This window comes from Nostoc sp. FACHB-110 (assembly GCF_014697425.1).
Classification (GTDB): Bacteria; Cyanobacteriota; Cyanobacteriia; order Cyanobacteriales; family Nostocaceae; genus Nostoc_B.
This window is the reverse complement of record NZ_JACJRU010000059.1, coordinates 1-40,649: the sequence shown is the minus strand read 5'-3', so window position 1 is coordinate 40,649 and position 40,649 is coordinate 1. Positions and strand designations below refer to the sequence as shown.

Below are 40,649 nucleotides of genomic sequence, written 5' to 3'. Positions count from 1 at the left end.
ATTAAAAGGCTTGGATATGGCTTTCGTAACTTTAGTAATTTCAGATTACGCAGTTTATTAAACTGGCACTTTACTATTAACTCTCCATAAAATTAACCGAAGAACCAAAATTTTTTTGTCTTTTAATTTGCTCACGAAATGTTTTCTCTGAGGGTGGTTTAAAAGAAGGTTCTTGTTGACTACAGGCTAATTGAAATTCTCTATAGACTCCACTAACTCGTCTATTTTTGGCAGTAAAGTAATGTTTTTTAATGAATTCTGCCATAAAATCTAAGAGTGCTGGTTCTAGTTTTTGATGATGCCCTTTATCTAAATGTTTCGGGAGTAGGCCTACATAACCATGATTTTCTCCATATAGTTTTTGTGCTTGCTGATATTGTTTACGCCCACGACGAATACTGCGACTGGCTTTGGTAATAGGTGGAGAATTTTCTTCTAAGTATGGCTTTATGGCCTCATACCGAGCAGTAGCGGTTTCTAAATCTTCAGGACGTGCTTTGAGCAGTAGTTGTTGAACTTCTTCGTTACCTTGACTTGAGGTATCTTCCGTTAAATCTGATAATCCTTTTTTTTCATAAAATTCTGCTTGTTCTAATGTGGGGAAAATATGAACAAGGTCGGGTTCGGCTAATGGGACAGTATTAAAATTGATAAACAGCTTTTCTTGAGCAATTAAACTATTGATTTCATCAGGGCTAATTCCAGTTATGGTTAATAGCAATTCACTATAAGTTATTCCAGGATTCCCTTTGACTATAGATACTATTCTTTGATTATTACTCTTACTTTTATAGGACTCTTTGTCTTGAAAATATGGCTCTAACCATTGATAATTTCTTAATCGAATTATATTTTGTTCGATATCTGTCCTCAGCCGATAGTTAAGTCCGTATTTTTGAGCATATTCTTCTCCTGGTGGGCAAAACCAATTTCCGGCTTCATCTTGGACGTAGCGATTTGGTTGTTGTTGTGCTTTTTTGATTAATTCACTAATTGGTTTAAATTCTTCCCATCCTGCCCAGTTGACTTCGATTACAAAAAAATCTGGAGTATGGCTTGTACGAACTTGACGATTACTTTTTGAAACGTAATTTAATTCTATTGGTGGCGGTTGGTCGTAATATTCTAAAACTTGTCGGTTATGCTCTAATTTCTCAATAATATGTGCTAATTCTCCCCGATGAGATTCAAACTGTATGGTATGACCCATCTTTTGACTGCAATAATTACCACAAACATTGCCATAATTCCCTTGTACTCTCCGAGATGGTGGAACAGAGCGAATCTGAGCTATAAGACAACGGGTATTTTGGGTCAGCTTGAGTTGACTACACCATTGCTCAAACTCTTGGGATGTAAGCATTGATTGGCGTTTAATTCTCCTTTTCAGTTTATTGCATTTGTGTCCACTTTCTTGTTCTATTTTTGTTATCATGTCCATTTTCTTCTTCCAAATGGACGATTGCTTTATTTTTTTCTTAACGAAGTTATAAGTATTTCAGCTTGCAACTTGTCCAATTTCTTCTTCCAAACCTGTCCAAAATCTTCTTCAAGTCACACAATTATCAAGAATTTTTCAGCCAAGCCATCTGGTATCTCAACCTACCCTATCAACCCCAGATGCCGATGAAAAGCTTCAACCGCGTTCGCCACCCCATCTTCACCCTTAATTTTCTCGCCTAGCTCAAAAGCTTTTTGAAGCATCCCCTCATCACCCAGTACAGCTTCAATCGCTGCCGCTAGAGTTTCAACTGAAACTTCCTTGTAGGGTATTGGTTTGGGGCTGACTCCTAACCGCACTAACATCTGACCCCAAACTGGTTGATCCGCAATAAAGGTAACTGTCACTGACGGTATCCCTGCACGTAACACCGCCGCCGTTGTCCCTGCACCGCCGTGATGTACCATAGCTTTCACTTGCGGCAGCACCCAATCATGTGGAACATCGGGAATCACAAACACTCGCCGCGAATCTTTGGGATTGACTATTCTGCCTACCCGACCCCAGCCTGACAAGATAATGCCGCCTTGATGCGTTTTCTTTAAGGCTTCCACAATATAGTAGGCTAGGTATTCTGGATTAGGCATAGTCATACTGCCAAATCCAAAACACAAGGGTGCTTGCTTGAATCCCAGGAAATCGAACAGTTCGTCTGGAGCTTCGTCTTCGTATTCCTCAGCACGGTCGATAAACCAAAACCCAGTAACATACGCCCACGATGGCCAGTCCCTTGGTATTGGGATGACATGAGAACTAAACCCATACAACACCGGAATTCTCGATACATTAGCTGGGGTTTTACGTCTAAACCGACTGCCCAAGAACGGTAGCGGCGGTAATTTTAATGTTTCGGTTCTAAACTCATTCAGCAGCTTCCGATATCTCTGCCAGTACAAGAACTCTGCAATGAAGTAGCTGGCGTAGTTGATGACTTTCTTAAGCGGATTTTTTGTTGGTCGAGCGAATCTCAAAAATGGGAAGCTGCCTGTGGGAGTCAACGGCACAACTGATGCCATAAAGCAGGGTACGCCTAAATTCTCCGCGATGTGGTATCCCCAGTTTGTCAACGGCGTGTAGATGATTACTTCTGCATCCTGGCAAGCAGCCCACGCTGAGTGCATCTGTTGAAGCAGCAATTTATCGCTCACAAGCTGGACTTTTTCTCCTGCTATTAATTGCTGCCCTTTTTTTGATTGCAATAGTTCTTGCGAATTGCCAGCAATCGCCGCGAACTCCAAGTCGAATTCTCTCACAAACGACTCAAAGTTTTCGTTTGCTGCCACTGTTACTTCATGCCCCGCACGTTTCAAGCCAATAGCTAGGGCGCAGTATGGTTGCACATCGCCTACCGAACCTACTGTTAAAATCGTAATCTTTAGTTTTCGGCTGGGTAGACTCTGGCTCAATTGCTTCCCCTACTGGCAACTTCTGTTCTACTGATGAATTTTAGCGGATTGGGGGTGGGTGTGGGCGATCGCTGCTAGAGGTGAGCGGCGGAACCATCGCTTTATTCTACTTGGGTAAGTCTTTGTTGATATTCCTGATATTCTTGATTTTTATGCTGCCATGTATCTCTGTTGCCCAATTTTTTACTTGTTGCTCATCTGCTACATCTATATTTGTAAAGTCATTAGGCGCACCAAAGCTGTTTTTCATTTCTGCAATCGCCGCCACCGAACGAGCGCAACCAATCACTGTATGACCCTGTGCAATAAAACCCTCACTCATCGCGTAACCTAGCCCTTTGCTTACGCCCGTTATTAATAGGACTTACGCAAAATATCTCTCAAACTCTCATTTCTCCGTGAACTCTGCGCCTCTGTGGTTCGATTTTCCGTAGCTTGTGCGTAAGTCCTGATTAAGATCCGCTTACCCATAACTATTTTCCCAACTCTGAGTTTTTTTGTAGCTAGAGTTTACTTTTCTCACTGGTGAGGGTAATAGTATAGTCATCATCTTGGCTACTGATTTTTTAATCAACCATGAATCTTCCATTTGATTTGGTAGAAACTGTTCATGATGTTAACGGTCAGCCCTTTACTGTTAACACTACTGAGGCTGATGTTTTTTGCTCTCTTAGTGCTAATCTCAAACAAATTCTTTGTGACGCTCACTTTGAAAATTACTTAGATGATCCTGAAATTAACGAATATGTACTTGGCATCCTTCACAAATTTAAAAGCTTAGGCATAGCCGAATATTTGCCTGATAATAATTCTTGGATTCTCACTCCTAAAGGTTCATTGATGCGTCAAGAAATTTTTGGATTTTGACTAGAGCGATCGCTCGACTACAGCAACTTATTCTTTACAATCACCGCTTCTGCTTCCCATCCAGCCCATACTCCCTCTCCATCGCCCCCAGCAGCTTTGCTTGCAATGCGGACAAATACGGCTTCGCCTGTTTCCCCAATCCCTGCAACAGCCAATCTACTGATTCATCACGGCTGGACACTTGATGCAATCGCCGCAATCGCATACATAACTGTTGCATGGATTTACAATCATCATCTAGCAGTTCTAAGGATTTCAGGTGTTCTATTTTCACTGTGTAGTCTCCGTCCCAGGTTTGGACTGTACAGCTAAAATCGCCAACGTGAATAATCACACCCCAGTAACCACCTTTCCCCCGCAAATCTGGGTTATCTTTAGGAACCAGTATGCAGATTTTTCCTTCGCGGTAGGGATTGGGGACAGGAGTGCGCTCTCGAATTTTATCTACAATATCTTTGACTACACGCCCAGAAGGAACTTTACCCCCAACTGCTTCGACTGCTTTGAGCCATGCTTTCTGCTGCTGTACTGGTTCTAGTGTTGTTAGTGGCCGTACCTGTCCTTCACTAGTTGGCAGCACTGGTATAGCAACAGATTCTACAGTTACTGTTTTGGACACAGCATTATTTTGTGTCCAATTTGGACACATTTTTAAATTATCTACAACATCTGCCGCCTCAATTAATCTGTAGGGATGGCGACGCTCAAACCCAAACCTATCTTTGCAATACTCCTCAAATGTTTTGTGCGTGGATCTGTACAGTCTGCGTGAGCGCAGTTCTCTCAAAGCACTACCCGCTTCGTAAAACGCTGTCTCAACTTTTTCTTCTAAGCGAGTGCGATCACGCTGTTCTTCTTGCGTTAACTCTGGAACTTCAGCCGCCGCCACTTCAACAGTAACCACCTCTGGTTCTTCCTGCTTGGGCTGCTTTTTTGTTAGCTTTGGAGTAGCACTCGTTATGGCGGTGGTCTTTTTGCGTCTAGAAGATGGGTTGTTCATTACCCCACCTCCAGTCCGGCATGGCTGAGATAAATGTTTCTTTGTGTCATCATGAGGATAGTCTTTATTATTCCAGCCCCACTCCTTATAAGGAGTGGGGTTTTTCAATGCTTCTTATATCTTTGCATTTCTGCTGCTTGTAATCATGTATTCAATTTAAATTTTAAGCCGTCATCACATGACTACGTTTACTGCATACCTGGGACTAGAACACCGATTAGGACTAGTCCGAATACTCGTATTTGTCCTTAATCTGTTGTATCCTAGTTATCTTGTGTGATTTTTGTCCTGATTTTCCACACTAGCTTTTACGTTCTTGCTCCGGCTGCTTCAAAAGCTATGTCCATTTCTCATTTGGATAACGCTGCTCTTTTCCACCACTACTTTTTATAATTTTTAACCCTCATGAAAATTATCAAAAAATCTGACAAGCTTACCCTTAGACAAATGAGGGAAATCGAGTTAGCCGAAGACCAACTTCTTCAAGCGGCTGATCCAGTTCCTCCTTCACCACCTGTAGTCGAGCCACCTGTACCCGTAACCACCTCACAGCCTGAACCTAGCTACATCCCATTACTCGACAATCCTCCGGTTCAGTCTGTGGGTAACTCCGGCTGGCAGGTTTCTGATGTCTGGCGCGATTTGCGTATTGATAGCTTCTGCGATTGATCACCTCGCTGCGGCGATCGCCCTGAGCAGCCGTGCGTCCTTGTATCAGTTTCGCTTATTCTAAGAATGTTTGTTATACCTGCATCAACCAATGGACGGCTTTGTTTGGGCAGCAGTCCTCTTATGGAACTGCATCAACATTGTTCAAGATAAACTTTTACGAAAACAATTCAGTTTTAGCTGGGGTTGCTGGGCTGTCATTAACTCCGTTGCTTTTACTATTGCTGGGTCTGTTGCTGGCATTATTACTCTCATTATTTGGTTCTACGCCCAACTTGACATTTTCAAAACACGGGATCTGATCATCCTTTGGTGTCTTTTTGGTTTTTCATTTGGGGCAATGGCTTTTGGCACACAGTGGTTTGTCTTCAAAAAGCAGTATTTTCCCCAGCCTATTGTCTTAGCAATTTTCAATGTCTTAGTTGCGATCGCTGCATATATCCTCTGGGTCAGGTTCAACTTCGATGCTCTCTGGAATAAAGACTGGAAGCCTGTTGTTGCTTCTGCTGTTGTCGGGACAGCCGTTGGCGCAGTTTCTGGCATTATCCTTGACCGTTACTGCAACTTTATCAACCGTCTTGAGGAACTCCGTGAAGACGAAGGCTGGGACGAGGATGAGAATGAGGATGAGGACGATGATGAATAAAAGATTGTGTATCGCTTATTTCTTGAGAGATATTTTATAACTTGAACTCTCCCATGATAATAAAAGAAAGATTGTTGGTGTTATGCAGCAAAATTCTTTTGGATGCCTTGGGTTAATGGCTTCATTTTTAATTTTTCAATTCCTGATTCAATCTATACTCCACCCCTCACAAAAGCTGTCAACTCAATCTCGTGTAAATTACGATAGTTTCGGCAAAATTAAGATTGGAATGACAGTTGCTCAAGCTGAAAAAGCTGGAAACATTAAGCTATTACAACTTAATGGTAATCCCAATAAAAAAGAGGGATGTTTTTACATGGAACCCGAATCAGGCACTGGGCTTTTTCAAGTTAGGTTCATGGTTGTTAATGGACGTATTACTACATTTGAAATTGGAAGTAACCCAAATATCTATACTCAGGTAGGCGTAAACACAGGAACACCAGAGAATGATTTACGATTTTTATATGGCTTTCAAAATGTTTTAGTTTTGTCTGATAAAGCTTTGAAAAAACGCTATCTAATTTATTTCCCCCCCAAAGCTAAAAACTATCGACTTATTTTTGAGAGCAATGGAACTTATGCTACTCGCTTCAAAGCAGGTAAACTACCTGAAGTAACTTATCCTCATGGTTGTGCTAGTTATCTAAAAATTTAATCCTATTCTTTTTCTGAAAGGGTGGTATTTTAATCTAGTTAGCTTAGGCACATAATATGTGGCACTTTAATCATAACTTTCTTTATAAATTTATTAGCTACATTACTTCATTTTTATCAGATATACCTAAAGTTATTGCTGTTGGTATTGCTTCCTATCTTATATTTGGCATTTACCTTATCAATTTCTACCGCCCTCAAAATGTTAATAGTAAATCATTAGTTGACCATAAAGGTATTGGAACTATCAAGGTTGGTATGACGGTTGAACGTGCAGAAGAAGTTTCTCATGTTCAGCTTCTGCCTGTTTCTAGTAGTGGTTTGGCAAATCCAAATTGCTACTATGTTGAGCCACAATCAGGGCTAGGACTAAATTATGTTAAATTTATGGTTGTTAAAGGGCAACTTGTTACTATAGAAGTTAACCGTAACCGAACTTTAGCTACAACTTTAGGTGCAAAAGTTGGTCAAAGTAATCGTCAAATTGAATCTTTATACGGAAAAGAAATTCACAGCCTTCTTAATTCAGATAATCAAGAATATAAATTAAGTTTTCAGCCATCACAGGATAAAAACTATCGGATTATTTTTGAGTCTAACGGCTCTTATGTTACAGGCTATCGAGCGGGTAAATTACCAGAAGTTCAGTACAGTAACGGCTGCTCTGATTTTAGTAAATAGGCTCTGATTTGTCTTAGCTAGAGCCTATTTTGTGACTTGAAGAAGATTTTGGACAGGTTTGGAAGAAGAAAATGAACAGGTTGCAGGCTGAAATACTTATAACTTCGTTAAGGCATTAATAAGCGCGATCGCAACTTTGGATAAAGAAAATGGACATAATAACAAAAAATGGAAGAAGGATATGGACACAAATCCAACCTAATAATACTCAGATGCCAACTTTTCCCCAACTCCTGGGATTTCTTACAGCGTTGCGATCGCTTGCTGCCCTTGGCATCGCTATGAGCAAAACCTTTATCTTGTATACAGGGAGATAGTCTGAGCAGTTTAGCTTTCCTTTATGTTATTTTTTTGTTGTTTTTGGAAGGTAAAGTTGGACATCCATTTTTGGAAGGTAAAGGTGGACAACCTGTCCAAAATCTTCTTCAAGTCACACCTGTACCCGTAACCGTTCCACAACCTCAACCTAGCTACATCCCATTACTCGACAATCCTCCGGTTCAGTCTTTGGGTAACTCCGGCTGGCAGGTTTCTGATGTCTGGAGAGATTTGCGGGTTGATAGGTTTTGTGATTAATCTATCTTTATTCTACAATTCTATGCACACTCATTTAGTCTCGGTATTAACCAACGTAATTGTTATTTTAATAAATTTTATAAAGGCTAATATTATACTCCTTTTGATAGTTGCAATTTTATTTTGTTTTTGCTTAATACTTATAAATAAATTTAGGCTGAAAATCAGGTTAGGTGCTTGCAAAATATGTCATAGTATGTAAAATTTTTAAATATTGCTTTTGAGTTTTTATAAATTCTTAACAATAATTGATCAGTTCCAAATACGCAAAGCTGTGCCTAACAATATATACATGATTGCACTTTGGATAAATGGAGCTATCTGATCCATTTAGTGTATCCATGAAAACATACTTTTAACAATTCTTAGATTTTATGAACCTTTTGACATATTTCAGGTATTTAGCTAGTTCTGGTGCTGTCGCTTATTACACTGCTTCTCAAATTAGAGACTCTAAAACCCGTTGTAATATGTTGACAGGTTTATATTTATCAGAGACAAGTTCAATTAAGTTTTTATCTACTCTTAGCGAACGTGCAAACAATGAGGGTGATTTTTGGCTTGCTGAAAAATTGAAAAATCATGCTGCAGATGAAAATAAGCATAGTAAAATTTTAGCTCATACATTGAGGCAGATTGATGAAAATATTGATTTAAACAATATTAATCAATATCAAAATGATTCAAAAGAAAATGAAACCAACCTGTTTTCAGCATATTTTATTGGCTACTCCAGAGAACAATTAGCTCCTCACTGCATTGATTGGGATATATTTTTTGCAAGTACATATATTATGGAATTTGATGCTAGTAAAGATTTTGCACGAATGGCAAAAGTCTTACCAGAAAATGATTCAAGTATTGGTAATCTAAAATTAGGTTTGTTAAGTATTGCAGAAGATGAAAAAAATCATGCTGCTTACCTTTATGATGCAATGATGCGTAAGATGAATATTACACAAGTAGAAACGCTTGTAGAAGAATGGCGTGTTCGTAAAGTTAATGCTATTTTTCAGATTATTAAATCTAAAACATTATCTAAATAATTTTAGCTTGAGATAAAGCTAAATTATTTTATTGCCATAATCACAATCTAAGTGAAAACATAGTAAAAGGCAATTAATAGGTAAAGTAATAACAAATATAGAAAAATAAATATTATTTTATGGATTTTAATTCTAAAAAAGTTGTGATATATTTTTTTCAACTAGTAGGCTTATATATATTGCTACTTGAAAAATCCGTTTTTGCACAAATTGTCCCAGACACAACATTAATCAATAACTCTAAGGTTACTACTTCTAATAGTAGTAATATTATTAATGGTGGAAATAGAGCAGGTGTAAATTTATTCCATAGCTTTCAAGAGTTTTCTGTTTCTACTGGCTCAGAAGCTTTTTTTAATAATACGATAGATATTCAAAACATCATTAGTAGAGTTACTGGTGGATCGGTTTCTAGCATTGATGGTTTAATCCGAACCAACGGCAATGCGAACTTATTCTTGCTTAATCCTAGCGGAATTATATTTGGTCAGAATGCTCGTCTAGATATTGGCGGTTCATTTTTAGCAAGTACCGCTAACGCAATTAAATTCCCAGATAATTTAGAATTTAATGCTGTAAATCCTCAATCTTCAGCATTATTAAGTATTAATTTGCCAATTGGATTACAGTTTGGGAAAAGTCCTGGTGCAATTCACGTTTTAGGTGATGGGAGAGGATTAAGAACAACTTCCACATTAATTGATACAGACAAAGCCTTACGGGTAAAATCGGATCAAACTTTGGCTTTAGTAGGGGGTGACATTAGCTTAGAAGGTGCAACGCTTAAAACTGCTGGAGGTCGGATAGAGTTAGGTAGTGTTTCTGGAGAAAGTTTTGTTGAATTTAACCCTATAATCAAAGGTTTTGCTTTAGGCTATGATGATGCCCAGGAACTAGGGAGAATTCAATTATCTCGTCAAGCATCAGTTGACTCTAGTGGTGAGGGAAGTGGAGACATTCAAATTCAAGCCCAACAGATAAAAATAGAAGGCGGCTCTCAGGTTGAATCTGGACTTTTAAGACAAAGCAATTCAATAGGAATAATAAAAATTAGTGCTACTGATTCTATACAAATAACTGGCACGTCACCAATTCAACCTCGACTTCGTAGTGCTATTGGTTCCACGATTTATCCTGAAGCAAAAGGTACTGGTGCTAGATTAAGATTAGATACTAGGAATTTAGTTGTTGAAAAGGGAGCGCAGGTAGGGAGTTTTGCTTTTAGTGCAGGGGTGCCTGGTGACGTAATAATAAATGCTTCAGATTCTGTACAAGTAAATGGAACTTCTTCTTTAGATCCACGAGTCTTTAGCAATCTCTCTATTATTAGTAGCTCAAAAGAGCGCGGTGGCAACATTACTTTATCTACGAGGAATTTAACTATTAAGGATGGAGCAGTAGTAGGTATTGCAAATCTTGGAAATGGAGGTGTAGGTAATGCAAGGATAAATGCCTCTTTGATTGAAGTTACTGGAGTATCACCTTTATTCTCACCTAGTTCTTTATCTAATACAGCAATTTCTAATGGAAATGCTGGAGCATTATATATAAATACAGGAAAATTATTAATTACTAATGGAGGTGCAGTTAATACTGCCACAGTAGGGACAGGTAACGCTGGAAATATTTTTATTAATGCTTCTGATTCTGTAACAGTCAGTGGTCAAGCAAAAACACCTAGTCTATCTGTTAGAAGTAGTTTATCTTCATCTGCTGTTATTCCTATTATTCCTATTCAACAAACATTGAATATACCTATATCTATACTTGGAAATTCTGGCGAGATAAACATTAATACTAACTCATTAAATGTGGTAGATGGGGGCTTAGTTAGTATTAAGAATGAAGGTTCAGGCAACGCAGAAACACTTAATATAAATTCCAAATTCATTTTATTAAATAATGAAAGTGAAATTACTGCATCAACAAAGTTAGGAAATGGTGGAAATATTTATATTAATACAGAAAATTTACTGTTGGCTAATAACAGTAAATTTTCTGCAATAGCTGGAGGACAAGGCAACGGCGGCAACATCATAATCAAGGCTGATGTCACTGCTGCTTTCAACAATAGCAGTATCACAGCCAATGCTTTTAAGGGCAGAGGTGGAAATATCAGAATTAAAACTCAAGGACTTTTTCTATCTCCTAACAGTCTGCTTACAGCATCCTCACAACAAGGTATTGATGGCACTGTTGAAACAATTACCTCCCGAACTCAATCAGAACTGGTTAATGCTCAACTAGAATTACCTAAATCAACCCCAGAAATAGCATCAATTTGCCCAGGAAAGGCTGGTGCAGTAGCAGGTAAATTTGTGGATAGAGGCAGAGAAAGTGCGCCAGATGATGTTGACAACCTTTCATATAATCAGGCTTTTTTAGAAAATAGTGCGGTTGTAGTTGGAGAAAATGAATCTGTAGTTAGAAAGCAGGTTTCAGCCATTGAAGCGACTAAGCAGATTGTCCCGGCTCAGGGTTGGGTGTTTGACTCCAAAGGACAAGTTACCTTAGTAGCAACAAATCCAAATCAAGTAACTCCTGATAGTCTGTTAACTGCTGATTCATGTTCTTCTGTAACACCAGTATCACAACTGTTTCCATCAATAGAAGCAAGGAACAGCAATGACTAAAAAAATTTGGTTCAGGTATTTACTTATAGGTTTTCTGACTTTTGTAATAGCTTTGAATTCACCCCTAGTTTTGTTAGCTGGGATTGCTAAGAATAAGCCAAAACAGGAACAAGCCCAACTTTTACTCAAAACTGGTAGAGTGCAGTTGAACCAAGCTCAACCAGCAGAGGCACTAAAAACATGGCAAGAGGCAACCAAGCTCTATCGTCAATTAAACAATCAAGAGGGAATTACAGAAAGCTTAGTTTACCAAAACTATGCTCTGCAACAATTAGGGTTACATTTTCAAGCTTGTAAAAAACTGATAGGAGCATTGAAGCTCAATGATTCACTTTGTGAAGCATCAATATTGCCTACATCTGAAACAGACTTAGAAAAATTACAAAAAATAATTCAATTGACTCCTTTAACACCAGCTAACTTCCTAGCATTACAAAGCTTGGGAGAAGTGCTTCGTTTGAATTATAAATTAAGCGAATCCGAAGCGATTTTGAGACATATATTAATCTCAAGTAGTAAATTCCCAGAGGTATCTAAAAATGTTATCTTGTCGTTAGGTAATACACAAAGAGATATATATAAACAAGTAAAAGAGCAGTACCAATGGATAGATGAACCACTTTTCCAAGATACACTTATTAATTTTATTCCACAAAAAGCACAGTCAGCACTCTTAAACTATCAAGCTGTAATAAATAACTCAAATACACCAATAAATCTAAAATTTAAAGCACAATTAAATTGTTTAGGCTTATTGATAGACTTTCAGGAATGGTTGAAAAGCCAACCTCGCTTTCAAAATATTCAAACAAAAATTAGTCAACAGATTGAACCGTTAATCAGCGAAATATTTCAAGAAAGTTCAGTTTTTGAAATTTCGCCCCCTGAACAGTCAATTCAAGATAGATTAAAGCTTGCTAGCAGCTTAAGTAAGCTACCATCTCAACAAATGCGCCTACAAGCTATTAGCTATGTTCAAAATGCTTGGCAAATGGCTAAAAATATTCATAGCTCTAAACTAGAAGCTAAAAGTTTACAAATGTTAGGTGATTTAGAGCCAGAAAAATCTCTCAATTATTTTGAAACAGCTTTAACTTTAGCTCAATCAGTCCGAGCAGAAGATATTACCTACTCTTTACAAGCAAAATTAGGTAATTTGTATCAAAAGCAAGGAAAAATTGAAGCTGCACGTCAAGCTTATGGCGCGGCTGTTAATTCGGTTACAAGCATTCGAGCTAATCTTTTATCAAGTAATTCTGATTCACAATTTTTCTTTTATGAAAAGGTAGACCCTATTTATAAAAAATATATGTCATTGATAGCCAAAAGTGCTACACCAGACTATAATTTAATAACTCAAATTCATGAGCAACTCCACATAGCAGAATTAGAAGATTATCTTAAGTGTGGCAAACTTGACCTTCTACCATTGGATGAAATTCAAAACTTAGATGATAACCTGATAATTATTCATTTAATAGATTTAAATGATAGCATAGAAGTCATTTCTAAATCTCCTAAACAACCTCTCTATCACCACTCTGTTAAATCTCAATTAATTAGAGATCCTATTAATAACTTAGTTAAAACTTTACAAGATAAAAATTTAGCTTATACTAGCCAAGATGTAATTCTTTCTTATTCTCAAATACTTTATAAATACTTGATTGCACCTATTAAATATCTACCAAAATCAGGAACAATAGTATTTACTGTAGATGCTTCTTTCCAAAGTTTACCAATGGGACTATTGCATGATGGCAACAATTATCTACTCAAACGCTACGGGATCGCAGGTACTTTAGGTTCGAGAGTACAGCAACCTAAACTTTTGAAGCAAAATGAATTAAGAGCTTTTATAGCTGGAATCAGCAAAGTCGGCCCTAGTTTTTTTGCTAACAATGCTCCTAAAGGACTTAAAGCATTACCTGGGGTAGAAGTAGAAATAGCGAATGTCCAACAAGGAATTAACTCTTCAAAAGTATTGTTAAATGAAGAGTTTCTGAGTCCAGCACTTGACAAAGAATTAACTACAGATAACTTTCCAATAGTTCATCTAACTACCCACGCTCAATTTAGCTCTATTGCTAACCAAACTATGATTTTTGCATGGGACAAACCAATTACTATTTCCGAATTTAATAATTTACTTAAAGAGAAAACTCAGTTTACTAAAGAAGGAATTGAGTTGTTAGTTTTAAGTGCCTGCCAAACAGCCAAAGGAAACAAGCGTTCCGCATTAGGAATGGCAGGAGTGGCAGTACAAGCAGGTGCGCGCAGCACAATAGCTACTTTATGGCAAGTAGATGCTGATTCTAGTGCTTTACTGATGAAAGAGTTTTATCAAAGATTAAAAGATGGCTCAACTAAAGTTGAAGCATTGCGTCAAGCACAATTACAACTACTATCAAAACCTGAATACCAACATCCCGCACACTGGGCAGCATTTGTACTTATTGGAGGGTGGTTATAGTTTTGTCTGCTTGGCAAGCATAAATTAATTACAATGATCAGCTTATGATTGCCAAACAAATTATGTTTCACTTATTGTGCCATTATTTAGATTTTTGGTCTTTTAACCATTTCAGCAAATTCAGTCCTGACTGTACCTTTTCTAATTCTGATTTGTTAGCACTACTCTGAGCCAATTGACCTGCTATCGTATAAGCTTGTTCCGCCTCCGATGGTAATAAAGCTCCTAAATAGCGATCGCCAAGCAGCCTATAAATAGTTGGATTTTTACTTCCTGTTAAAACTTGTGCTTTTAATGTTTTGATTGATTCATCTAAAAGAAGTTTTGACATGAATATGGCATCCAAGTCAAGATAAGCGGCTTCGTCGGGTAATAATCCTAAATCTTTTACTTGCTGGGCTTCATCTGTAATCTGTTTAACATCATCAACAGGTAAAAGGTGGACTACTTTAGGGTAGTAAGAAAGAGGTCGTTCGCCTTTGTTGCTAATTACCGTAATTGTATACGTATTACCATACTGTAATTCTTTTTCATCTTCTGGATAAGGTAATACCGTAGAGTCTTTAACATCTCTTTCCCATTCAACACCATTGCCAAGGACTACGACTGTATAACTATCAGCATTTGCAACTTTATTCCAGGAAATTTCTGGTCTATTATTTATAATTGAACCGCCGTAAGGACTGGTAACAATCGGTTCATTTTCTTCATCATCTTGCCCTTTATAATCCCGTGGACAAGCAATTATATTTAACACCGAACACTGTACAGTTTCGTTAGGCGGTGGCGCACACATTTGTGCATCGAAAACTGTACTTTGGTTTATATACAAAAATTTTCGATTCAAAAAGCAGAGAACTTTAACTGTACTTCCTTTTATAGGATTAATTCGCTGCCCTAGACATAAAAATTTACCTACCTTCAAAAAGCGATCTCCTGTACTATAAACTCTGCCGCTTGGTTCGTAACATGAATTTCTGTCTAATGTCTTTTGCTGACCCCATACGCTACTCAACGGTAGAATGATGGGTGCTAATATTAATAAAATTTTAGTAATTTGAAAGGCAAAAACTTTTAGGTTTGGTTTTGGTTCAGTTAACATTACACTTGCTTAACTAGGGACTCACTAAAGATTTAATTTTAACGAAGAATGATTTAAGTTTTAAAAATATATTAGATTTTTAATTATCTATTAGGATGGGGGTTTCAACCTAATTCTTTGTAATACTTTCTCCCGCCAACGAAATACTTCTGGCTGTTTAGACTCAAGTATCAAACAAGCCTCCCAAGAAAGCCAAGCACTATCGTTATCATTCAAGGCTTCTTGCACTTGCGCTAACAAACAATAAACATCTGCTCTGTGAGCATCTAATTCTTCAGCTTTTTCTAAATATTCTTTCGCTTCGCTAAACTTCTTCTGTTCTAATTTTGCCCAGCCTAGATTTTTATATAGTGCCGCTTGTAACTTAGAATCCTTAGTTCTTGGCAATCCTTGTAATGCTAAAGTAATTGCTGCATCATATTCTCCTTTTAGATTTTTTAGTCTTGATAAATTATTCATAACAGGAATTGCTTGACTATTATTCTTAAGTGCTAACTCATACTGCTGTTGAGCCAAATCATTTTTTCCTTCATCATCATAAAACGTTCCTAGTCCGTAATGTACATCCCAAGCATTAGGTTGAATTTTTAAAGCTTTCTCATAATTAGTGATTACGCATTCAAATTCATTTAATAATTGACAGACAAAAGCTAAATTTTTATAAGTGTCTGCATCCTGGTTATTGTATTGTAATGATATTTCATAATATTTTTTAGCAGATGGCAAATTTTGTGTACTTCGAGATGCTTTATCAAAATACAACCTTGCAATATAGTTTTTAACTTGAGAATTAATTCTGATGGCTGAGTCAAAATATTTTTGTGCGTTTAGAGTATCATTTAATCCCTCTGCGCTCTTCCCTTGAGCAACTAAAATATTCGCTCCAACTGGTAATAAGACTTTTGAAATTAACAATACTCCTAATATTAAAAATACAGTTAATGCGCTACCTTGAAAAATTTTTGACTTGGTTATTCTATAAATTTTATTTTTCTCAGGCAGTTGTTTTAATCTCTGTAAAATAATTTCAGTTGTCGCTGGACGCTGCAATGGCATAGGAGCCATTAACTCATCAATCAAGTCCGCAAATGGCTTGTCAATCTGCGGAGCTTTATCTCTCCAAATTAGGTTTCCTGTCTTTTGATCTGTCGGCAAACGGATCAGTGAAGTGCCTGTCACTAATCGCACAATAGTTCTACCTAGAGCATAAAAATCTGATTGAGGTACTGCCTTGCCGTTAATTTGCTCTAGTGGTGTATAAGAAGGTGAAACAACCGCCGTCACCTCATAATTTCCTGGTCTTGTACTTGTTCCTCCTGTTGCACTTATTTTCGCTAAGTATGTATCGGTAATTCTTCTGGCCGCGCCAAAATCTACTAATGCCAACCTTTCATCTGCTTGAAGAATAATATTCGCTGGTTTGATATCTCTGTGAAAGAACTCTGCATGGTGTATTAAATCTAAAATTTCTACTAACTGTTGCAACCAGTCTAATGCTTGTTTCTGTGTAATTTTTTCATTTGACTCTATCCATTTTTGCAAATTTACTCCCTCGATTTTATCCATCACTAAGCATCGCAATGTTAAAGGAAACCTATTTGGCGTAACGGTAAAATAGTCCTCTGTTGTGCTTTTTGGAATATATGGATGACGCAAAAGCCTCAATGTTTTTGATTCTCGCTCAAACATCTCTATTATCTTAGGGCTTCCCCATTTGAGGACTTTCATGATTCTGTGCCGACGCTCTGTATCCCACTTTGTCCCAGCATCATCCACTTCCCATACTTCAACATATATATGTGGATCTTCTGTCAGTTCTCTCAACGGCTTAATTAACCGAATCCGTCCATTGATCAGCAAAGGCGTACCGCAACAAAGGCAATTTTCTGCATCCTCTGGATTTTCTCTAGCTTCGCACAGTGGGTTTATACAATATTTCACAGCCGATCCTGGTAATTGATTTAGTATATTTAGATACAATTTTTGATTTTGTCAACTCAGCCTTTGCTCAAAAAATATCTTAAGATACATTACTGGGGTAGTAGCTAAAAAGTCACATATCAAGTACTATGCTATCAAAGACACACTCTAGTAGTACTAACAGGCGATTTATGGCTTATAGTGCTTCTTTACAATCAGGCTCGTATTCTGCTAAAGCACCTTCACAAACCCATTCAGAGAGTAACACTTCAAAGAAGATTACTCTAGAAGAAGCTTTAGAGTTTTTGAATGAATTAATCCACAAAGCAAGGGACAAGTCCTTATCTGAGCCAGAAATTATTGTTTTTAAAGGAGCTTGGTATGAGCAAAGTTATGAGGAGATGTCTAAAACCTCGACTTATAAAAAAAATTATTTGCAACGTCGGATAGCAATTGATTTATTCGATTTATTAACAAAAATCATTGGTAATGGAGAACAAGTATGCAAACGAAATTTGAGAGCTTGTATACAATCTTTTATGAGTCAAGATTTAATCAAGGGAAGCAAGCTACCTGATGTTTCTAAGTTTTATGGTCGGACACAGGAACTTTTATATTTAAAGGAGTTAGTTGCTACCCAGCAATTTAACTGTATATCAGTGGTGGGTGTTGCAGGTATTGGTAAAAGCTTTTTGGCTGCAAAATTAATTACAGATATTAGTAAAGACAAAAAATTTGAATTTGACTTTTTCATTTGGAAATCATTAGCTCATTCACCAAGAATTGAAGATTTAATAACAGAATTACTAGAAATTATTGAGCCTCAGATTATTTCGCCTAATTATACTCAAGAAAAAATTACTTTATTACTTAAAGTTCTCAAACAAAAACGTTGTTTTATAGTTTTAGATGAATTTGAAATTTTATATCAAAATCCAAAACTTAACTTAGATTATTTAATTTTTATTAGACGCTTAGTTGAAGAAAATCATCAAAGTTGCATCATTATAACTAATAGAATTTTGCTAGATGAGTTTGTCGAATTTATAAATAATAACCGTCCTTTACAATTTCTAAGACTTGAGGGACTAGATACGGATTCAGCAATAAAGCTCTTAACTAATAAAGGAATTACAGATTTACAAAGATGCCATCAGCTAATTCAGACTTATCGCGGTAATCCTTCTGAATTGAATGATGTAACTAACCGAATTCAGAATATGTTTGGTAATACAGAAATATTTTTTGAAAATCCAACTACTCTTGTAAGTAAAAAACTCGAAAATATACTTAATAAAATAGTTGGGAATGTCTTAGAAGATATTCATAAGCAAATTATGATTTACATAGCTGAAAAAGCTGTTGAGGGGTTAGAATCTATTACTATTACTACGATTTTAAATGATTTTAAACTTAACCAAGGAATATCTATTTCAACTTTAGATTTAGTAAAAGCATTAGAAAATTTAGAGAGAATGTCATTAATTGAAAGTATCAAAAATGCTGTTACTAAAGAAATATGCTTTACACTTCAACCAGTTATTAAGAAGTATGTTCTTACAGATACTTTAGGTATAGTGCATAGTTTCAATTATTCTAAATTTAAAATTGCATCTTAATAGAGGAGAGGGGATTATGATTAGAGGCGAACTAGAATCTCAAGAGATAGAAACAATCACTGATATAATCAGGTGGTTAATCAAACATGGTTTGTATCAGGTAAACACCACATACAAGTTTTCGAGCTAACCCTAAAATATACATAACTATCTTACTAAGGGTAACTTGAGAAAAGCCCTCACTTAATGGGGTAATACTTACTAAGATTTATTAAATCGGAGGTAACACAACAGAACCAAAATCTCACTAGATGCGAAAAAGCGCAAATTTTTGTAAGATCAAGCTTGTCAATCTGTAGAACTAAAAATGGAGGAAAAAACGATACAAAAAATTTAAAGGGCAAAACGCACTAAGGAGTAACGCTTCGCCCAAAAGCAAACAATTGAATATCTAGAGAGCGGGGTTGATCTCGGAATGACGGAGAAAGTGGTGGATAGTTTGCCGACTGGATGCCACTTACTTGTCAGAAGATGCCCACGCTGCTTTACTTATGCCATTATAAAACAAAGGTATACGTGAGGCTAGTTTCTGCTGACCGTTTTTGGCATTTTGACAAAAAATTTATATTTCTGTTAAGTAAATTTTTGTAAAGAGCAGCGTAGTCAAGATCAATCTAGAATTCAAAAGCCAGAGCCAGATTTGCTCATAGGTCTATTTTCATTGCAAGACTATTACCTCTTGAAATTTAGGACATAGACACACGAAGTGCGATCGCACATATAGTAGCGATCAAAGTTTTAGTGATTCTGGATGGCTGAGTTTTAATTCTGGATAACCCCCCTCTGAACCTTGTAAACGAAACAATGAGGGGAATCTATCATGAAAAATTGCGATCGCCCGGTACAATTCGGGGTCAGGGTGAGGCTGTCAGGTGTAGTCACTGTACCAGAAGGACACAGCCCGAATTGTTCTGCATCAGAAAATTGGAAAGAAATACTGATAAGTTCGTTTGTAGAAACGCGATTTAAAAATGTTTTAGGAAGATCCACAGTATTACAAAGAGTGGATTGGTTCTGGCATCAAGAAAATAGTATGCACCTGTGCGAGGAAGCAGTTGCGCTGGTTGCTCATAACGCCAATGATTATCGGCAGATACTAATTAAACAGAATCATCTGTCCAGTACCCTGCCAGATTTAGATCCTGTTGCACAAGTATTGCTGTTGGTTTCGCCCTTGTCCGATTATGTGTTTGGCACAGTCTTAGAAACTGGAGAGATGTTTAGCACCCACATTCTGTTTGTGCAGCAGGAGGAGTACAACAGGGGTGCTACTGTGCAAAATTGTTTGGGGCAGAACTTACAAACAAATTGCTCCATAGCAAAGCCTAACTCCGATGCAACCCCGCCAAGTTCACTCTCTCTTGCTCTTATTGGGGGCGGCATTTAATGAGTCAAACCCCAACTGAATACCCGAACAACCTCACCGCAGCAGAGTATCATGAACTAGCGGTGGGCAGTGCCATTCATCCGGCACTGATTGAGCGCAACTTCTTCCATATTGAGGGAGAAACAGTTTACGATTATCTATTCATCTCTCCTATACTCCCCAGGAAAAACGCGGGTCGAGTGACGGATGGGCTGTTGAAGTTATATCTGCATTTAATGGCTGGGGGGATGTGGATTACTTCACTAGATCCCTACAACAATTGGCGGCCAATGGAATGGGGGAGGATGAAACCTTTCCAACCGCGCATTGATTGGCTTAAAGATAAACCTGTTAAATACGAGTCGCCCCCGAAAGTCCCCAACCGTGTTACTTATTTTGATATTGCCAACTGCATCTGGGATTTAGTGGCGCGGCGGTACAAAATCAAACGGTACAATTCGTCCCTAACGCGACGCTTACAAGATAGGTTCAATTTACTCCGGTTCTGGGAATGGGTGATTGCTCATCCAGAGATCCCGATTATTCTCTGCGAAGGGGAGAAGAAGGCTGCTTGTTTGCTAAGTCTGGGGTTTGTAGCTCTAGCACTGCCGGGAATTTGGAATGGACGAGTAGGCAAAAAGGATTTCGATGAAAGACTTCATCCCGATTTATTACCACTGGCACAAAAGGGGCGGAAATTCAATATCCTGTTTGACTACGAGACGAAACTGAAAACTCGTTGGTCAGTGCATCAAGCCACAGTTCGCACGGGTAAAGCAATTGAGGCTGTTGGCTGTGCTTGCGAAGTCATACTACTACCAGGGCCAGAGAAAGGCGTTGATGATTTTGTGGTCGCACGGGGTAATGATGCCAACGCGCTGTTGACGGCAATTGTTGATGATGCTCACTCATTGAAGGATTATCAGCAATTGTTCCTCATCAAACATCGAGGACTAAGAAAGCATAGACCAGATGTGGTGATCAATACTAAATATTTAACCCAGGCAGTTGCAGTTCAGGACAAAGAAACAACCAACATACCACAACAGAAAGTATGTGTCTTACAAACCCAAAAGCCAGAAACACCTTTTGATTTTCTGCCTCAGCCAGAGCAGCCAGAAGAAATCCCCCCAGGTCATCGGGGAAAAATCAACTTCCTGCTCAAAAAATTGAGACAACAGCCACAAACTAAAAGCATTATCTTCCCAAAAACAGGCTTAGTAGTACTCATCTCGGACATGGGGACTGGCAAAACCGAGTTAATGCGTTGGTGGCGTGATGCTCACCCAGAGCAAAGATTTCTCAACAATGGGCATCGGGTGAATCTGCTCAAAAATTTAGCCGAACGCCTTAAGACCTTGATGTATTCTGACCTTGGTTATGCTGGTATGGCTACTGCACAGGCATTGAGCATTACCATCGACAGTTTATATAAGTTAAACACCCAGGCACTACAATATGGCTGCATATTTATAGATGAAGCTTGCCAATACCTGACCCACTTACTACACAGTAATACTTGTAAGGAACATCGCGCCGTCATCTTAGAAGTATTAGAACATATTGTCTACAATGCGCCGTTGGTTGTTATCGCTGACGCACACATGGACGACCTCACCATTGACTTTTTCTTGTCCATGCGACCAGTTGGGGAGCAACCATACATTATCAAAAATGAATGGAAGAATGGAGAGCGCACTATCTATTGGTATGAGGGGATGGATTCATCAGCGTTGGTAGCGCAAATTTCTGCTGCTATCATGCTAAATCAAAAAGTCATGGTGGTTTCGGATTCTAAGCGGTTCATCAAGAAACTTGAACGGATGTTAAGTGTAAGGATTTTAGAGCCTGACCCCATACCAGAGGGCGAAGAAGTTACTACTTCAATATCTCCGAAAACACCTCATGCCCACACCCATAAACTTTTAAGAATTTGGTCGATTCATTCCGATAATTCTGGCAGTGATGAGAATGTGGCTTTCATCAAAGACATTACCAACGCTGTCAAGAATATAGATGTACTTCTAACTTCGCCTAGTCTGGGTACTGGTGTTGACATCTCACAATATCATTTTGATGTAGTGTTTGGTGTATTTCATGCAGTTTCCCAAACCGCCACCGAATGCGCTCAACATCTGTGGCGTTACCGTCCAAAAGTGCCGATTCATGTATGGGTTGCCCCCAAACCACCCTTCGGATACAAAGAAACCAATCCTACCAAAATTAAGGAAAGGTTACTTCAAACCAACGAAATCACAGCTTTTTTAATCAAAATCGACCGTGAAACAGGTAAGCGTGGGGTGGAAAAAGATTGGGCATTAGACGCTTACTGTCAAATTCAAGCTTCTCGTCACCAGTCCATCAATAATTTACGTGCTGACTTGCGATCGCTCTTATCCGATATGGGCAATACTATCGTACCCACCGGAGATCATCTTGATATTGAGGCTTGGGAATCCTTAAAATATGCGGCTGATGCCCTGGATGCTGCTCATCATCAGTCCGTTGCCAAAGCAAATACCATCTCCAGAAGTGAGTACCGCGCACGGCAAAGTAAAGATTATCTTTCGCCTGATGAATTTTTTGAATGTGAGAAGTTTCGCATTCACGATGCTTATGGTGTGGAAGTCACCGAATCTCTAGTCGAGAAAGACAACGGCGGTAGACTCATTGGTGCAATCGCATCTTTAGAGGCCATCTTATCTCCATCCCAAGAGACAATCCTGGATTCTCGGACTAACCAACAATACCCCGCACCACCAGAATTTGTTAGTGCCAAAGACTTAGCAGAAAGAAACAAACTACCTTTCTGTACAGATTGGGGGAATTATTCTGCTAAGTGGTTAGCTCGTTTCAACTTAGGACTACATGACATTCTCAAACGATTAGTCACAGGAGAAGAAATTACTGCTGCTGACGAACAACTATTAAATATGACTCACATCGCAAAACAATGCGCTGCTCACATCAAAACAATTTTGGGGTTTACTATCCCAAGTGATTGCCAACCAATTTGGTTGTTGGCCACTTTAGTCCAGCAGTTGGGGCTAAGTTTAGTTTTTCGCAAATCTGGGCCACGCGGAATGCAGGTTAAACTATTTTCACTTTCTAAGCCAGAGTTGGATTTTGCATTACAAGTTATCGCTCATCGTCAACAGCAACGCGCTGATTACGCCCAAACACAGTCCTTACAAGGAGTTGAACCTGTTTCTTCTCCCGTATCCGCCCCCCCCCCAAATGGTATAGAAAATCCCTTAGTTGAGGGGGTGGATACTACGCCATCTTTAGAAGCAGGGGAGCAGGGAGCAGGGAGCAGGGGAGAGAATCTTTCCCCTCTGCCCCCTGCCCCCTGCCCCGAAGCCTCCTTCCGAGATCGCACCACCCTACTTCACTGTGTAGAAATGCTTCGCTCTGGTATTACTCAAGGAGCTTCGGCTATCAAAGGAATTCTCAAGCGATGGGCCAGCGATTGGCGGTGGCTGGTGGTTTTTGAACTGGAAGCGATCGCACAGGATGAATTACAGGATCTCTCCCAAACATTTCCCCAGTTTTACGATTGGCTGTCTGAGGATGTATTGCCCATAGAAACATAGGGCGATCTTCGTGTCCCTTTCGGTGGGAAAATTTATTTATGAGAAGACGTGTTCTGATAAGTAAATGTCTCGCTTACCAGTCCAATCGTTAGTTTTGACCTCTCCATCGCCTTTGACCATTCACCCGGCGGCAGTCTACCTTTCTGCCTTGGCTTATGGTTCTCAACCCACGATGGAACAATCGCTTAATGCGATCGCACTTCTAATTTCCAATGGGGAGTGTGATGCTTATACGCTCAATTGGGCTGCTTTGCGCTATCAGCACACGGCGGCGATTCGCACTGCCTTATTGCAAAAATATTCCCCAGCGACAACAAATAAAATGTTGTGTGCATTACGCCGAGTTCTCAAAGAAGCACTGCGGCTGGAATTAATGGATGCAAAAGATTACGCCAAGGCTGTAGATATTCAGAGTGTGAAAGTCAAAAGAAAGCTCAAGGGCAGAGCGTTGACATCGGCGGAAATTGCGGCAGTAATTAAGGTATGTCTTGATGACCCCACAGCACAGGGTGTTAGAGATGCAGCTTTGATTGCCATACTGCGCGGTACGGGAGTAAGACGGGCGGAAGTGGTGAATCTGGATTTGAAAGACTTGGGACGGAATGGGGAATTACAAGTTCGACAAGGTAAAGGTGATAAAGACCGGACAGTTTATTTGCCAACGAGCGCAATGGCACTGGTTGAAGATTGGCTATGTGTTCGCGGTCGCAAAGCGGGAGCGTTGTTATGCCCGATTCGCAAAGGTGGAGAAGTACAGTTGAGAAGAATGTCATCCCAGGCAGTATTACAAATTGTTCGCAAACGCGCTGCCGAATCTGGGTTAGAGTCTTTTTCTCCCCATGATTTTCGCCGGACGTTTTGCTCAGACTTGCTAGATTCTGGGATAGATATTGTAACTGTACAGAAATTAGCCGGACACGCCTCACCTGCAACCACTTCCCAGTATGACCGTCGCGGTGAAGAAACTAAACGCCTTGCTGTGGAAAACTTAGATATTCCTTACACTCGTCGTTCTAGGTGAAGGTGAGGTTGTGCTTTCAAGCGGGGCAAGACTTTCTACACAGTGCGTATAGACAAATATCAAAATCGGTTCGCGGACTAATTGAAGTTGCAACCCAATCTAATACAGTTTGTGGCAACCCTTTTTTTCGCACGACAATTACCCAGCCAGCACCATACTTAAATAAATTATTACTGTATAGATATTTTCTGTACCACATCTATACACACCGCTTAAAAAAATATGTTGCCTAAAAGCCAAACAGGGTAATACTTTCTATACAGTTATCTACACGCTTATATACAACACGAGCTTATGACTATAGATGATTTTCTGTACAGTTTTTATACAATAGTTTTTCTGACTTTCCACATAATGTGAAAAGTCAGAGTCATACCAAACTGTTTAACCCAGAGAAGTTTTAGCTTCAACAGATGTATTCTCCAAATGTTGCTTTAAAGTGTAGCCACAATCTGGAGCTTGAAAATCACGAGCATAAGGCAGTCGATAAAATGCCCACAACCGCCAACGCAAAACATCAACTCCAACAGCAGCATTAGAATTGGCAAATTCAATTCGACAGTCTTTGTCTGGGTCTTTAACAATTTTAGAAATTAAAAGATTAACAGCTTCTACCTTTGTATTGCTAGGAATACCCATTGGCTGTTGAGTTAGCCATTGCCTAATTTGTGGAGATTGTAACCACTCGGTAATTTGCTCCGCAGTCGGATTCAATCGATTAGCTTTAAGTTGAGCAATATTTGTCAGACTATCATTGATTGAAGACATAATTATTAGCTGGTATTGTTGGCTAATTTAATGTAAGAATACATCCCCCCGAATCCAGGAGTCAGAATGTTGGGAAAGGGAGCAAAGTTATTCTGGAGCAATATATAAATTCATCGCTTTTAAATTCTGGCTTCTAACTCTGAGTGCTTAATTCTTACAATTCAATTATATTACTTATGAGAATAAGCAAAACAAAAACATTAAAAAAATTACAAATTCAGAGATTATTTAAAGAGAAATAAGAGAAAATATTTAGGAATTAAATAACTGTTCATATTGTAGGCAGTTAGAGTTGATAATTCTCCCCAGGAAAAGCCCTAAATTGTATGAAAACAGAGAACGTAATTGTTGCAGCACTCTTCATAGCGGTAATATCCATGCCTCTTGCAGAAGCCAAAGATTTACCCACCTCAATTAACCAGCCACGAATAATAGCCCAAAATTCGGAGATTCCGACAGAAGCTAAAAATCATCTAAATGCAGGAGTAGAGCGTTATGAAGTCAGAGATTTCAAGGGTGCGATAAAAGAGTATACACAGGCTATACGAATCAAACCAGATTACGCAAAAGCCTATACCAATAGAGGTGCTGCCCGTGCCGAATTAAAAGATTTTGAAGGGGCAATAAAAGACCACACTCAAGCTATCTGGCTGGCTCCAAGAGATGCCACTTCTTATAGCAATAGAGGAATTGTTTACTTTGAAATGAAAAATTATCCAAAAGCAATAGAATTATAACCAAGCGATAAAACTGGAACCAGATCATGCAAGAGCTTACGTCAATAGAGGTCTAGCACGAAAAGCATTGGGGGATTTGAAAGGCGCAATTGCTGATTTGAAAAAAGGAGACAAATTACTTTTAGAACAGGGAGTAATCAGCCATCACCAAAGTATTCAAGCAGAAATTGAAAAATTGAGAGGGGCGATAGCCGAGCAGCAACGATAATCCAAACAAGGAGTGAGTTCGTCGCAGACGTTGGCGCAGCGATCGCTCGTTTTAGTTGGGCGATCGCTGTATTCAGTTGATGAGTGAGTAAGATACTCAAGTTTTGGAAGGACTCACAGTAATGCTAAAATCACCAATACAAGCATACTACTATTGTATTTATGACTGAACCTGCTATTACCCAAACGCACAACGCCACACCCACAAACCCAACTCAAGAATCGCTACAGCTGGCCCGTCGATTTACAAAGGCAATTGAAGAGTTCAACTGGAGGGTAGATTACGTAAAGTTTTGTGAGTTGTTGGAATTGGAGCCTAGCACCTATGCCGACCAGCAGTACCAATATTTTCAGCAGTTGGCAGAAGCCCTCACTCGATTTGATGCGGATGCACTGGCAAAAATGATTGATGCAGGTCAAGAGAATGGGTGAGTTGATAGGCTTAAGCAGTTTAATCAGTTAAATGTGTTGCACTTGGTATACCTAGAAGAAAAAAACACGCGCTTGCTGTATCAAGATGCTATCTAGGTAAATACTCAAATCATTTGATAGCAGGGGTTTAAGTTACCTAGATTATATCTGTACTTAAATCTAGGTAAATAGATAATAATTTATTTTATACCGTATGCTTATATAGGTAATAAATATAGAACTTACGCACTCAGTTCCCAAAACCCCCTGGTGGAGGCTTTAGATGTTCCCCCTTTAAAAGGGGACAAGGTTTCAAGCGGTTGTGCGTCCGTCCGAAAGCCATTCCTAATAAGTTATGTGAATGATGGACTAAAACCGAGAGATTAATGCTAAAGAAAAGCTAAGATGAATTATGAGCAGTTGTAGAGAGAAACGCCTTAATAGATCAACTGCGCTACAACCAAATCAAAGCTTTAAAACATTGCAATAAGTCAGCAATCGGCATGGAGAATGTCGAAAAATTTGTGCTGTCAAAAACAGTGGTTGATATCGTAGTTGATATCGGATAAAAGATAATTGTTTCTTATTTTGTGTTGGGGCGCGATCGGGTATGATGGGGGAGGTCGCAAGTCGCAGGTCGCAGGTCGCAAGTAAGAATGTGGAATAGGTGCAATCATGGATAAAAATGTGGGGATTGTTGATAAAAGTAAGGTGTTTGCCATCCGAATTATTAAAGCTTGCAGCTTTTTGGATGAAAAGCCAGGGATATACCGCACATTATCAAAGCAACTGTTACGTTCTGGAACGAGTATTGGTGCGAATGTACGAGAATCGCGGTCGGCTCAGTCTGATAAAGATTTTTGGCACAAAATGGAAATTGCTTTAAAAGAAGCACGCGAAACTGAATATTGGTTGGAGATTTTAATCGAGTCTGAAGTTGTAGAGAAATCTAAATTTTATCCGTTACTTCAAGAAGCTTTGGAAATAGTGAAGATACTCGTCGCTTCTACCCGCACAATTAAACAGAGGTTGAATGGCAGCAAATCGAACGGCAGGAGAATAGAGGCGGCAAGCGAGAATTAATAATTTAACTCCAAATAGAGAATAAACATCTAGATAATTACTTCCGACCTCCGACCTCCGACCTCCGACTTGGAAATTTTTGTGATGAACAACCCCCAACTAGGTGAGTTACCACCAATAAAGCTAATTCCGTTGAATGGTGAAACAGCGCAAGGAATACCGCGCCCCTTAAGAGCGCGACCAACAACAGATATTCGCCATGTAAAGGTATTAGAATTTCTCCGCAGTAACAATCTGTCGGTGAATAGCCGGAAACTGTACGAACGAGAACTGAAGCGATTTTTGGGATGGACGCAGCTGTCGTATCATGAGCTACGCCCACGCCACTTGGCATTATATAAGGAATATCTACGCGATGAAGTAAAGACAGATGCAGGCAAAGCGTTGTCAAAAAGCAGCATTAATGCCGGGATTTCAGCACTCAAAAGCTTTTTCAAATGGATGTGTTGCACATATCCTGACATCATGGCGACAAATCCGACGCTAGGAGTAAAACTAGAAAAAATTCCGTTACCGCCAGCCCAAAGCTTAACCCCAGAACAGATGGAAAAAGTATGGGCGGCATTGGAGTTGTTAGGAGAAACAAAGCTTCGAGATACAGCACTGGTACACATTCTCTCTCATGGGTTAAGAGCAGGGGAAATTGTTGAGTTAAACGTTGGGTCTTATGATGGCAAGCTGTTGTTTTTGCCAGACACGAAAACGAATGAACCGCGCCTAGTGCCATTGCGAAAAGAAAGCCGCGAAGTATTGCAAGAGTATTTGCGATCGCGTAGAGAACAGGGAGAAGAATTAAACAGCCTCACCCCGTTGATGATTTCACACCATGCTTCATTTAAAGGTGAACGCTTGAGTTATCACGGAATTTATTTTGCAGTGGAGAAAATAGGTTCGCTTGCAGGCATTGAAGAACTACACCCGCATTCGTTTAGGCATACTTACGCTACGGACTTACTATTGTTGGGTGTAGATCCAGGTCATGCACGTAAGTTGACCGGACACCAAAGCGAAAAAGCATTTCGGCGGTACACACTTCGCTCGGAACAAGAAGCGGCGATCGCGGCTTACTACCGCGCTATTGGGGAAGAAGAACAGGAGTAAAGTATGCCCAAGCCTTTAGATCCCAAATGCCAATTGTGTGCAAAAATGCCGACATCGAAAGCGAAGGTACTGCACGGGCTAGAGGGTGATGGCTGCTGGAATCCCAATGTCTGCCATAATCGGCGTTCCTTTTATCGCCATCGCAGCGATGATAAATCAGGACAAATAGATAAAATTAAGGTCGAACCGCCAGCAACATATTATGCAGTGCTGTATCTATACAAGGAAGCGGGAGATAAACCGTTGCACGCGTTGAGTGCAGAACTATGGCTAGGACAAAAACCAGTTTGTCGGCTAGAGCCAATCCACTGCTTTGGATTGACTGCCGGAAAAATCCGTGCGTATACAGACCAGGTGCTGCAAGCATTTGCCAAACAATATGGTATTTCGTTGCCCCAATATAAGGATATGTTTGAAATTTCCCCCACTCATTGCCCAGTGCGTCCATGCCCGTTAAATCCTGACTGATAAACTTGACCAAGCCCCGTTGGGGCGGGGTGTGGGGTGTAGGGTGTAGGGGAAATACAGCCCCAACAACCAGAGGGTACAGGTTCCCTGCCCTAAAGGGCAATTGTGTTGGGAGGGGCTTGTATCCCCTCTCAACACCGTCTTTCCTACACCCCACACCCGTTGCGCCACACCCTGTTGTTGACCTTTTTTGAATTGGAGCAAAGCGAGTTGAGCAGCTATCGCCAGTTAACAATTTGGGATGTGCTAGAGGAGGTATCCTCAGCCCCACCCACTTCGTCACTAGCCCCAGTATGGGAGTGCTTAGACACAGAATTGGAAAATTTATCAACTGAAGCGCAGTTATCAACGGCGGCGGCAGCGTTTTATCAAATCGCAGATATTCTCCTGTCGCGTGCTGGGTTATTGCTGGAAGATGTACGCGCTCTGAATGATACAGAGGGGCCAGTGATCGGAACGGATCTATTTGCTGGCTTGGTGCGGACAACCATGCAGCTAGATTTGGATGATTTAATCGAAGACCCGCCACAGCAGACGTTTAGACCGCATGGGTCGCACTCATTTACTCATCGGGTGAAGGAAGATTCGGTAGCCGCACCTGTGGAGAAAGAGAATATCTTGACAATGCTGGAGATTCAGACAGTAGAAGACGTTCATCGCCTGGCGGGGGATGAAGATGTAGATAAATGGAAGAGGGCGATCGAGGTGTATCTTGCTCAAGTAAAAGATGAAATTACCCTAACTCAACTGCAACGGAAGTTGAAAATGCCGATGGTAGAGGTATGGTTGGGATTATTGCTGGGTGGTTTTACCTTAGAGCAACGTGGGGATTTTTATGACAATAAAAATATTTGGATAGTAATGAATGGCTTTAATATATTACATATCTAATAAATATTAGACTAATTGAGTTTGAGTACTAAATTTTCACTTTTAAATTTCAACTATGGAATCTCTAAACCGTTCAGAAAATGCCCGAAAAATGGTGAGAGAATACGGTATCATATTAACTCCTAGACAAGAGCAGTATGTTATTGCTCACCCATTTACACCTGATGTTTTTCCTGTCGCAGTTGGTGACGATGGAGGCATTGTTTATTATCAATGTGAAGTACCAATTACCAGAAAAGGCGATTTAATTTTAGTAGGTCATAGATACGAGACTTGGCAAGAAGATAGCGTGTTAGTAAAATCAATGGAATTAAAAAGATATTGGCATCAGTTTAGGTGGAATATAACTGTAATCGATTCTTTTGGGGATGAAGAGGAACTGATGGTTTGGGAGTTTAAAACAATTTGTTTTTGAGGTGTGTCTTTTATTATAAGTATGTCTAAAAAACGCCTTGAGAGAATCCATGAACTAACAGGAATAGTCCTTGATGGTTTGAATGGTAAGCCGTTCTCTTGGGGGGATGGACAGCGCACAGCGTGGGTTCCATTGCTCCAAGAAATTGGGGTTACATTAATTACAAAAACCCAGATTGAAAAGCGCGGTTTAGTAGTAAAGCGTGGTGCAAAACCTGTAGGAAAGGCTTACTTTGGCTCTCCTATAAAACGCTATGCTGACCTGTATGTAATGGAAGTGCAATGTACTGCACCTAAGAAACCTGACACAGATTGCTGGCTGTTTTTAGATTGCGAAGTAATGACAAATAAGCCGCCAGGAAAATGCCCTAATTACAAACAATGCAAACAAAATGCTTTACATAGTTCAAACAGAACTTGTACTCTGCCTTTTTCTTACACAAATAAGACTTGTTTAGTCGTTAATCAGAATATTCCAGAAGAAGCCAAAAGTGAAGGTTGGCATCCAGCAGTTGGGCTTTTTTATGAATATGAAGATAAGACTTTACTGGTTGGACAGAAATACTGGACTGTACCAGAGTCAGCCCAGGTTTTAGGATTTGCCAAAGCAGAAGAAACTCCTTATTGGCTGAATTCCAAGCCTGGATACTTATATGTAAATAGATATACACCAGCAAGCGAGTACCCTTCTAAATTTAAAGAAGCAGGCTGGTATCCCAGCATAGATTTGCCTTATTCTATTCATCCTGATTGGGATGATTGGAAAAATGAGCAAAAAATTTCAATCTTAGAGGTTGACTTCAATGTTGATGCTCCAGAATATGTTGAGGCAGTTGCTCAAGGTTGGTATCCGGCTCAAAAAATCAAAACACAAACTTAATTGTTGGCACGAGCGATCACTGTGTATCTTGTATAGGTAAAAGATAAAATTTCCTTGACTAAATTTCAACAGGGATTTAAAGGGCTAATAGAAGTATGGTTGGGATTGTTGCTGGGTGGTTTTAAATTAGAGCAGCGTGGGGATTTTTATGATGCAAAAACGTCTGGGTGATGGGAAGTCCCTTAACTTGATGCCGAAGAAATGATATTGTCAAGGTAAGCATCAAGGTAAATCGGGTTTAAATGACCTAGATATGAGTAATACAGGATCAGGTAAGAAACTGGCATCGTTCAACTGTGAGCAAAAGATGTGGGAGAAGTTTATTGCTTGTTGTCGTGATAGAGGAACGACAGCAACAGCAACGCTCACCAGTTTTATCGAACTTTACCTAGATGATTCCACAAATGACCTTGATGAGATCGCTGTTGCTACTAGGGACAGAAGCCAGAATTCTCAAATACAGGTAAGAGCCAATCACAGCAGCAGTGAAATCAATTGGGAAACAATATCGGCTATTCATGCTCGACTGGAGCGTCTAGAGTCAGATGGGGAAAAACCTGTAAACCAGTCGAGTGATTGTTTAGAAGCAAAGATTCAGGACTTAACAACTACAGTGAAGCAGTTGAGGGAGGCAATGACGAAAATTCAAAATTATCTGAATAATCAACCAAGACGAAGTAGTAAAACCAACAAAAACAGTTCCGTCTATCAAAGCTATACGAACCGAATACAGCCATTAACGGAAGAAGCTTTAGCTGTGAGACTGGGAGTAGATGTAGCAAGTGTACGTCAGCAGCGAGATAGTTTACCGCCAGCACTGTTTGTTGGATGGAGCAAGGGTAAGGATAGATCGGGAGTTGGCTGGGAATGGAATGAAAGCATTGGGTTATATCAACCTGCTACTTAATTTTTAGACCGAACCGTATTGGGAGTGTAGTAGTTTACCAACCCAACATTGCTGTGTTGTCCATTCAGGAATTATTTGTCAGTTTTAAATAATTAATGTCCAGACGGTCGATTTTTCCAGCCCTATGCAATTAGGCTAATACTTTAGCCTTGTATATTTCAGTTTTAAAGAATTAGTAGTTCACCAACCCAATATTGCTGTGTAGACCTAGCTCTTGTGCAGGGGGCAGGGTGCAAGGGGGAGAAATTTTCCCCTCCGCTCCCTGCTAAGAGCCCCAAGCCTGCCAGCACGCAAAGTTTCCTTGACAGACTATTAGTGGGTTAAATGTCATCAATGAGGCTATACCAAAATCAACAGAGCCTATGCAGGATAAGCATTTCCTGTCTTTAGCAATGGCTATAAGCGTGCCAAATGACCCACTAGTAGGAGTATGTCACGTTATTTTAGGCAGTCTCAGGATTTGTGGTGTTTAGGTGACAAAATTAAGAATTCGACCAGGAACGTAAATAGTACGATGAACTGCCTGATTGTTTAAATGCTTTTGAATTGCTGGGGTGTGTTTTGCGGCATCAATGGCCTCCTGTTGTGAAGCATTCGGTGAAAGGTTGATAGTAGTACGAGTACGTCCATTAATCTGCACTGCGACTGTTACCTGTTGAGTAATTAACAATTGAGGGTCGAACTGGGGAAATTGCTGCTGATGAATAGAGCCAGATTCACCCAATTGCTGCCAGAGTTCTTCGGTCAGATGGGGTGCAAAAGGAGCCAACATCAATAGATAAGACTTCAATTCGACCTCAGCAATACTCAACTTTGCTTGCAGCATTTTGAAATAACTCATCAAGGCGGCGATTGCTGTATTGTATTTCAGTGATTGAATATCTTCACAAACCTGATGAATGGTTTGATGTAAACGCTGCTGCGAAGCTAAAGAAGGAGGATGGGGCTGAAGACAATTGTGGTGTTTGAGTACCCATTGATACACTCGCTCCAAGAATCGTTGGATGCCAGCAATGCCGCGAGCAGAAAAATCACCACCCTGGTCGTATGGGCCTAAAAACATCAAGTAGGTTCGCAATGTATCTGCACCATATTCCTCGATGTATTGATCGGGATTCACCACATTACCCTTCGATTTGCTCATTTTGGCACCGAGTTTAGTCAGCAATCCGTGGGCGCGGAATTGTCGAAAGGGTTCCTCAAAGGGGAGATAGCCCAAATCGTGTAAAACCATTGTAATGAATCGAGTGTACAACAAATGGAGTACAGAATGTTCCGCGCCACCAATATACATATTCACAGGCAACCATTTAGTGGTGATTGCTGGATCAAATGGAACATCAGAGCAAGTGCTGGAGGGATAGCGCAAAAAATACCAAGCAGAATCCAAAAAGTTATCAGAAACATCGGTTTCTCGCCGCGCTGCACCACCGCAGCAAGGACAGGTTGTATTGACAAATTCTGGAATGTCTGCCAAAGGCGAATTTCCGGTTCCTTGAGGCAACCAATTTTCAGTTTCGGGCAACTGCACTGGCAACTGTTCTTCTGGAACTGGGACTGTACCGCAGATTTCACAGTAAATAATCGGAATCGGCGGCCCCCAATAGCGTTGCCGAGAGATTAACCAATCTCGCAGATGATACTGCACGGTGCCATCGATTTCGGAGCAACCGATCCAGTTTCGTTGAGCCGCTTTGACTTTTTCTGACCAATCCAATTGCTCCAAATTGTCTAACAACCGTTGAGCATACTGGGTGATCTTGAAGAACCACTGTTCTAATTCACGCTCAATGGTGAGTGAGTTACACCGTTCGCACTCACCGCCAATCACCTGCTCATCAGCAAGAACTGTTTTGCACTCAGGACACCAGTTTACTGTTGCTTTTTTGCGAACAGCTAACCCAGCTTTGAACAACTGCAAGAAAATCCACTGTGTCCACTTATAATACGAGGGATCTGTGGTCTGAATTTCATGATTCCAGCAGAAACGATTGCCAATTCTTTTCAACTGTGTTTCTCGGAATCGTTGAATATTAAGTGCCGTGAGTGTGGCTGGATGAATGCCTTGCTTAATAGCAAAATTTTCGCTATGGATGCCAAAGGCATCAAAGCCCATTGGCTGTAAGACTTCTCTGCCTTGCATCGCCATGAAACGACCGTAGATATCGGCTCCAGTAAAGGCATAGACATTCCCAACATGCAAACCTTCTGCTGAGGGATAGGGGAACATCATCAAATTGTAAAAGGGGTGAGCAGTCGTAGCTAAATCGACCTCATACAGTTGGGTCTGCTGCCATACAGATTGCCATCGGGCTTCTACCGTGCGGTGGTCGTAAGTAGAATTTGGTGGAATAGAATTGGCCGGATCAGTTTGATCCGGCTTTATAGTTCCCAGTCGTGCATGATGAAATCCTCAATGGGTGCTTGTAATATAACTGTAGCATCACAAGTATGGTTTTTCCAAAATGGTACACTCTGCTCACGGCAGCAATCGCTCTTATCTGTTATTGAGCGGAAATATGTGTAAAAGTAGGCAATATTGTCGAAAAAAACTGGCTGCATATAGTTTTAACGTTTTTAATAAGCATACGTGCAGATCATTCTTTAGCCCTTGTAAATTATGTATCCTGTGCGGTAAATATTTATTTTTTTCTAATTAATTTAACTGATTGAGTTTGACTAGCTAAAAGTGTATTAGCTGTGAGATTACAGTCCATTTCATCAACAGTTGTTAAAGAGCAGTTATAATGACCATTTAAAAAACCAAGATTGATATTAAAAGTAATTTGTTTTTCAGTTGCTTCAGCCGGATAAATCCCTTGGTTCTCGCCTCTACTACTAAAAGATACCTGAAATTTGTCTGCTTGTTTAGCAATGATAAACTCATCTACGTTGTCTTCAGAAAGCCATGTACCAACTATTGGGCTGATTGCATTACTACAAGCATTGAGTGTGACTAACGCAGAGATTAATATTATTCGACTGTTCATATTCAAAATGCTGTAAGAGAGAGGAAAAATAACTTAAATCAGTTTTATTATTGAAAGTCAAAGATTATCAAAGCTTCAGAAAGAAAGCAAGTAATCTAATTAATAATTTAAAAACTTAAACTTTTTCAACTGCTGCTAAGTTGCCTCCAAAAATATTAATTTTAGAAGACAGAGGGAGAAATCATACATATAATAATAGCTTGGTATGAGATGTTATCCGTAAGAATATATCTATCAGAATGATCAAGAATCTGAATAATATTTATTGTTAATCTTCAAGGTTTCATGCCAATCAGATTAAATTAGGTTAAAAAATTTATATTTTAATAAAAAATATAAATTTTTGAGACATTTCTTACTTCTATGATTTTTCTAAATCAAATTACAATTAATTTTTCTATGATAGTAGGAAAAATTGTTGTATCTAATCTTGAGTTAACAGCCAAGATAAATAGATAAATAAATAGAAATAGAAAACTAGATTAGTAATACTAATTTAATGATTAAGAGTTGACATTCATTGATGAAATGAAGATGAACGAAAGCCTTGAATAAGAATAAAATTGCTACTAATACATCCTGACGAGCAAGAAAGTAAAGAATTCAAACCTACTTACTAGTATTAACATAATTGTAGACTTCTATATACGAAATATAGGTATGATTTGGTATCTGTTAGCTGACCCTGCACCAGGGACAAATCAAGGGGTGACAATTTCGAGTGAGACATTAGATGCAGCCATCAAAGGCTCAGAGATGTTTGTGAACTCCTTTAAGAACGATTGGACACAGATAGTGGAAGGTACAAGCCCAGCTTATACAGCTGTAGTAGCAACATCAATGCTGATAGCAGTAGTGTTAGTCAGCTTTTGGTCTTTAAGTTGGTATCAGATGTTTACGGAAGAAGGATTTTCAACCAATGTCATGCGTGAGATGGCAATGCCGTTAATAGTAATCTTGCTGCTATCAAATAATGGGGCATTACTAGCAAAAGGGACAATGGCACTGAGAAATACGACTGTCACACTCAATAGCAATGTACTAAAGATTACTCGAAATGGTGTGACGCTGAAGGATGCTATCAGAACGGTGAATTTTGATCAGCATTTTACATTTGCTCTGCAAGCAGCGTTGGTTAAATGTGAGAAATTGGATGAAAAAGATGTCGATACAGATGGAACAGAATACAGTCCCCGAAAGGATTGTATAGACCGTACTATCAATACGGCACAACAAGAAGCACAAAAAATTAGGCAACAAAGAGGATTAAATGCTGGCTCTGGGAGCCGAAACCTTATAGACATGGGTAAAGAAATGATTAATGGTGCTATCCAAGGAATATTGTTTGGCATATTTAGTGGTCTAGCAGCAGGATTTCAGTATATAGTACAGTTGTCCTTCTTATTGGTGGCATACATAGCACCAATATTTTTAGTATTGTCGTTGTTACCAGTCAGCACAAAAGCGATATACGCATGGTTATCAGGATGGCTGGGACTGACAATGGTATTAGTGTCGTACTCAATCATTGTCGGAATATCGGCTTCTTCAATAGTTAATAGCCCCTCGACAGACCCGATACTGTCGCAGTTAATTATCGCGGTACTATCACCAATTTTGGCAATGGCAATTGGAACAGGTACAGCAATGGCAACATTTACAGCATTTAGCGGTGGAATGAGAGCCGGAGTCGGGATGTTGTTAAGTCCTCGAAATCGTTAAATAAAATAAAAGACGATGAAGCTATTAGAAAGAAAACAACTGAATTTTACGCCGATATTTCTGATGGGGAATGCAGCATTACTGGCAATGCTATTTATTGTTGAGATAGTAAATTCCGCAGCACTACACTCGGTGGCCAATAGCAAAGCCCCAACATTGGTAGAGCTAAGTAATGGTGAATCAATCAGAGTCTCGTCTATAAGTTCGTATGAGAGATCGCCACAAGCCATTACATATTTTGTAGGCAGAACAATGACAGGCTTGCTTAGTTGGAATGCCTTACCCAAGGTAAACGACGAGTATAGCCCTGACCCTACGAAAAAGCTGAAAATAGATCCAGGTGTGCCAACGGGGGAAAACAAAATTACAACTTCTGTGTGGGAGCATGGCTTTGCCCTATCAGAAGATTTCCGGGCATCCTTTCTCAAAGAGCTAGGGAAACTTACGCCACCGGACATATTTACAGGGAACACACAATCAATATTGAAGGTGAACTTTTTGAGCGAACCGAAAAAAATCAAAAATGGTTACTGGGCAGTGGATATGGTGGCAGACATTATTATGTTTAAACAGACTGATATGGTAGGAGAACCAATCAGCTTCAATAAAACAATTTATGTCAGAGCGATCGACACGCCGACACTTGGCGGACTATCATCACAGTATCAGGCTATTGCAAATAACATCCGCGCATCAGGATTAGAGATTACGAAAATACAAGATTTGGAGTTGGCAAAGTGAAGCATGAAGAGAGCAGGGGAGCAGGGGAGCAGGGGAGAAATGGAAAAAAGAGCAATCAAAAGTCATGAGGATTTAGAGGTTTACAAGATAGCATTTGATGCAGCTATGCAAATCTTTGTACTTTCAAAGCAGTTTCCTGTAGAAGAGAGATATTCATTAACAGATCAGATTCGTAGATCCTCACGTTCGGTCTGTGCAAATATGGCAGAAGCATGGAGAAAACGTAGATATGAAGCTGCTTTTATAGCTAAACTCAGCGACTGCGAGGCAGAAGCAGCAGAAACTCAAACATGGTTAACATTTGCCGTTAAATGCAACTACCTAGATGTTGAAGTGGCTAGAGAAATTTACTCTACATACAATCACGTATTAGGTAGTTTAGTAAAAATTATCAATGACCCGTCCCCTTGGATATTAAAGCGTTAATTTAATTATCTCCCCTGCGCCCCTGCGCCCCTGCACCCCTGCACCCTGCACATTAATGAAGGAGATAGCCAAATAATGAAGCATCCGAAGTTTGCCCAAATGAATGAGGTGAATATCTCATTAGAAGAATCAGACTCTGAGCCGCCAAAAGAACAAAAGCCAACAGAGCGTGTCCAAACAAGCCCTCTTGTGACCTACAGCCCACTAATAAAAATGGGCGTAATTGGTGGTGGAATATTTATGTTTGTGGGGACAATTGGAGCAATCATCAACGGTTCTTTGAACGCCCTGAACACTACAAACAAAATTGAACCGAACAAGTCTATTGCACAAGCCGAAGAAACGCCAGTAGTAGATGAAGGGCAAAAGGACAAGACGCTACTAGCACTAACAACACAGAGTACAGCATTGCAGAATTTGCGCGATACCTTCGGCACACTTCGTGAACGCAAAGCAAAGGTGCAAGCAACTGAGACTGCTTCACCAACAGCACAAACTACCCCACAGCCAACCACAACACCGATAGCGAGGACACAAGCAATCACCACACGCTCTTACCCAAGAGCTTCCACAACACCAATAAGAAGAAGCCCCGATAGAACTCCTGTACCAACTCTTGTAACTGGGGAAGTACAACAATCACCAGTAACAAAACCAAGACAATCTCCCGTTAAACCGTCCAAGGTGGCAACTGTTGGGACATCAAGAGTCACGGTTGACCCACAGCAGCAATGGCTGGCTGTAGCCGAGGCAGGTAGTTTTAGTGCGCCAAAAACCGAGCCAGAATTAGACAAGCAATTGGCGAATGGTATAGAAGGTGGAACTGGGGTTGCGCCTGATTCAAAACAACAGTCGCAAGAACTAGTTACACCGAGCAATGGTAAACGAGTTTTGGTTGGGACAATTGGCGAAGGAAAGTTAGAAACGCCGATAGTGTGGGCGGATAGTGATTCTTCTAGTCAAAACTATCTTGTTCGGCTGACTAAAGAACTCCTTGCGTCTGATGGAAGTATGGTAGTACCAACAGGGTCTTATTTAGTAGTGCAATTAAGCAACACCAATACTGAAGGATACGCCCAATTAAACGCTAGTGCGATTTTAGTAAATCAAAATGGAGACACGCAGGAGAAAAAACTACCAACGGGTGCAGTACGGATACTAGCAAGTAGTGGGAAATTGCTGAAAGCGCAAACAGGGCGTGGAAGTGATTTCACGAACACGATATTTTCTGCGGCCTTGGCGGGAGTGGGGAAAGCCGTGTCGCTCCAGAATAGTCCGACTAGCTCAATCACCACAACAAGCAATGGGTTTACTAGCAGCAGTGTTACAGGCGGAAATCGAGATGCAATAGCCGGATTTGGCGAAGGGGCGATAGGTTCAATACTGCAAGACATGAAAACAGCTTCTGAACAAAGAGCGCAATCAATGGGTAATCAAAAAGTTTACGCAATTGAGGCGGGGAAAACAGTTCGCATCTATGTCAATCAAACAATTTCTTTATGAAAAAATTCTTGGCTCTATTTACGAGTGTAATACTAGTTAATCCAATAATGGCAGCACAAGCAATATCTCAAAGAACTGTATATGTTGAGGATATTGAAACAGCTACCATCAACCTAAAAATATTTGCTGGGTATGGTTTGACTATAAATTTCATGCCTTCTGGCGAAACGATAAAACAAGTGTGGCTGGGAGATCCGACAAGGTACAGTTTTACCTCTAATGGTAATCTGTGCGCCAAAAGCAGTAGCGAGTGCGAGGGAAGTCCAGCAACTGTAATTTTCTTGCGCCAAATCAAGCCGATAGCGTTCCCAAACATGACATCTAGCAGTGATGGCTCAACTCAAATAACTATCCTGACTGATCTTCGTCAGTATCAGTTCAAGCTGATAGCAGCGTCAGGACAGCCACAGTACACGAGTTTGGTGGTGAAACCGCAATCAGAAAAACCGTTACCAGTGGCATCAAATAGAACTATTACTAGACCGCGAATTGTTTCCTCAGAAAGAACAAACACACCTAAGTAAGTCGTGGGGAAAATTCATAAGTATGTAACAAAAAATTAAGCGGAAGAAGCAACGTTAAATTTTACACGTTGTGTACTGTAGTTTCCCTTTTCTCCTCTTG

Annotated in this window: 39 protein-coding genes; 29 read left to right on the top strand and 10 right to left on the bottom strand. The window is 39.8% G+C overall.

What is annotated here, in order from left to right; all coding sequences use genetic code 11:
* Positions 1-76: 76 nt before the first annotated feature.
* The 3 genes from H6G69_RS31215 to H6G69_RS31205 form a co-directional block, all read right to left on the bottom strand.
* Entirely contained in the window at positions 77-1,441 is a 1,365-nt protein-coding gene (locus H6G69_RS31215) for a TnsA endonuclease N-terminal domain-containing protein (protein ID WP_206757656.1), read from the bottom strand.
* A 161-nt stretch (positions 1,442-1,602) separates the two neighbouring features.
* Positions 1,603-2,907, bottom strand: coding sequence for a glycosyltransferase (locus H6G69_RS31210; RefSeq protein ID WP_190693214.1), 1,305 nt, complete (start codon positions 2,905-2,907; stop codon positions 1,603-1,605).
* Positions 2,908-3,013: 106 nt separating this feature from the next.
* Positions 3,014-3,262: an SDR family NAD(P)-dependent oxidoreductase gene (locus H6G69_RS31205; RefSeq protein WP_313952525.1), complete on the bottom strand. Its 249-nt coding sequence runs from the start codon at positions 3,260-3,262 to the stop codon at positions 3,014-3,016.
* Between the two features lie 221 nt (positions 3,263-3,483).
* Here H6G69_RS31205 and H6G69_RS31200 point away from each other — a divergent pair, with 221 nt between their 5' ends.
* Positions 3,484-3,774, top strand: coding sequence for a hypothetical protein (locus H6G69_RS31200; RefSeq protein WP_190693212.1), 291 nt, complete (start codon positions 3,484-3,486; stop codon positions 3,772-3,774).
* A 40-nt stretch (positions 3,775-3,814) separates the two neighbouring features.
* On the opposite strand, the gene H6G69_RS31195 is transcribed toward H6G69_RS31200, so the two are convergent.
* Positions 3,815-4,774, bottom strand: coding sequence for a hypothetical protein (locus H6G69_RS31195; protein ID WP_190693211.1), 960 nt, complete (start codon positions 4,772-4,774; stop codon positions 3,815-3,817).
* A gap of 405 nt (positions 4,775-5,179) precedes the next feature.
* Here H6G69_RS31195 and H6G69_RS31190 point away from each other — a divergent pair, with 405 nt between their 5' ends.
* From H6G69_RS31190 to H6G69_RS31150, 9 genes are all read left to right on the top strand, one after another.
* On the top strand, positions 5,180-5,443 hold the full coding sequence (locus H6G69_RS31190) for a hypothetical protein (protein WP_190693210.1): 264 nt from the start codon (positions 5,180-5,182) through the stop codon (positions 5,441-5,443).
* A 91-nt stretch (positions 5,444-5,534) separates the two neighbouring features.
* A complete protein-coding gene (locus H6G69_RS31185) occupies positions 5,535-6,089 on the top strand; it encodes a hypothetical protein (protein WP_190693209.1) in 555 nt (184 codons plus the stop codon).
* Positions 6,090-6,171: 82 nt separating this feature from the next.
* On the top strand, positions 6,172-6,747 hold the full coding sequence (locus tag H6G69_RS31180; RefSeq protein ID WP_190693208.1) for a hypothetical protein: 576 nt from the start codon (positions 6,172-6,174) through the stop codon (positions 6,745-6,747).
* A 56-nt stretch (positions 6,748-6,803) separates the two neighbouring features.
* On the top strand, positions 6,804-7,427 hold the full coding sequence (locus H6G69_RS31175; protein ID WP_190693207.1) for a hypothetical protein: 624 nt from the start codon (positions 6,804-6,806) through the stop codon (positions 7,425-7,427).
* A 149-nt stretch (positions 7,428-7,576) separates the two neighbouring features.
* Positions 7,577-7,744 (top strand): hypothetical protein, encoded by a 168-nt coding sequence (locus H6G69_RS31170; protein WP_190693206.1) that lies wholly within the window; start codon positions 7,577-7,579, stop codon positions 7,742-7,744.
* Positions 7,745-7,778: 34 nt separating this feature from the next.
* Positions 7,779-8,003 (top strand): hypothetical protein, encoded by a 225-nt coding sequence (locus H6G69_RS31165; RefSeq protein ID WP_397327050.1) that lies wholly within the window; start codon positions 7,779-7,781, stop codon positions 8,001-8,003.
* Positions 8,004-8,377: 374 nt separating this feature from the next.
* A complete protein-coding gene (locus tag H6G69_RS31160) occupies positions 8,378-9,049 on the top strand; it encodes a ferritin family protein (RefSeq protein ID WP_190693205.1) in 672 nt (223 codons plus the stop codon).
* Between the two features lie 119 nt (positions 9,050-9,168).
* Complete coding sequence (locus tag H6G69_RS31155; RefSeq protein WP_190693204.1) at positions 9,169-11,682, top strand: filamentous hemagglutinin N-terminal domain-containing protein; 2,514 nt, start codon at positions 9,169-9,171, stop codon at positions 11,680-11,682.
* Positions 11,675-14,155, top strand: coding sequence for a CHAT domain-containing protein (locus H6G69_RS31150; protein WP_190693203.1), 2,481 nt, complete (start codon positions 11,675-11,677; stop codon positions 14,153-14,155). Before H6G69_RS31155 ends, H6G69_RS31150 begins: the two co-directional genes overlap by 8 nt.
* 82 nt (positions 14,156-14,237) lie before the next feature.
* Here H6G69_RS31150 and H6G69_RS31145 read toward each other — a convergent pair whose 3' ends face one another.
* A complete protein-coding gene (locus tag H6G69_RS31145; protein ID WP_190693202.1) occupies positions 14,238-15,257 on the bottom strand; it encodes a hypothetical protein in 1,020 nt (339 codons plus the stop codon).
* A 90-nt stretch (positions 15,258-15,347) separates the two neighbouring features.
* Complete coding sequence (locus H6G69_RS31140; protein WP_199336357.1) at positions 15,348-17,237, bottom strand: protein kinase domain-containing protein; 1,890 nt, start codon at positions 17,235-17,237, stop codon at positions 15,348-15,350.
* Positions 17,238-17,368: 131 nt separating this feature from the next.
* Here H6G69_RS31140 and H6G69_RS31135 point away from each other — a divergent pair, with 131 nt between their 5' ends.
* The 4 genes from H6G69_RS31135 to H6G69_RS31120 all read left to right on the top strand — a co-directional run bounded on the left by H6G69_RS31135 (position 17,369) and on the right by H6G69_RS31120 (position 24,776).
* Positions 17,369-18,796: an NB-ARC domain-containing protein gene (locus H6G69_RS31135; RefSeq protein ID WP_190693201.1), complete on the top strand. Its 1,428-nt coding sequence runs from the start codon at positions 17,369-17,371 to the stop codon at positions 18,794-18,796.
* Positions 18,797-19,616: 820 nt separating this feature from the next.
* Positions 19,617-20,183 carry a hypothetical protein gene (locus H6G69_RS31130; protein WP_190693200.1) on the top strand — a complete coding sequence of 189 codons (567 nt, stop codon included), beginning with the start codon at positions 19,617-19,619 and terminating at the stop codon, positions 20,181-20,183.
* On the top strand, positions 20,183-23,755 hold the full coding sequence (locus tag H6G69_RS31125; protein WP_190693199.1) for a plasmid replication protein, CyRepA1 family: 3,573 nt from the start codon (positions 20,183-20,185) through the stop codon (positions 23,753-23,755). The genes H6G69_RS31130 and H6G69_RS31125 overlap by 1 nt, the downstream gene beginning before the upstream one ends.
* Before the next feature lie 64 nt (positions 23,756-23,819).
* Entirely contained in the window at positions 23,820-24,776 is a 957-nt protein-coding gene (locus H6G69_RS31120) for a site-specific integrase (protein WP_190693198.1), read from the top strand.
* A gap of 384 nt (positions 24,777-25,160) precedes the next feature.
* On the opposite strand, the gene H6G69_RS31115 is transcribed toward H6G69_RS31120, so the two are convergent.
* Positions 25,161-25,544, bottom strand: a complete 384-nt coding sequence (locus H6G69_RS31115) for a hypothetical protein (protein ID WP_190693197.1) — start codon at positions 25,542-25,544, stop codon at positions 25,161-25,163.
* A 326-nt stretch (positions 25,545-25,870) separates the two neighbouring features.
* On the opposite strand from H6G69_RS31115, the gene H6G69_RS31110 reads away from it, so the two are divergent.
* Together H6G69_RS31110 and H6G69_RS31105 are read left to right on the top strand one after the other, a co-directional pair.
* The gene (locus H6G69_RS31110) at positions 25,871-26,281 is read left to right on the top strand and encodes a tetratricopeptide repeat protein (protein ID WP_190693196.1); all 411 of its coding nucleotides are present in this window, start codon (positions 25,871-25,873) and stop codon (positions 26,279-26,281) included.
* A 7-nt stretch (positions 26,282-26,288) separates the two neighbouring features.
* A complete protein-coding gene (locus H6G69_RS31105; RefSeq protein ID WP_190693220.1) occupies positions 26,289-26,489 on the top strand; it encodes a hypothetical protein in 201 nt (66 codons plus the stop codon).
* On the opposite strand, the gene H6G69_RS31100 is transcribed toward H6G69_RS31105, so the two are convergent.
* Complete coding sequence (locus H6G69_RS31100) at positions 26,419-26,589, bottom strand: hypothetical protein (RefSeq protein ID WP_190693195.1); 171 nt, start codon at positions 26,587-26,589, stop codon at positions 26,419-26,421. The genes H6G69_RS31105 and H6G69_RS31100 overlap by 71 nt on opposite strands.
* A gap of 61 nt (positions 26,590-26,650) precedes the next feature.
* Between H6G69_RS31100 and H6G69_RS31095 the strand changes: the two genes are divergently transcribed.
* The 8 genes from H6G69_RS31095 to H6G69_RS31060 all read left to right on the top strand — a co-directional run bounded on the left by H6G69_RS31095 (position 26,651) and on the right by H6G69_RS31060 (position 32,643).
* On the top strand, positions 26,651-26,920 hold the full coding sequence (locus H6G69_RS31095) for a hypothetical protein (RefSeq protein ID WP_190693194.1): 270 nt from the start codon (positions 26,651-26,653) through the stop codon (positions 26,918-26,920).
* Positions 26,921-27,574: 654 nt separating this feature from the next.
* Positions 27,575-27,982, top strand: a complete 408-nt coding sequence (locus tag H6G69_RS31090) for a four helix bundle protein (protein ID WP_190693192.1) — start codon at positions 27,575-27,577, stop codon at positions 27,980-27,982.
* An 84-nt stretch (positions 27,983-28,066) separates the two neighbouring features.
* Positions 28,067-29,083: a site-specific integrase gene (locus H6G69_RS31085; RefSeq protein ID WP_190693190.1), complete on the top strand. Its 1,017-nt coding sequence runs from the start codon at positions 28,067-28,069 to the stop codon at positions 29,081-29,083.
* 3 nt (positions 29,084-29,086) lie between these two features.
* Entirely contained in the window at positions 29,087-29,551 is a 465-nt protein-coding gene (locus H6G69_RS31080) for a hypothetical protein (protein ID WP_190693188.1), read from the top strand.
* 210 nt (positions 29,552-29,761) lie between these two features.
* On the top strand, positions 29,762-30,442 hold the full coding sequence (locus tag H6G69_RS31075; RefSeq protein WP_190693219.1) for a hypothetical protein: 681 nt from the start codon (positions 29,762-29,764) through the stop codon (positions 30,440-30,442).
* Positions 30,443-30,497: 55 nt separating this feature from the next.
* Complete coding sequence (locus tag H6G69_RS31070; RefSeq protein ID WP_190693186.1) at positions 30,498-30,857, top strand: hypothetical protein; 360 nt, start codon at positions 30,498-30,500, stop codon at positions 30,855-30,857.
* 21 nt (positions 30,858-30,878) lie between these two features.
* A complete protein-coding gene (locus tag H6G69_RS31065; protein WP_190693184.1) occupies positions 30,879-31,736 on the top strand; it encodes a hypothetical protein in 858 nt (285 codons plus the stop codon).
* A 253-nt stretch (positions 31,737-31,989) separates the two neighbouring features.
* Positions 31,990-32,643, top strand: coding sequence for a hypothetical protein (locus H6G69_RS31060; RefSeq protein WP_242072252.1), 654 nt, complete (start codon positions 31,990-31,992; stop codon positions 32,641-32,643).
* A gap of 469 nt (positions 32,644-33,112) precedes the next feature.
* On the opposite strand, the gene H6G69_RS31055 is transcribed toward H6G69_RS31060, so the two are convergent.
* Positions 33,113-34,996, bottom strand: coding sequence for a class I tRNA ligase family protein (locus H6G69_RS31055; protein ID WP_190693217.1), 1,884 nt, complete (start codon positions 34,994-34,996; stop codon positions 33,113-33,115).
* Between the two features lie 289 nt (positions 34,997-35,285).
* A complete protein-coding gene (locus H6G69_RS31045; protein ID WP_190693180.1) occupies positions 35,286-35,633 on the bottom strand; it encodes a hypothetical protein in 348 nt (115 codons plus the stop codon).
* Between the two features lie 660 nt (positions 35,634-36,293).
* Here H6G69_RS31045 and H6G69_RS31040 point away from each other — a divergent pair.
* The 5 genes from H6G69_RS31040 to H6G69_RS31020 all read left to right on the top strand — a co-directional run bounded on the left by H6G69_RS31040 (position 36,294) and on the right by H6G69_RS31020 (position 40,549).
* Positions 36,294-37,355 (top strand): type IV secretion system protein, encoded by a 1,062-nt coding sequence (locus tag H6G69_RS31040; protein ID WP_242072251.1) that lies wholly within the window; start codon positions 36,294-36,296, stop codon positions 37,353-37,355.
* A 15-nt stretch (positions 37,356-37,370) separates the two neighbouring features.
* The gene (locus tag H6G69_RS31035; RefSeq protein WP_190693178.1) at positions 37,371-38,096 is read left to right on the top strand and encodes a hypothetical protein; all 726 of its coding nucleotides are present in this window, start codon (positions 37,371-37,373) and stop codon (positions 38,094-38,096) included.
* A 39-nt stretch (positions 38,097-38,135) separates the two neighbouring features.
* Entirely contained in the window at positions 38,136-38,522 is a 387-nt protein-coding gene (locus H6G69_RS31030; RefSeq protein ID WP_190693176.1) for a four helix bundle protein, read from the top strand.
* A gap of 75 nt (positions 38,523-38,597) precedes the next feature.
* A complete protein-coding gene (locus H6G69_RS31025; RefSeq protein WP_190693174.1) occupies positions 38,598-40,025 on the top strand; it encodes a hypothetical protein in 1,428 nt (475 codons plus the stop codon).
* A 47-nt stretch (positions 40,026-40,072) separates the two neighbouring features.
* Positions 40,073-40,549: a hypothetical protein gene (locus H6G69_RS31020; protein WP_190693172.1), complete on the top strand. Its 477-nt coding sequence runs from the start codon at positions 40,073-40,075 to the stop codon at positions 40,547-40,549.
* Positions 40,550-40,649: the final 100 nt, after the last annotated feature.

Coding starts and splice junctions, on each gene's coding strand:
- H6G69_RS31180 (WP_190693208.1), top strand. CDS start 6,172: ATGCAGCAAAATTCTTTTGGATGCCTTGGGTTAATGGCTTCATTTTTA.
- H6G69_RS31085 (WP_190693190.1), top strand. CDS start 28,067: ATGAACAACCCCCAACTAGGTGAGTTACCACCAATAAAGCTAATTCCG.
- H6G69_RS31070 (WP_190693186.1), top strand. CDS start 30,498: ATGGAATCTCTAAACCGTTCAGAAAATGCCCGAAAAATGGTGAGAGAA.
- H6G69_RS31200 (WP_190693212.1), top strand. CDS start 3,484: ATGAATCTTCCATTTGATTTGGTAGAAACTGTTCATGATGTTAACGGT.
- H6G69_RS31090 (WP_190693192.1), top strand. CDS start 27,575: ATGGATAAAAATGTGGGGATTGTTGATAAAAGTAAGGTGTTTGCCATC.
- H6G69_RS31045 (WP_190693180.1), bottom strand. CDS start 35,633: ATGAACAGTCGAATAATATTAATCTCTGCGTTAGTCACACTCAATGCT.
- H6G69_RS31145 (WP_190693202.1), bottom strand. CDS start 15,257: ATGTTAACTGAACCAAAACCAAACCTAAAAGTTTTTGCCTTTCAAATT.
- H6G69_RS31170 (WP_190693206.1), top strand. CDS start 7,577: ATGGACATAATAACAAAAAATGGAAGAAGGATATGGACACAAATCCAA.
- H6G69_RS31035 (WP_190693178.1), top strand. CDS start 37,371: ATGAAGCTATTAGAAAGAAAACAACTGAATTTTACGCCGATATTTCTG.
- H6G69_RS31175 (WP_190693207.1), top strand. CDS start 6,804: ATGTGGCACTTTAATCATAACTTTCTTTATAAATTTATTAGCTACATT.
- H6G69_RS31065 (WP_190693184.1), top strand. CDS start 30,879: ATGTCTAAAAAACGCCTTGAGAGAATCCATGAACTAACAGGAATAGTC.
- H6G69_RS31150 (WP_190693203.1), top strand. CDS start 11,675: ATGACTAAAAAAATTTGGTTCAGGTATTTACTTATAGGTTTTCTGACT.
- H6G69_RS31130 (WP_190693200.1), top strand. CDS start 19,617: ATGAAAAATTGCGATCGCCCGGTACAATTCGGGGTCAGGGTGAGGCTG.
- H6G69_RS31215 (WP_206757656.1), bottom strand. CDS start 1,441: ATGGACATGATAACAAAAATAGAACAAGAAAGTGGACACAAATGCAAT.
- H6G69_RS31020 (WP_190693172.1), top strand. CDS start 40,073: ATGGCAGCACAAGCAATATCTCAAAGAACTGTATATGTTGAGGATATT.
- H6G69_RS31110 (WP_190693196.1), top strand. CDS start 25,871: ATGAAAACAGAGAACGTAATTGTTGCAGCACTCTTCATAGCGGTAATA.
- H6G69_RS31185 (WP_190693209.1), top strand. CDS start 5,535: ATGGACGGCTTTGTTTGGGCAGCAGTCCTCTTATGGAACTGCATCAAC.
- H6G69_RS31040 (WP_242072251.1), top strand. CDS start 36,294: ATGATTTGGTATCTGTTAGCTGACCCTGCACCAGGGACAAATCAAGGG.
- H6G69_RS31160 (WP_190693205.1), top strand. CDS start 8,378: ATGAACCTTTTGACATATTTCAGGTATTTAGCTAGTTCTGGTGCTGTC.
- H6G69_RS31030 (WP_190693176.1), top strand. CDS start 38,136: ATGGAAAAAAGAGCAATCAAAAGTCATGAGGATTTAGAGGTTTACAAG.
- H6G69_RS31025 (WP_190693174.1), top strand. CDS start 38,598: ATGAAGCATCCGAAGTTTGCCCAAATGAATGAGGTGAATATCTCATTA.
- H6G69_RS31135 (WP_190693201.1), top strand. CDS start 17,369: ATGGCTTATAGTGCTTCTTTACAATCAGGCTCGTATTCTGCTAAAGCA.
- H6G69_RS31190 (WP_190693210.1), top strand. CDS start 5,180: ATGAAAATTATCAAAAAATCTGACAAGCTTACCCTTAGACAAATGAGG.
- H6G69_RS31095 (WP_190693194.1), top strand. CDS start 26,651: ATGACTGAACCTGCTATTACCCAAACGCACAACGCCACACCCACAAAC.
- H6G69_RS31155 (WP_190693204.1), top strand. CDS start 9,169: ATGGATTTTAATTCTAAAAAAGTTGTGATATATTTTTTTCAACTAGTA.
- H6G69_RS31120 (WP_190693198.1), top strand. CDS start 23,820: ATGTCTCGCTTACCAGTCCAATCGTTAGTTTTGACCTCTCCATCGCCT.
- H6G69_RS31125 (WP_190693199.1), top strand. CDS start 20,183: ATGAGTCAAACCCCAACTGAATACCCGAACAACCTCACCGCAGCAGAG.
- H6G69_RS31080 (WP_190693188.1), top strand. CDS start 29,087: ATGCCCAAGCCTTTAGATCCCAAATGCCAATTGTGTGCAAAAATGCCG.
- H6G69_RS31115 (WP_190693197.1), bottom strand. CDS start 25,544: ATGTCTTCAATCAATGATAGTCTGACAAATATTGCTCAACTTAAAGCT.
- H6G69_RS31060 (WP_242072252.1), top strand. CDS start 31,990: ATGAGTAATACAGGATCAGGTAAGAAACTGGCATCGTTCAACTGTGAG.
- H6G69_RS31195 (WP_190693211.1), bottom strand. CDS start 4,774: ATGAACAACCCATCTTCTAGACGCAAAAAGACCACCGCCATAACGAGT.